We start from the raw sequence: 45,187 nt of genomic DNA, 5'->3' as shown, positions 1-45,187 counted from the left end.
GCCGCACGATCGGATTGGGCGTCCCCGCCTTGGGATAGGGCGTGACCTCCACCGTCTGGTAGTAGGGAATGTGATCAACGACGACGAACTCTTTCACCGGCGATTCATCCAGTTGCAGATAGGCAATGCGGGTGGAATCGGGACTCCACCAATACCCCTTGAAATTCCCTCGACCGTATAGCTCTTCCTGATAAACCCAATCGAGCCGCCCGTTGAGGAGCTTGGCGTGACCGTCGGTGGTCAATTGTCGCTCGCGCTGGGTGGCGATCTCGACCACATAGAGATTGAAGTTGCGCACGAAGCTGACGAGTCGCCCATCGGGGCTGAACTCCTCTTCGAGTTCCTCATCGGCAGTGTTGGTCAACCGCACGGCCACATCACTGCCAAATTCGTAGTAAAAGAGATCGTGCGCAAAGTTGATGAGGGCTGCCGTGCGAGTCCGATTCATGACAAACGAGGTGCGCTCGGCGATGCGCCGGGCATCCTCGGCGCTCACGCCGGGCAGTCGAGCGAACGCCGCTTCCATCCGGGCAGTATCGAAAAACGGCCGCTCCTCCCCGCTGAGCGCATTGACCTTCAAGAGCCGCGACCGACGCGTCTGCGGATCCGTTCGTCGCAGCAGATAATGATGCTCATCCAGCCAGGCTATCACTGTTGCCGGTGAACCGCTGAAATTCACCCGCTTGACCGGATCATAAATATCGTCCAGAGTGAGCAGCTTTTGCTGCGCCTGACTGCCCGTCGTGAAGCCAAGAAAACTCACCATCACGATGAGCCCTAGCAGAAAGCGTGGCCTCATAGCGATCCTCCTTAGTCAGCCTGTATGGGAAAACTCCGCACTCTGGCACCGCCGACCTCCGGCTCATGGACTTGAGGCCAGCGAGCCCACACGTGTGCTCCGGCCTCTCCCCCTTAAAGATCCACAGATTCGTTGGCCCATCCGTTGGTCAGGTAATCTGTGCGTGTTTCTCATCGTTTCAGGGTGGCCGTCATCGCTCCATGAACGATTCCTTCGTGGCAGAAGAACTCCCCCTCCTCACTTCTGCCGGGAGTAGACGATCTTGCCGCCAACAATCGTGTAGATGACTTCGGTGCCCGGAATCTGGTCTTCGGGGATGGTCATAATGTCACGCGAGAGAACGACAAGGTCAGCGAGCTTGCCCGGCGTGACCGATCCCTTGATTTTCTCCTCAAACGCGGCGTAGGCGTTGTTCAGGGTGTAGGATTTGAGCGCCTCTTCGCGGGTGAGACGTTGCTCAGGGAAAAAACTCGAACCGTCAGCCAGACGGCGCGTCACCGTGGCATAAAAACTGAGGATGGGGTTGATGTCTTCGACCGGCGTATCCGTTCCATTGGTGACGACCACGCCGGCATCCCAGAGCTTTCGCCAGACATACGCTCCTTCGCGCGCCCGCTTCTCACCAAGCCGCTTGATGACCCAGGGTCCATCGGAGGTGCAATGAATTCCCTGCATTGAGGCGATTACGCCCAATCGCGCGAAACGGGGAATGTCATCGGGATGAAGATGCTGAGCATGCTCGATCCGCCAGCGCAGGTCCTTTTTGCCCGGATGCCGACGAAAGACCGCCTCGTAGATATTGAGGACCTCGCGGTTGGCCCGGTCGCCGATGGCATGGGTGTTGAGCTGGAACCCATGCTCAAGTGCTAGTTCGGCCGTCCGGGTGATTTCCTCGATGGATTCGAGCGCCAGTCCACGACTCGTGGGCAGATCGGCGTACGGTTCCAGAAGCCAGGCTCCGTGCGGGCCGAGCGCTCCATCAATCTGTCGCTTGATCGCCCGCACGGTTAAAAAGCCGTTCCCGTAGCCAATCAACCGATACTGCGGCAGCTTCCGGGCCATCTCTTCGAGAGTCTCGCCCCGCACCATGACGTAGAGCCGCACCGAAAGCTTGCCTTCGTCGGCGAGCTTCTTGAACAGATCAATCGTCTGGAACGAGGATCCGGCATCGTGGAATGTCGTGACGCCGTTGGCCAGAGCCTTCTCGGCGGCGAGACGAATTTCTTCGCGTCGTATGGCCTCTCTCTCTTCCGCGGACCGCTCGGCCTCGGCACGAGCAACGGCCGCTTGAACTAGTCCCTGAGCGCGCTCCCGAAGCATTCCGGTCGGCTCACCGTTTCTGTCGCGGACGATCTCACCTCCGGGAGGATCGGGCGTTTGGGCATCAATACCTGCGAGTTTCAAAGCCAGGGCATTCACGAAAGCAGCATGACCGCTGGCGTGCGTCAAAAGAACGGGATTGTGAGGCGAGACGCGGCTCAGTTCATGATGCAAAGGAACGCCTTCCACGTTGGGCTGAGGAACTTTGGTCCATTTCTCCTGATGCCAGCCACGGCCGAAAATCCAGGCCCCCGGCTTCGCTTTCTTGGCCGCCTCCGCCACCATCGCGACGATCTCATCCCAGGAGCGCGCGCGGGTCAGATCGAGGATCATCTGCGACCGACCGAGCCCGGTGAAGTGTCCATGCCCTTCGATAAAACCGGGAATCACCAGCTTCCCCTGTAGATCAATGACCCGCGTGCGGGGACCGATGTAAGCTTCGATTTCCCGCGTCGTCCCCACGGCAGCGATCTTATCGCCCAGGATGGCAACGGCCTCGGCCTGTGGCCGGGACGAATCCACCGTGACCACCTTTCCATTGATGAGCACGAGATCTGCCGGCTCGGGCAGCCGACTGAAGCCAAATAACGCCGTCGTCACCAGCAGCAGGACCACTGCCATTCGACCAACCGCTCGCACGGTTTTTCTCAGGACCTGAAGGCAGTGGTGCCGAGGATCGAAACTGCCGACTTCTTTTTTCTCCCGTCGCCCCATGATCGCTCCTCCCGGAAAAAAATGTGTCGCTGGCGAGCGCGGTATTTTACATCAGGTCCCCGGGAAAACGTAGCGCACACCTTTCACTTGGTGGGCACACGCAGGCCGGACGCCTGGCGCTACATTTTTTGCAACGATCTTCAGACGGAGTACCGGTCATTTCGACGGCAGGAGCAGCACAGCATCGCGTCCGGCGAACGTCCCCAGTCGGGAAAGATCAGGAATTTGAGAGGGTATAAAAAGCGGGCTTCTGGGCAGAACCTCCTCGATCAACGCTCACGCCCTTCTGCGGCGGAGGTGATGATCTCGATCAAAAGGTGAGGAAGCTGCGGGATGAAGACGGATCGGGGCAGCACGCGATCACAACCCGCGCGACGGGCTCGATCTTTCACTTCCGTATGGACATGCGCGAAGAATCCAACGGTGGGAATTCCCTTGAGCTGGTCATCCGCTTTGATGGCATCAAGTGCCGCTTCCGCATCAATTCGCCGATCCATGAGGTCGAAAATAATCGCTGCCGGGCGCTCGCTCCGGGCACAGGTCAGAAGGTCAGCGACATTTCGCACCGGAACGACCGTGAGCCCGAGTTCCTCCGCCACGCGTTGAATCCGCGCGAGGAAAAAGAGGTCCGTCACCGCCACCAGCACCGACGCCTTCATAAATAGCGATTCTGTCGAGACAGAGCCCGCCGCGATGACCTCTTGCGGTGAAATTCCATCGCCTCAAAGACCGTCCCGATCCCCCGATCTTCGAGCAGATCGAGCATCCGGAGGAACATCTTCGCTGTCGCCCAGGCATCATCCCGGGCGCGATGATGATTTTCCATCTCGATTCCCAGGTAATAGGCAATGGTGGGAAGCTTATGGTTGGCCAGTTCGGGAAAAAGGGAGCGGCTGAGTTTGAGCGTGCAAAGACAGAGGTTCCCCAAGCGTTGACCGTAGATTCGACCGATCTCGGCGTTGAGGAAATTCGTGTCGAACGAGGCATTGTGTGCGACGATCACGCGCGAACCGATGAAAGCAATCAGTTCGTCGGCGATCTCGCAAAAGCGTGGCGCTCGAGCGACCATTTCGTTCGTGATCCCGGTCATCAACGTAATCGCGGGCGGGATCTCCCGTTCCGGGTGAACGAGCGTGGTGAACTCATCGGTAATGCTGAGAGGAGTTCGTGGTTCACGCCGGGCAATCCGAAAAGCTGAGATCTCCATCACCCGATCAATCCGGGGATTCATTCCGGTCGTTTCCACATCCAGGACGATGTATTCGCTCGCGCTCAGAGGGGCAAACTCCCGCTCGTCCGGCAACAGCTCAAGATAGTCGTCTTCCCGTACCACCAAGCGGGGATCATCGGCGAACAACCGAAGCAGGAGGTGCCGCAGGTGCGCTACGCGCGGATTGCGAAAACGGAAAATCTCACGACCGATCAGGCTGATCGGAATCCGGCGATCATTCTGTTCCAACAAAGCAACAATATCATCGCGTAATGCCAGATCGTTGAGCAAGCTCGTCGTTGTCATCGGCCCGTAGTGTAACACAACTCCCACGATAAAGAGAATCCAGACACAACATCGTTCTCCATCCAGATCACACGTTCTTGGCGAAAATCCTCACCAGAGAGTGCGCCGGTGACCTTCAGCCGCTATCTTTACCGGCAAATGTTCCTTCACGAAGCTCGCGAAGCGTCTCTTCGATCTCCTCCCATGTGCTCATTACGAAGGGACCATAACGCACGACGGGCTCATTCAAAGGCCGACCGGCCACGAGCAAGAACCGTACCGGCCCTTCCTCTGTTCGCACCATGATGGCCTCACCGTCGCCCCATACAATCAATCGCGGAGAGGAAAAGGAAGCCCCTTCCCCTCCCCATAGAGCCTGACCATCATAGATGTAGGAGAAGGCGTTATGGCCGGGCGTAATCGGGTGAATGAACACAGCTTGAGGGGGAAGAAAAATATCGAGATAAAGTGGATCCACAGCAATTCCCGAGATAGGTCCCCTCGCCTCTTCCACCGTTCCGGCAATAACCCGAATGCACGTGCCATCATCTCGCCGAAGTTCCGGAATGTCACGCGCCGGAATATTTTGATACCGGGGCGCCGTCATCTTGAGCCGCGCCGGGAGATTCACCCAGAGCTGAAATCCATCAATTCCCTCCGGGCGCACCTCGGGCATCTCCTCGTGCAAAATGCCCCGTCCCGCCGTCATCCACTGAACTTCTCCCGCTCCAATAGAACCGGAGTTTCCCAGCGTGTCCCTGTGGCGAATAACACCGGAAAGGACGTAAGTGACTGTTTCCATCCCCCGATGGGGATGCCAGGGAAACCCCGCCCGGTAATCCTGTGGGTCAGTCGAAACAAAGTGATCCAAAAGCAGAAAAGGATCAAGCTGATCCAGCGACCTTGTACCAATACTCCGACGGAGACGAACACCAGCTCCTTCGATGACAACCTCCGGGTCAACGACTCGTTCAATTCGCCGCCACAACATTTAGCTTTGTCTCCATCAGGCTCGGGGCGAGATTCCCCGAACCCAATCGTCCCCCTAAAAAAGTACCAAGCTGCCGTAGCGATCTATATAAGCCGCATCGGCATGACAACGTACTTGTAGACGCCCTCCCCTTGCTCGGGGCTGAGAAGAGCCGGACTTTGTCCATCCTTGAGCGCGATTCGTACATCTCCGGTCCCGGCGACTTGAAAGAAGTCCATGAGATACGTGCTATTGAAGGCGATCTCCAACGGCTCTCCCGTAAAATGGCAGAGAACGTCTTCACGGGCTTCTTCGTCTTCGTCCAGTCTCCGGGCCGTGAGTTCCACTCTCCCCTCAGAGAAGGCCAGACGGACACCGCGACTTCGCTCATCCGCGACAAGCGCAACGCGCCGGAGTGCTGCGGAGAAAGCTTCCCCGCTTACAACGGCTTGCCTCTCATGCTCCTTCGGAATGACCATCTCATAGTTTGGGAACTGACCGGTCAGAATTCGCGAGATCAACTCACGTGAACCAAGCTTGAAATAAACATGGTTCTCATCGCGCACGAGCACAAGCTCGGTCTCGTCAACAACACCACTGATCAAGCGCGTAAGCTCAACCATTGTCTTTCGTGGAATCAAAGTCGTGCTCGGAAGGACTGTTCCGTGAGCTATTGTCATTTCGCTGAGTGCCAGCCGATGCCCATCGGTTGCGACCATTCTCACGCGCCCTGCCCCACCTTCGGCAGGAGCAATCTCTACTTGAACTCCCGAAAGGGCATACCGTGACTCCTCTTGCGTGGTGGCAAAGACAGTCCGCTCGACCATTTCAACGGCAGCCTTTGCCGATAACTGCAGTCCGCCCGTAACCGCTAGCTGTGGTAATTGAGGAAAATTCTCGACCGGCAGCGTTGCCAATCGAAATCGTGAGCGCCCACAGCTTATCACCAGACGGTTATCCTCAACCCGAAACCGAACGTCTTCCTCTCCAAGCGTGCGCACAATATCGTAAAGTTTACGGGCCTCGACCGTTACACCCCCCCCCGAGAGCACCTCAGCAGGGACAACCGTCCTCAAACTGACGTCGAGATCGGTACCGGAAATTTTCACTCCCTGATCGTCCGATTCAATCAAGACGTTGGCCAGGATAGGAATCGTGTGCTTGCGCTCGACAACCGATTGAACCAATCCGAGTTCCTTTTGCAGGTCAGATCGTTTGGCAGTGAATTCCATCATCGTTGTGTTCTCCTCAGGAAGGATTCGCTTTTTACTATCTCTAAGATTTAAAACCCTATATATAAGGATAGTAGAATTAGTAGTGCTTGTGGAAAAGTGGAAAAAATGGCTAACTTATAGAAATAGCAATTGCTTATCCCTCCATCCGCCTGTGGAAAAAGCTGTGGACGAAATGTGAAAATCTCAAAAATCTGTGGAAATCTTTTTCTTCCAGGAACTATTTTAAAATTTCCACAGGCCATCCACAGGCCCCCTCTGTGGAAAAGTGTCATAAGTCTATCTAAGTCTATCAATTAGGCTGTTGATAATTCTGTGGAAATCTTCTTTTTGTTCGTATAACTCGCTGATCTTATTGATGCTATGCAAAACAGTCGTATGATGCTTGCCACCAAATTCCCTTCCGATTTCGGGTAAACTGGCTTTTGTCATTCGTTTACATAGATACATGGCGATCTGACGAGGCACAGCGATGGAACGCGAGTTGTTTTTTGATTTCAGATCTGAAACTCGGAGTCCGTAGTAATCGGCAACGGTTTTCTGGATAAGCTCAATGGTGATGGCCTTGTCATCTTCATCAATTATTCCTCGAAGCGTCTCCTGAGCCAGAGAAATGCTCATCGGCAATCCAGTCAACGAGGAATAGGCAATGAGCCGAACCAGTGCTCCTTCTAGCTCACGAATATTTGATTTGATCTTGCTTGCAATGAAAAGGGCCACACTATCGGGAAGGTTGATTTTTTCCTGTTCGGCTTTTCGCTTGAGAATGGCAACTTTTGTTTCAAGGTCAGGCGGCTGAATATCAGCGATCAATCCCCACTCGAAGCGAGAGTGGAGGCGTTCTTCAAGCGTCGGAATTTCCCGAGGAGGACAGTCGCTTGTGATAACAATCTGCTTTTGCGCATCGTAGAGCGCATTAAAGGTGTGGAAGAACTCTTCTTGTGTCCGTTCCTTACCGGCCAGAAACTGAATATCGTCAATGAGCAAAACATCTATGTTGCGATACTTCTCCCGGAAAGCCAAGGTCTTGTCGTAACGGATTGAGTTGATAAGCTCATTCATGAAGCGTTCAGAAGAGATGTAGGTGAGGCGCAGATGCTTATTTCGAGCTCTGATCGCATGGCCGATGGCATGCATAAGATGGGTCTTCCCCAGCCCCACTCCCCCATAGATATAGAGAGGATTGTAGGCCTTCGATGGGGATTCGGCTACGGCCATGGCCGCCGCGTGGGCAAACTGGTTGGATGATCCCACAACGAACGTGTCAAACGTATACTTGGGATTGAGGGGAAGCTCAACAGGTTCAATGTCTACAAACCGAGCTATCGGCCTGACAAATTCCTCCGTTTCCAGACTAAATTTCGTCTCACCGTTCCCACCCGGTGACTCTGGAGGTGGTTCAGTTTGGAGAAGCACCCCGTTGACCTCGCTCTCCCCACGAGTTGTCAGTTTGACCTTGTAATGGCTCAGATTAAGTTCCTGAAGGGATTCTTCAATGGTTTCGAGGTAGTTATCCATGATCCAATCACGAAACATGCTGTTGGGTGCTTCAATGATGATGGTGTTATCCTTAACATCTTGAAAAACAAGAGGTAAGAACCAAGTCGTGAAGCTTTGATGGTTGACTCTCTTTTCAATTGCCGACAGAAGTGACTCCCGGATGTTTGTCGCCATAAGCCCTACTCCCTGGCCTTAGCTCTCGTCTCTAAGATTGAAAACGCCATTTCATTCTAGGCCAATGACAGCCTTGAGTCTTAAAGACTAAGAAGTGTTTTCCACAGAATTTCCACAACCTCAAAAATTTCGACTTTAAATCACGCTTAAAATGTATAAGTTCATTTTGTTCAACAGCTTATCCTGTTGAAAACCGCCCAAAGACTATCACAAAATTGGTCCTTTGGCAAGAAAAATCCACAGGAAAAATTTTGGGCCCTGGGAGGGTATTGAGCACCCTTCGTTGGAGCCCGAAAAGCTCGTTACGGTGAGGTGTTCTTTTTCGGAAGAGTTACGCGGCTAGTTCAGAAATAAAGCCTGTTGCCGTCGTCCTGGTTGGGTCGAGCTGTCCGCTCGCGCGGGCTTGAGGCGAAATTATGGGAACTTGCATTTCCTCACGCTCACCCCGAGCGAGATTTGGCTGCCCGCTTCGCGGACTTGGAGGCAAAGATGCGACGCTCCCTTCTCAAAGGGCTTGCCTGTCCTCGCTCCGGGTTAATTTCCGTCCGCCTGCTTGCTCGAGCTCCCGAATGGGGAACTAAGCTTAAAGACCAGCCCGTTAAGGCTGATCCACAATCGAGCCACCTCTGAGCAGGCGGCAAGCTCCAGCCAGTGGCAAGTTCATTAACCCTCTACCGTGTTGAGCCTGTGAAGAATCTTAGGACAGCGGCACTCGCCCATTCCCCCTAAGGCCCCGAAGAGGGGCGACCTATCGGCTGACGCTCACGCGAACTTCACTTCCTGTCCCCCCTTGGGCCGCCTGCTCGTCCCCGCTCCACATTCGGATGGATCCTGGAAACCCAAAATGCTGAAATTTTTCCCGGCCCCAAGGGACTAGACAGTCCCCTCAGGCAGTGTCCTCAGCTTTATCGGCGCAATGCCTCTTGACTTTTGCAAAAAATGGTATGTGATCAGAACTCGAAAATCCGCCCGTCCACGAGCCGAAAAATACCCTACCATCTCCACCTCAGAGTACCGAAGTCAGTCCCATCGTCTATGTTTTCAGGAACTTGTGACACGTTCCCTTTTAGGCTTAAGAAGCGGGCAGTAATTCCTCCTCCTGCCCCTTGCAGGATGGAGGGAAGTCGTAACGCAGTACGCCTGTTAATGATTTGGCACTGGGCAGGCAGGCCTATTTTTCTGTCGGTTTATATGTTTCTAGAATTCGGCGCCCTTCGGCGCTTTTGGGATCAATAGTTCGAATGTGCTTTCTGCCTCTCATTTCCCAGATGGCCGTAATTTCGCCGTCTTTCTCAACGGCGTGGTAGCTAATGTCCTGATCGGGTTGTTCTACTGGTGTTTTGGTTTCTTCCATAGTGCCTATCCCCTTTTAACGAACAGTCTCAAGGTCAGCGGCGGCCGCGCGAATGTGCGGCTTGCTTTCCTGGCGGTCGTCTTTTCTACTAGTTGTGATGGACCCCTCCCAGCTCGCCCCTTCGTCAACGCGCAGTATTGGAGTGCAGACATCGCCGCGAACCTTGGCCGTGCTGAGGAAGTAGGCTTTTTGCTTGGCAATGATGTTGCCAATGAGTGTCCCACCCAGAGTAAGGACGCCCACTTCAACATCGCCTTCGATAATTCCCTTCTCTCCAACGACAATTTCACCGTCGGATAATACTTTACCTTTGATACGGCCATGCAGATGAAGTACTTCTGAAAACTTCAAGTCGCCGATCACCTCAGTTCCCTCGTCTAAGAAACCGCGTACTTCCACTGGCTTGGTTTTGCGGAATTTCATTTGTCTGCTACTCCTTTGTGAAGGATAAGATTGAAGATTCGATCAAGATCCGAATCCGAGTAATATTCAATTTCAATGCGCCCACCTCTTCCATTGGGGATAATCCTCACTTTGGTTCCCAGCCATCGGCAGAGTTTCTCCTCGGCGGCTCGGATGTTGGGATCGCTAATCTGGCTAGAAGTCGTCTTCCTTTTGCTCCCGGGTGTCAGAAGGCGCTGGATCATTCGTTCTGTTTCACGGACCGAGAGGCTTCGTGAGAGGATCTCCGAGGCGACATGTTTTTGCATCTGGGGCGATGGCAAAGCGAGCAAGGCACGAGCGTGCCCCATGGAGAGTTTTTCATCCTCGACGAGCTTTTGGATTTCCTGCGGGAGCTTGAGAAGCCTCAAATAGTTTGTCACAGAGGATCGGTCACGGCCGACGCGTTGGGCGACTTCCTCCTGGGTGAGCTTCAGTCCCTCGATGAGACGCTGATAGGCATGGGCTTCCTCTATCGGGTTAAGGTCTTCGCGCTGGATGTTCTCAATAAGTGAGAGTTCAAGGAGTTGATTATCGGCGACGTCACGAATGACGGCTGGGATTTTTTTCAGGCCGGCAAGCTGAGCTGCTCGCCATCGGCGCTCACCCGCGATAAGCTGATAGCGCAGGCCTTGACGGCGAACGATAACGGGTTGAACGATTCCATTGGTTTTAATCGAGGCGGCAAGCTCCTGTAATTTCTCCTCACTGAAGCGGGTCCGTGGTTGGTGGGTATTGGGATCAATAAGGTCAATGTCGAGTTCTACGAGTCGTTCTTCAGGTGGCTTAGCGTCACCCAGTAAGGCACTAAGCCCCTTCCCCAGTGCCTTTCTTGTCATGGTTGAGGACCTCCTTGGCGAGATTGAGATAGCTCTCAGCTCCGCGCGATTTGCTATCGTATAAAATAGCGGGTTTGCCATGACTTGGTGCTTCAGCGAGTCGCACATTCCGTGGGATAACGGTCTTGAAGACCTGTGAGCCTAAGAAGTCCCGCAAATCAGCCATGACCTGGTTGGAGAGGTTGGTTCGTTCATCGTGCATCGTCAGGAGGAATCCTTCGATTGAGAGTGTTGGGTTGAGATTTCGACGGATGCGGATGAGGGTATCCCACAACTCGGAGACTCCTTCAAGGGCATAGTACTCGCACTGGATGGGGATGAGGACGGAGTGGGCTGCGGTGAGAGCATTCAGCGTGAGCAGACCGAGTGAGGGGGGGCAGTCAACGAGGATGAACTCATAATCATCGCAAATGGGCTGAAGGACTTCGCGCAAGCGAAACTCACGCCGGTCCACTTCGATTAATTCGATTTCCGCTCCCGTGAGGTTTCTCTCTGCCGGTGCTACAGAGAGTTTTTCAATGGCTGTGTTGACGATAACGTGACGAATTGGCTCATTGAGGATGAGGACGTGATACATTGATTTGGTGAGCGTCCCGCGCTTGAGGCCCAGACCGGAGGTCGCATTGGCTTGTGGATCAATGTCCACGAGCAATACAGGTAGGCCCTGGAGGGCGAGCGAGGCGGCTAGATTGACGGCCGTTGTTGTCTTGCCAACTCCCCCTTTTTGGTTCGCGACAGCAATGATCTTCCCCATAAAGGGTGCTCCCACGGCCAGAATTTTTCCACAAGATAGCACAAATTGCTGGGAAAGGAAAGCAGAATTTTTCTCATGTTCCACGTGGAACAGGGTCAATTCCGATGGAGGATCGTCAGGATTCGTTCACGAGACAGAGGAATCTTGTACCGGCTCACCGTCCAATTCCCTTGCGCGGCCTTTTCGACCCAGGAGGCCAGCACCGGCGTGCCGAATATGAGAATCTGACGGGTGGATGAGCCAAAGCGAAGAAGGGACGGAAGTTCCTGGCGCATTCGATCAAGAGCACGACAGGTTACGGCATCAAAGTCTCTGCTCGGATATTCTTGATAGCACCCGAAAAAAACATTCGCCCGTGCGAGTCCAAGCTTAAAGAGCGCTTCCTGAAGAAAAACGGCCCGCTTCCGATTCCTCTCAATGAGCGTGACCTTGAGTTCTGGCCAAAAGACGGCCATCACTAATCCGGGAAATCCTGCCCCCGAACCAATGTCTACGACATGTTCGGCCTTTAGCAGCGTCGCCCCATAAAGCGACTCCAGATAGTGAAACTGAGCGATCTCTGCCGGCTCAAGGGTTGAAGTCAAGTTCACCCTTTCATTCCATCGGAGAATCAAGCTGTAGTGAGACGCCAGTTTCTCGAGAACCTCAGCCGAAAGTTCAAGCCCAAAATGTGGAGCAAGCCGAACAAGGTGTTCGACAAACTCCCGTTCTCTCTCACTTCTTCTCACGTCGGGATCTCAGGTCGAGATGGAGGTTTAAGATGGCGATCGCGGCTGGCGTTACGCCCGGAATGCGCTGAGCTTGCCCCAGGGTGCAGGGACGGACGCGGGTGAGTTTCTCTCGCATCTCCCGTGATAGTCCCGGTATCTCGGCAAAGTTCAGGTCCTCAGGAATCCGTCGCGCCTCCAGTCGCTCAAGCTTTTCCGCCAGAAGCCGCTGACTTTCAATGTACCCCTCGTATTTCAAATCGTTCACCGCGACATCAAGCTCACCGTCTCGGAGTTCCATCCGGAGTGAGTCGGGCAAGAGGGGAAGAATATGCCAACTCTGAACCTCGGGACGACGAATCAACTGTGCCAGTGAAACCGGTTCGTTCAGGCAGATGCCCGTGAGGGAAGAGAAGCGGTCATAACCTGGCGTCGTCGGCCCCAATCGAATCGAGCTGAAGAGGTGCTTGAGCCGTTCGAGCTTCTGGCGTTTTGCCACAAAAAGGCGATATCGCTCTGGCGAGATCAGTCCCAACCGATATCCGATCTCCGTCAGCCGCATGTCAGCGTTGTCGTGACGGAGGAGCAGCCGAAGCTCTGCGCGTGAGGTGAACATGCGGTAGGGTTCATCAACGCCCTTGGTCACGAGGTCGTCAATCAGAATCCCAATATAGGCTTGAGATCGGCCGAGCACAAGCGGATCCTCCCCCCGAACTTTCAAAGCCGCATTAATGCCTGCCATAATCCCCTGAGCCGCCGCTTCTTCATAGCCGGTCGTCCCGTTGATTTGCCCCGCGTGAAAGAGTCCGGCCACGCGCTTGGTCTCCAGCCAGGGATAGAGTTCGGTTGGGTCAACAAAGTCATATTCAATAGCGTACGCCGGTCTGATAAATTTTGCCCGTTCGAGTCCGGGGATTGAGCGCACAAATTCGAGCTGAACCTCAACGGGCATGCTCGATGAAATCCCATTGGGGTAGATCTCATCGGTGAAATAGCCTTCGGGTTCAAGGAAAATTTGATGGCGCTCTTTATCGGGAAACTTGACGATCTTATCTTCGATGGAGGGGCAGTAGCGAGGTCCGATACCCGTGATCTGCCCGCTATAAAGTGCTGATTTCTCTAGGTTTCGTCGTATAACCTCATGCGACTCCGGCGTCGTGTGGACGATGAAGCAGTCAACCAGAGGCTGTGTGATTCGTTCCGTTGTGAAAGAAAAGGGCTGAGGGGGATCATCGCTCGGTTGGCGTTCGGCCTGAGAAAAGTCAATTGTGCGACCATCGAGTCGTGGGGGGGTTCCTGTCTTGAGTCGGCCCACCCGAAAACCAATCTGTCGAAGCGAGGCTGCGAGCTTAAGCGACGGCTTTTCGCTCATCCGGCCTGCCGTGAACCTCAAGCGTCCGATATGAATGAGGCCGTTGAGAAACGTACCTGTTGTCAGAATCACTGCTTGAGCGGCGAGTCGCCGGCCATCGGTTAGCTGGAGTCCTCGAATCGTGTTATTCTCGATAAGCAGGTCGGCTGCTTCTCCTTCGATAATGTCAAGGTTGGGGGTTTGGTGGAGCCAGCGTTGCATCTCTTCGCGGTAGGCTGCGCGGTCGCATTGTGCCCGGGGAGCCTGAACGGCCGGGCCTCGACTTCGATTGAGGACGCGGAAGTGAATTCCGATCCGATCGGTAACAATGCCCATGAGTCCACCCAAGGCATCAATTTCGCGGACGAGATGTCCCTTGGCGATCCCGCCGATCGAGGGATTACAGGACATCTGGGCGATGAGTGTGGCATCAAGAGTTACCAGTGCCGTCCGGCATCCCATGCGAGCTGCCGCGTGGGCCGCTTCGCAGCCGGCGTGACCCCCTCCCACGACGATAACGTCGAAGTCCTGATCAAACCAACGATTCATTTTCCGATGCAGAATGTTGAGAAGATCTGATCAAGGATGTCCTCAACCGTGACCTCGCCAGTGATTTCACCCAGCGCGCGCAGGGCATCGTGAAGTCCAACCAGAGCAACTTCTTCCGAGTAACCTTCGCTCAACGCCCGAACTGCCCTTCGCACAGCCTCCATCGCCTCAACGATCAAGCGGTGGTGCCGAACGTTGGTAAGTATAACATCTTCGGGATGGACGCGGCCACCCAGGACGACTTTCAGAATTTCCTGCTTGAGCGCATCGAGCCCATCTCCTGTCAGAGCCGAGACGGAGATGGGGGGTTCGCGTACACCCCAAGCCTCCAAATCCGCCGTTTTCCACCGGAGCGGCAGATCGTTTTTGTTGGCCACGATGAGTCGTGGCTGTTTGGCTGTATCATGAAGAACAGTCCGGTCGTCTTCGTCCAGGGGCTGGGAGGCATCCAAAACGACGAGCACGAGATCGGCATCGGCGATAGCCTGTCGGCTTCGGGTGATGCCGATGCTCTCGACGCGGTCGGTGGTATGGCGGATTCCTGCGGTATCAATGAGGTTGACGGGGATACCATCAATGGAAGCCGCCTCGCTCAGGGCATCGCGAGTTGTTCCGGGAATTTCGGTCACGATGGCGCGATCTTTCGCCAGCAGGCGGTTGAAAAGGCTCGATTTTCCCACATTGGGTTTCCCCACGATGGCCAACTGGATGCCTTCGCGCACGATGCGGCCCGTGCGGAACGTCTTCTCGATCTCGCTCAGGTGGGTGAGGAGATCGTCAAGCCGTCCGATGAGTGAGGGGCGACTCTCAGGGGTAACATCTTCATCGGCGAACTCGACCGCTGTTTCCAGGTGAACGATAGCATGGATGAGGGATTGTTTGAGGGGCTGAAGCATCTGCGAGAGGCTGCCGTGAAGTTGTCGCAGGGCAACCTTGGTTTGATAAATTGTTTGAGCCTCGATCAGATCGCGGACGGCTTCTGCCTGGGTCAGGTCCAGGCGGCCATTGAGAAAGGCGCGAAGGGTGAACTCGCCCGGACGCGCCAGCCGCGCTCCAAGTTCAAGGGCCAGTTCAACGACGCGTCGGAGGATGACGGGACTTCCGTGGCAACTGATCTCGACGACATCCTCACCGGTATACGAATGAGGGCCGGGGAAAAAGGTGGTGACGGCTTCGTCAACGAGCTCATCGGTCTGAGGCTCATGAAGCGTGCCAAAGGTAGCTCGATGAGGAGTCAGCGAAGGGGCCGCTTTGGGACGAAACAACTGACATGTAATGGCCAGGGCGCGTGGGCCGCTCAGCCGGACGACGCCCAGACCGCTGCGCCCCATCGGGGTGGAGAGAGCAACGATTGTATCCTGAGTTGCGGGAGCTGGCGAACGATGCTCAGTCTGACGCGAGAGAGCGTCATCGGTCATGATGAAACGGCAGGCTTGGCGACTTTCTCTTTATCGGGGGCAGCAGCCGGGCTGCCGAGCATCCGGTTGATGAAGTACTGCTGGGCAATGGTGACGATGTTGCTGAACATCCAGTAAAGGACCAGGCCGCTCGGCGCGCGCCAGAAGAAAAAGTAGGTCAGCAGAATCGGCATCAGATAGGCCATCATGAACCGCTGCACCTTTTGCTGCTGATCACCGGTCGGCTGCGGCATGATGAGACTCGATGCGATCATCGAGAGGCACATAGCGATGGGCAACACATGCCACCGGTCGGGCGATGAAAGATCATCAATCCAGCCGAAGAAGGGGGCCTGGCGCAACTCCAGGGAAACGGTCAAAAGGATGAAAAATGCCCAGAAGATCGGCAACTGCAGAAGCAGCGGCAGGCATCCGCTAAACGGATTGGCCTCGCGCATGAGCCTGAGCTGTTCCATCTGAAGGTCCTGAAACTTCGGATCGGTCTTTTTCAGCCCTTTCATTTTCTCCTGCAGTTCGCGCAGGCGCGGCTGCATGGCAACAGCCTTGCGCATCTTGATGGTGCTCGTGCGACGGAGAGGGAAGAAAAACATGTTGATGACGAAGGTGATGAGGATGATGTCAACACCGTAGTTCTGGCTGAACCGATGCGTCGCATGAAGCGCGGGAACCAAGATCCATTGCAGGAGCGGCTTCACCATAAAGGCAAAAGCCCCGTAGTTAATGACGCTTTCGAGCCCCACTCCACCCAGTTGCTGATCCAGGGTGCGCAACGCCCGCAAATCCTTCGGCCCAGCGAAAAAGCGATAGCGTTGAGCCGGAGGGAAGGGAAGAGTCGCCGCGATGAAGTGACGTTCTATCTCTTCGTCATCAATCCTCTCTTTGATGGTGGTGCCGGTGACTTTCACGTGCGCAAGCGGTTGAGGGGGAATGGCGACGAGAGCGAAGTAGTTGTCCTCAACTCCCGCCCATCGAATCGAACCGGTCAGAGGCTGTGAGGGCACACTTTCCGGTCGGATGCGCTCGGCGTCCTCGTTCTGATAGGCGACGACCAGAGGAGGGGTCTTGGTGTAGGAATCAATCTTCTTGATGCTCTGATCGCCAAAGCTCGGACCGATCACCAGCTCAAGCGGCAGTGGCTGGCCGCGATATTTGGCGTCGAGCGCCAGCTCAAAATCATAGCGATTGCCGTAAAAGGTGAGCGTTTTGATCACTTCCAGTTGAGCGGCGTCGTTCCGGTAGGTGAATGTCACCCGCCGGGTCTCATTCTCCCCGATTTGAATCAGGGGTGTGTCCGGTGAGATCTCGTAGGTGCTCTTCTGGAGCAGGCGGGTGATCGCCTCGTCCGATGCGATGAGAGCAAAGGGACGACCTAGTTTTTCCACCACATCGGGAGTCTGGGGAACCAGTTCGAGCGGCTGACGATCATCACCGAGGACGCGTTTTCCGTTGAGAAGGTGGGTGATGGACCAGCTTTTGGCGACGGCCCCTCGGTTGGTGAAGGTCGCACGCCAGAGCGGAGTTTCAATCCGAATGTCACGTTCGGGAATTTCAACTGATGGCGAGATGCTCCCCACCGATGGCGCACCACTCGCCGCAGGTGTTTCCGGCGAGCGAGGCGGAGATGGTTTGTCCTGCTGCCCCGTTGTGGGTGTGGTGGGTTTTGGAGCAGGCGGCGTGAAAAAGTAATACCATACCGCCAGAATCGCGGTTGAGAGCAAGAAGGCAATGAGGACTCGTTTCTCCATAGACTTATTCAGTGCCCGCCAGGGGCGTTACCAAATTCTTCCGAAGATTCCGCCGCCAAAGCGGTGGTACCCGCTCCGGGACCGGATCATAACCACCAGGACACAGCGGATGACAGCGCAACAGCCGGCGAAGACCCAGCCAGCTTCCTCTCGCTATACCAAAGCGTCGGATCGCCTGATAGGTATACTCCGAGCAGCTCGGAAAAAAGCGACATGACGGCGGCAGAAGCGGCGATACCGCGTATTGATAGAGTCTCAACAGGATGAGAGCAAGGCGCGTCATGAGACTTCGCTGCGATAGTCTTTCCGCAAGCGAGCGATGAAGGTGAGAAAATCGGCTTCCACCTCCCGATAGGTCGCTTCGATCAGTTTGTCCTTGACGTTGACGACCAGATCGAATGATCCTCCGATGCGGTTTTTGTTTCTTCTGAAGACTTCCCGAATCAGCCGCTTGGCGCGATTGCGTTTGACCGCTCGGCCAATTTTCTTCGTCACGGTCACGCCTAACCGTGTCTTTCCCCGCGGCGTGGGAAGAGCAAAGACAGTGAACAGGGGGAGATTGTAGCGCCGTCCTGCCGCGTAGACCTGGCGAAATTCCGGTCGTTTACGGAGCCGTTCGGCTTTTGTGAACCGCTCATCGGGCATGTCTCCGCATTGGCCCAGTTACCTGCGTCAGGCGAGGAGAGCACTACCGGCGCACGGCCTATTCAGCAGAAAGCGTATCTTCGTGGCTCCGGCAAAAATCATTCGCAGTTTCGCTCGCCCGTGTCGCATTTCCTAGTAATGCTCGGGCGTGAGCCGATAGCGTCCCTTGCGACGCCGACGGCGCAAAACGTCGCGCCCGCCTTTGGTCCTCATGCGAATGCGGAAGCCGTGCGTTTTTGCGCGCCGCCGATTGTTTGGTTGATATGTGCGTTTCATTTCTCCTTCCTGCGAAACGGAGTCGTTTTCCGAAAGCCAACAGAATACTAGACCCCTCCGAGGGTGTCAACCAGCACACTTCCGAGACACCCCGGACAAATGACCTCCCCTCGGAGCGATTCTAAGCGGAAGGTGCGCTTAAGCCTCACGCTGGGTGACCTCCAGGATCCCCCTTGTCTTGTTCCGGGCCGACCGGTGCCTCGTCGAGGCGGACACGGAAGGACGTCAGCACCTCGATCATGTCTTGCACGGGGTCGTCTCCGACTTCGCCCGGCTGGACTACGATGGCCCAAGGGCTCCTGAGCCTGTCCCATCTTCCCGGGTGGTCTCCTGGACCCGAACGGGTTGGAACTGCTCGCCTCTACATGAAGCAAGGTTGGTCGCTTTTGGGAGCGACATGGTCTTCGGAGGATTCACCGGCTCGCCGAGAAGCACCGGGAGCCAAAGCTCGGCGATTGGGGTCTATTGGATTGTCGCCCTCCTTTTGTTGGCCGTAGCAGTGGCACGGGAAGTGCTCTGAGAAGGAGCGGCATCTCATCTGGTTTCACCGGAGCGGGTGAAAAAGGCTCAGCAGCAGGACACCGCCCCGCAGGCCCATCGAGCATGCCTCAACGGGGGAATCGAATTCGTCGGGTTCAGCTCCCGCGCGAGCGAGGCCGAACTCTGCCGCTCTGGATAGGTCACAAATCGTGTGAAACGCTTATTGAAAGTGGGCCGATCCTCCTGTGTCATCGAGCCATCAACCACAGCAGCCTCGGGTAGGCTCGTTAACCTCCTGAGCGTGTGTCGGTGAATTCCAGAACAGGTCGCGGTACGTCTTGAAGGGTTTCACCCGTTGCTCGGCCAATCGGTCGGCGATGACGTTGGTCGGAAGGTTCTCCTCATCAGCCCGGCGAAGGACCTCTCGCATGCGGTCGTAAATCTCCATGACTTCGGCGCGATTGTCCTTCTTCCCCTTAAGGTAGAGATTGGCTCCGTGAATGAGGGCCCCGGCGTTGATCAGATAATCCGGGGCGTAAAGGATGCCGCGTTCGCGCACATGCCACCCCAGAGATGGGTCGGCCAGAACATTATTAGCCGATCCGGCGATGATGCGGACTCGCAGACGAGGCAGCGTCGCTTGGGTGATGACACCTCCCACCGCGCAGGGCGAAAAGACATCCGCCTCCACCGAATAAATCTCCTCTGGCGAGACGACCGTCGCCCCAAGTTCGCTTTCGGCGCGGTGCGTCTTCTCCCGGTCAATATCGGTCACAATGAGATGACAGCCGGCATCGCGCAGCACTTGAGCCAATCGCCACCCAATTCCTCCGAGTCCTTGAATGGCGACCCGGAGACCAGAGAGCGTATGCTGCCCTCCGGTAAGATGATCCAGACAGGCACGGATCCCACACATCACGCCGAGGGCCGTGTAGTCATCCGATTCGGCACCTTCACAGCCGATGTAGCGGGTCTCCTGACGCAGCACGGCGATGTCCTGATCGGTAAGTCCCAGGTCGCGTCCCGTTTGAAATCGCCCATGGAGGCTTTCCACCACGCGACCGAGAAACCGCATTGCCTCCTCCCGTCGCATCTCCGGGTGCTCGATGACAACCGCCTTCCCTCCTCCACAGTCGAGTCCGGCCAGTGCCGCTTTATACGTCATTGCGCGGGCTAATCGGAGTCCATCGGCCAGCGCCTCCGCCTCATCCTCGTAGCGCCAGACGCGAATTCCTCCCAGAGCGGGTCCCCGGGTTGTATCGTGAATCACGATGAATCCCCGCAGGCCCGAACGGTTGTTGTTCAGCGCAATCACCTCTTCATAATCGTGCTGTCTCATCGCTTCAAGAAGAGTCATCGCTTTTTTCTCCTGGAAAGTCTCCCGGGGGGAGCGCAGGCTTCTCGCCCGTCGGTTTAAGATTGCACGATGCGTGCGCTCCCGGAATTTCAACGTTTCAGGACGGGCAATCCACGCTTGATAAACATCCCCGTCAGCGGATGGGTTTCTCGGCCACGATTCGGGCGCTCCAGACGTTTCCCTCCACCGCCTCCAGAGCGGCGTCCAGTTCCTTCGCGGCGTTCCCGGAGAGTGCCAGATTCTCCGAGCAATCGGCGAGGAAAGCGCCAAGCTCATCACGACTCAAGACCCATCGGGAGATAACCCGGACACCGGTTAAACCGGCATCGCGCATAGCGCGAAGATACTCGGCTTCGGTGATGGCTCCGGCGACGCAGCCCACCCAGGCCGTCACATTGCGAGCAACCGATTCGGGCAGGGGCTCGCCGAGTACAATATCGCTGATGGAGACGCGACCGCCGGGTTTCAAGACCCGATAAATTTCGGCGAAGACCTTCCTCTTGTTCGGAGTGAGATTGATGACGCAGTTGGAGATGACCCAATCCACGCTCTCGCTTTCCACGGGCATCTGTTCGGCGTCGCCGAGGCGGAATTCGACATTGGTCACGCCGGCGGCGCGAGCGTTTTCCCGGGCTCGCTCGATCATCGCCGGAGTCATATCGAGGCCGATGACTTTCCCCGTCGGTCCCACTTTCTCCGCGGCCAACAGGCAATCCATCCCCGCGCCCGATCCGAGATCGAGCACGACAGCTCCTTCCCATATATCGGCAAGGGCCAGCGGATTTCCGCAGCCGAAGGAAAACTCGACGGCGGACGAGGGCAGCCGTTCGACATCCCGTTGGGCGTATCCGAGCCTGCTGACCCATTTCTTTTTCGTCCCGGCCAGAGGAACCACCGACGAGGGAGAGCAACAGCCGGTGACACGTTCGCCGTAGGCGCGTTTGACGGCAGCTTTGATCTGTTCACCGTTTAACTTTTCCGATTTTTCGTTTTCTGGCATGGCGTCCTCCCTTCAGAGGCTGAGAGGTGGCGAGAGACCGCCACTCATCCACCGCTTGAGAAAGCTCGCGGAGCGCCCGAACCACAGCAGCCTGCTCGCCGGGCGTCATCCGGGCGAGAACCGCTCTTTCCATCTCCAGGAGTTCGCGCTCGATGCGCTGGAGCAGAGCGCGGCCCCGTGGGGTTAGCTCGGCGCGGCAGACGCGACGATCCTGAGGATCCGGTATCCGTCGGGCCAGCCCTTTCTCCACCAGTTGATCCACAATCCGCGTGATGGTACTCACGGTGAGACTCACGGCATCGGCCAACCGGTTCATGGTGATCCGGGGATTCTCGGCGATGGCCCGCAGGGCGTAACACTGGGCCACCGAGATCCCGTAGCAACAGATTTGGTTCCGATCGAGACACTGGTACTTGGCGATCAGCTCGCGGATCACGCGATGCATCTGCTCCACCCACCGATTCCCCCGCGATGTCATTTCGCCTCTCTAATATTTGTAGGAACCAAATATTGCCGATCCCACAGTCCCTGTCAAGGGCCTCAGCCTCCTCCCTTTCAAAGCACTTCGAGAGAATGCGGCACCCCGAAGACGAACTGTGTTGATCGGTACTTTGTAGCGGGTGACTGCAGGTGACTGGAGAGGGACGCGGAGTGGCGAGACGATCCCCGGGCGTCTGTGGTGATTTGAGGGGGATCAGTCCTCGCTTTCCCCTCGGCCGCGGACGCGAAGCAGGACGACGCCAGCCAGGGCGAAGGCGATGGCGGGAATGGCGAAGGTGGCGGAGTCGCCCGCGCTTCCCAGCAAGCGCCGGGAAATCTCATGGAAGAACAAGACGCCGGAACTGGCCAGGAAGGCTGTTCCCACGATCACCTCGTAGAAGCTGTAGCTCTTGCGAAAGAGCCAGCCGATGAAGGCATACGCGACCATGCTGGCGCGGTTGACGAGCAACCCGTGAGCGAGGTAGAGACCGTAGAGCGTGCTCGCCTCTTTGAAGACGGCCACGCGCGACGTGGGATCGGGCTCGCCGATGAATCTGACGGCCAGTTGTGCCAGTTGACCGGCGGAAAACTGGCGCACGATCAGCATCCCGCTGAGCACGAGACCGAAGATAAGGGCCAGAAGCGACAGCGGCCGCGAGCGCCGGTGCAGATAGAGGTAAAAGGCCAGCATGAGCGAGATCATCATCATCGCCGGAAGATAATGGACGAGCGAAAGCAGATACGGGGCTCCGCCCGCCAGATCACGGAGGTAAGATTGCAGGAATTGATCGAGGTTCCCGGCGGCCTGCGGATCAATTCTCGCCGAGGATCGCAACAGGAGACCGGCATTCCAGAGGAAGTCAATCGCGACGGCGAAGCAAAAGAGGCCATTGATACGGAAGAAGAGACGTTCCGCATCCATCGAAACTCCTCCCTACTCGATACCGGGAGCCGGTGCGTGCGTGGCCCACTGGAGGAATCGCTGGAGACGCGCCCGAACCGACAGCACAGGTCGAGGTAGAGTCAACCGCGAACCCTCTTCGTAGATCGGGACCAGCTTATCCAGTTCCGGGCCGGACGGACGAGCCGTGAGCGCCAGACGAATGGGATGGAAGAGCGCCCGTCCCTTTCGGCCAGTACGCTGGGAGACGCGGGCACACGCAGCACGGAAGGTTTCCCTGGTGATGGTGGTCTCCCGCGCCAGTTCCGCATCAAGCACCCGCAGGGCATCGAGGGCCTCCCTATCCTGGAGCAGATGTGCCACCTCGGGATAGGCACGAGCGGCTTCCAGATCGTAGTCGAAAATAATGCTCGTCTGCTCGACGATGTCCGAGAGCGTCTCCAGATGAGTGAAGACGGCATCAACGACGCGCTCCAGCCAGGCGCGCAGGCGCTCGTCGTGTTCCGAACCGAGGCGACCGGCCTTCTGCAGATAGACCAGAGCGGACTGGACGACTCTCTCTCGCGGCATAGCCTTGAGATAGGTCCGGTTCATCCAATTGAGCTTGGTGACGTCGAAGATCGCCGGAGCCCTGGAGACGCGCTCCAGGCGAAAGAGCGCCAGCAGGTCTTCCCGCGAGAGAACTTCGCCCTGGCCCTCGGGAGGAGCCCATCCGAGCAAGGCGAGAAAGTTAAAGAGGGCGTCGGGCAGATACCCGCGCTCGCGGAATTCGCCGAGCGAGGTCGCCCCATGCCGTTTCGAGAGCTTGGTTCCGTCCGGTCCGAGAATTGTCGAGAGGTGAGCAAACAGCGGAGGTGTCGCCCCCAGAGCTTCGTAGAGGAGAAGCTGGCGCGGTGTGTTCGGCAGATGACCGTCGCCGCGAATGACGTGGGTGATGCGCATGAGCAGATCATCCACCACCACGGCGAAGTTATAGACCGGCCATCCGTCGGATTTGAGGATGACGAAATCACCGATGAGGGCTGCCTCCCATTGCACCCGTTCCCGCACGAGATCATCCCAGATGATGAGCCCCGGGCGCACGCGGAAGCGGATCGTATGGGGTACGCGTGCGTGGAGGCGACGCGCCACATCCTCCGCCGGCAGATGGCGACAACGCCCGGAGTAAACATACGGTCGGTGTTCGGCCACGGCGCGCTCGCGTTCCCGCTCGAGTTCCTCTTCCGTGCAGAAGCAGGGGTAGGCCCAGCCGCCCTCCAGAAGCTGACGCGCGTAGTGGCGATAGATATCCAGGCGCTCGCTCTGGCGATAGGGGCCATAGTCGCCGCCCACGTCCGGTCCCTCATCCCAGTCCAGCCCCAGCCACCTCAGGTCTTGGAGCATCTGCTCCTCGTACTCCCGACGCGACCGTTCAAGATCGGTGTCCTCGATCCGCAGGATGAAACGTCCCCCCTGCTGGCGGGCAAAGAGCCAGTTGAACAAAGCCGTCCGCACGTTGCCGACGTGCAAATGACCGGTGGGGCTTGGGGCAAATCGGACTCGAACTGTCATGATAAGCTATGCGGCTTCCGTCTCGCGGTTAAAATCCAAGCAATGATTCCACTTGCTCGTTCCCGGTTGTTGCACTTCCGGTCCCTCTTTCGCTCATCGTCGCTTGCCTATTATACTCGGAGCCCGCTTGAACGGAAAAAGATTTTGATGTACCGTATCGCCATCACACGGACGCACGATGGAAAAGCAAAGGTGGTACAGTGAGGAGCCGCCGGTGACGGATGAGCTTTCGGGAGCTGAAGTTGAACTCTACGTCCGACGGTCGGATGAGCATCTCGTTCGGTTTGATCCCCAGCATATCATTGATGCGCTGGTGCGAGAGGCGCGACTCGACGTCGAGATGGCGACCCGCATCAGCCAGGAGATCAAACAGTTGATCATCCGGTCGGGAATTCGCGCCTTGAGTTCCTCGCTCATCCGCGAGCTGGTAGACGCCAAACTCATCGAGTACGGCCTGGAAAAAGCTCATCGGGCGCACTCCCGGCTGGGCGTTCCCCTCTATGATGCCGACCGCATTATTCGTCAAGCGGCGCGAGAGGCCGGGGCGCATCCGCACGGGCCGGAGGGGACGAGTTTGACGCTGGCCGAGGCGATCAAGCGCGAGTACGCCATCCTGTCGGTCTTTTCCGATCGCGTGGCCGATGCTCATCTGACGGGTGACATTCACATCCAGGGCATCGGAGCCATTGACCGTCCCCATGCCCTGGTCAGCTCGATTGACTACATCAAGCGGCACGGCATGGCGCTGCCCTTCAACTTCTCCAGCTCGCGTCCGGCCCGCCATCCCGAAGTGCTCATCGCCCATATCGTGAAGATGTCAGCGGCCTTGCAGGGTTATTTGTCCGGCCCGATCGTCTGGGACAGCTTGAACTTTTCGCTGGCTCCTTTCCTCACCGACTGTGATGATCGGGATCTGCGCCAACTGGCACAAGCCCTCGTCTTCGAGCTGTCGGCTCCGGCAGTGGCGCGCGGCGGCCAGGTCATCACCTGTGATCTCCATCTCGATTGGGACGCGCCGCCCTATCTCGCCTCTCGCCCCGCCATCGGTCCACTCGGTCAGGAGACGGGAAAAACACACGCCGAGTATGCCGACCCCGCCCGCCGATTTCTCCACCAGTTGCTGGAAGTGTATCTTGAGGGGGACGGATCGGGCCGTCCGTTCCTCACGCCCCGATTGATCCTTCATATCACCGATTCGTTGATGACATCGCCGGCAGCTCCTCCTCTGCTGGAGTTGGTGGGTCAGATCGCCGTCAGCAAAGGAGGTCTTCGCCTTGTCTTCGACCGGGAGGAACGATTGAGTTACTGGTCCCGATTCGGCGTTATGTTCGAACCGAGCCATGAGCGGGTGGAGACCTGGCGCTGGCGCACGGCGTCATTGCAATCGGTGGCCCTGAATCTCCCGCGCCTGGGCTATCGCGCCAAGGGCGACCTGTTGACGGTATTGCAATCGCTGACGGAGCTGTTGGAAGTCGCCGCCCAGGCGCATCTGGAACGGCGCGTCTTCCTGGAAAAGCTGATGGCGCTGGGAGAAAACGGCCCGCTCGCCTTGCTGGCGCTGCGCCGCTCGGAGGCTACTTTCCTCAAACTGGCCTGGACGACTCACCTCATCTGCCCGATTGGACTGGACGAACTGGTGACCGCCCTGGGCGAGAAACATCTCCACGAATCCGATCGAGCGGTGGACCTCGCCCTGCGCATCCTCGGTCATCTCGTTCACGAGACGGAGCGGTTGAGCCTCAAGCACAACGTCCGATTCGTTCTCGCCGATTCCGATGATGAGCTGACGGCGCATCGGTTTGCCCGTCTCGATCTTCGCTCGCGCGAGGCGGATCAGGCCAGCCGCGTTGTCTCCGGGGACGCGGCGACGGGGGACGTCTACTACACCAATCCCCTGAAGGTTCTTCCCGCAGCACCGACCAGCGCACTGGAGCGGGTGCGCATCGAGGGACTTCTTCACCACCTGGGGTGTTATCGGGTGACGACGCCGATCTGGCTGGGAGATCGGGCGACCGATCCGGCTCCGATGACGTTGCTGCTCACGCGCGCCTTTTACCAGACACACTGCGCGTCGCTTCTTCCCGCGCCGGAGTTCACCCTTTGCCTGGAGTGCGGTCAGACGATACGAGGGCTTCACAGTCCCTGTCCCCACTGCCGGTCCTCTCGCGTGGATGGTCTGGCCATCAGCGCTCATCACTTCAGTAGGGTGTCGGGATGGAATCGAGGCCTGATCGCTCAGTTGCGCGATCGGTATCGGGTGGATGAAAACTTCGACTGAAGCGGGAAGCCGAGCCATAGAGGTCTTCATGGTGGCATCGGGGCTGGCTGACGAGGTCACGATGCCTGAACGTATTGGGCAGTAAGTGGATCCGATTGATGACCCGTTGTTCAGGACCAAAGGCGGGGTGGAGTCAGCTTTCCAATACCGATCTTGATCGCCACTTCCTAAACACTCCCGGACTCAGCAGAAATTACATCCCTGGTTCAACTGCTCACATGGGCGAATGAGACGGTACCGCTGCCCTCCCAGGGGTGTGCCCGCGTCCCGCGGGCCTGGAGAAAATTTTGAGGCGTCGCCTGTCCTGGGTTCGCGTGCGTTCACCCCAGGCTAGATTCGAACTGCCCGCTTGCGCGGGCTCGGATGCTGCGGATAGATGCGCAGTGATGTTTCCATGAGGAAGCTCGGGACAGACTAGCGGAGCACAACGTCTGAGAACAAACAACGGTACTCTCGCCAGGCCACAACCAGTTTCAGCGCGCCCCTCTTTGCCGGAGCGTTGAACCAGTCACAGCCTGCGCTCGGGAGGAGTTTTTTCTGAAGGGGATGGTGCCTCCGCGAGATGACCCTTTCCAACCGTGCCGGAGGACCTGGAGCTTGACCCGGCGAACGCCGAAACGCCGAGCTTCCTCCTTGCTCGGCATCCAAATATCCACCATGTGTCCGCGCACTTTGGCTCCCGTATCGAGAACCGTATAGGTGCCGGAATAGCGCCCCGCAACCAGACGCACAATCGAGCCGAGAGGCAGCACTTCGGGATCGGCGGCGATCACACCGGGGCCAACCGGCGAACCCGACGCTGTCCGTCCCGGCAAACAATAGGCCGTCGCCAGAAAAATGCGAGTGCTCGACGGTTCATGAGGGGAGGCCGTGTCATTCCCTCTCGGACGTGCCGTCAAAGCAACATGGGATGGATCTCGCTCAAGTTCCTCTGCTGGATTGCTGACATTCGATTGGGGCCTCTCACGCCGGAGCACCGTCTCTGCTGGTGAGGAGCGGGATAATCCAGCCCGCGGAGGCAGAGAAAAATGAACAACAAGGAAGCTGAGCAACGACCACAGTGCCAGGAGCGAGGAAAGACTCGCCACGCCTTGTGAATTTTTCCGATTCTGACAACACATCCTCATTTTTCTCCTCCCTCTCATTCACGCGCGGAACAGACAGGAGCCGCCCCCTCCCTCACCGAGGCAAAAACACTCCTTCTCCCTCTGACGCGAAGTACGAAAAACGAGAGCGTGCCCTGAAAGGACGTGCGGACCGCGTGTGTTCTCTATCTCATGCGCACTCCTGCCTCAGAAGACTCCTGCGCCGAGCACGGGCGCGATGACCAGACTCACGATGGACATCAGCTTGATGAGGATATTCATTGACGGCCCGGCGGTATCCTTGAAGGGATCCCCAACAGTATCGCCGATGACGGCGGCTTTGTGAGCGTCGCTGCCTTTGCCGCCGAAGTTTCCCTTTTCAATGTGCTTCTTGGCGTTATCCCAGGCGCCGCCAGCGTTGGCCATGAGCAGGGCCAGCATCACACCGGCGAGGGTGGCTCCGGCCAGAACGCCGCCAAGGGCTTCTTTCCCGAGAAGGAATCCGACGACAACCGGGACAAAAACAGCCGTCAGACCGGGGGCGATCATCTCCTTGAGCGCTGCTGCCGTCGAGATGTCAACGCAGCGTGCCGTATCCGGCTTGGCTTTACCCTCCATGAGTCCCCGGATTTCACGAAACTGGCGGCGGACTTCCTCCACCATTTTGAACGCGGCGCGGCCCACCGACGACATCGTTGAGGCGGCGATGAAGAAGGGGATCGTGCCTCCGATAAAAAGACCGATGACGACGCGGGCATCGGTGAGATCAATGCTGGGTAGCTGGGTCGCACTTTTGTAGGCGGAAAACAGCGCCAACGCCGTGAGCGCCGCCGAGCCGATGGCGAATCCCTTCCCGACAGCCGCCGTCGTATTGCCCAGTGCATCTAGACTGTCAGTAATCTTGCGCGTCTCATGTCCCAACCGACTCATCTCCGAAATTCCCCCGGCATTATCGGCAATCGGTCCATAGGCATCCACCGACATGATCAAGCCCGTCGTGGCCAACATGCCGACGGCCGAAATACCAATGCCATAGAGCCCGGCGACCTGGTGCGCCACCAGCACGGCCAAGCAAATGCCCAGAACCGGCAGGATGGTGGATTTCATCCCCACGGCGATGCCGGTGATCACATTCGTCGCCGGTCCGGTCGTAGCCGCCCGGGCAATCTCCAGAATCGGTCTCTTCGAGGTATAGTACTCGCTGATATATCCGATCAGCAGTCCGGAGATCGCCCCGCTGAGGATCGCCCAAAACGGACCGTAATAGACGGGGCTTTGCGGCAGATCGAGATCGAGGAGAATGACGGCCAGCAGCGATCCCCCAAGCATGAGGACAGTCGCCATCACGGTGGCCGCTTTGAGAACCGTCGCCGGTTCGGCCTTTCTCAGGAGTTTGACCGCCATCAGGCTGACGAGCGAACTCAATGTGCCGATGGCTGCTACCAGAAGCGGCAACACCATCCAGGAGAAGCGATCTCCCGGAAGCCACGCCGTCGCCGCAATCGCAATCGTGGCCACGATGGATCCGACATAGGATTCAAACAGGTCGGCTCCCATTCCTGCCACATCACCCACATTGTCGCCGACATTATCGGCAATGGTGGCCGGATTGCGCGGATCATCTTCAGGAATTCCCGCTTCCACTTTGCCAACGAGATCAGCCCCCACGTCGGCCGTCTTTGTATAAATGCCTCCGCCCACGCGGGCAAACAGGGCGATGGAGCTGGCCCCCATCGCATAGCCGCTGATGATGGCAGCGACTTTCTCCGGGGGGAACGCCAGCACGCGCAAATAGATGTAGAGCAAAATGCCGACGCCGAGCAATCCCAGACTGGCCACCGACATTCCCATCACCGATCCACCGTTGAAGGCCACCATTAAGGCAGCGCGTTGACCGTGACGCCGGGCGGCTTCGGCTGTGCGCACATTGGCCCGCGTCGCCGCCTTCATGCCGAAGAAACCTGCCAGCAGTGAACAGAGCGCTCCCCCAATAAAGGACAGTGCCGTTTTATTCCCCTCGGGAAGGCCAATGGACAGGGCCACGGCCACAGCCACGATGAAAAGCGCGAGAATCTTATACTCGCGCTTGAGAAAGACCATCGCCCCTTCGTGAATGGCGTTGGAGATTTCGATCATCAGTCCTTCGCCGGCCGGATAGCGCAGGACCTGCCAATAGGTTAACCCGGCGAAACTGAGCCCGATAACTCCCAGAAAGGCTGATGCCAAAATCAGGGCGGAATCCATCACACTCCTCTCACATGCCTTGTTGCTGTGATAATTTCCCTCGTGGTCCTCACGCCAGTGAGGCCACACTCTAGCATAGCCCTCCTGCGTTTTCAAGCTCGCCACATCTCGTCATCGTTTCACAGATGGCGCCGTTAATTTCAGGCCACGAGATATTGAGATGCCGAAGTGCTCCGAAACCCCAATATTGAGTGAGAACTTTGGGTTCAGGTCTAGAACTGGTGCGGCAACGTCAGAACGGTGATGAGATCCTTGGAACTGCAGACCTGTTTAGACATGAACCGAAATTTTCTGAAGTTGAAACGGTCCCACACTTCACGGGCGGTTCTCCCGAACGCCATTTTTGCCCTCACTCCGCGACTCTTCTCATCCACCTGATCGGCTGCTCCTCTTGTGCCTGTCCACTTCTGCCGGGGCATTATCGCGCGAGAGACCAACAGCTATCCGTCAGGGCTCACGGGGCCAAGGCCAACATTAACTTGACCGAAGGTCGCCATCGGTGTAAACTCTCGCCGCCTTTAGGAAGCGTAGGTTGATTGAGGTTGCAGTGAGGGGAATACATCTCCATGGAGAGCCTGATGCTGAAAAGGTTCAACTCCCGTGAGTCGGCATCGCCAAGGAACGGTTGGCAGCCTGCGGTCAGCCCTGCTTTTTTGGTCAGAATCTGCCGGCGCACGTAAGCCCAAACTCCCGGATGAGGTGCGTCAGGCAATCCGGGTGAGGCCTTATAGCCTCAGAGCAAAAGAAGCTTACGTGGCCTGGATCAAACGATTCATCTTCACGGCAAGCGCCAACCGCTCGGTTGGAGCGGACTCCGCTTCGCGGCTTCGCCCCACTCCTCGCGTCGAAAGCCACGAGCTTCGATGCTCGTCGGGGGAGCCGCTCAACTCGCGCCCGTTGGGCTGCTCTGTCACAATGGATGCGCGCGTCAGCGTAGGATATCGTTGACAGCATAGCCCCGGATAGACCTTGAGCACTATGATTACCTGTACCGTACTCGGCCACCCTGGAGAGCCTCATCGTCTAAGGAGGTGGTAAACGCTCATCCGCTGTAAGTGAAAGTGATTCACCCAACGCCCCACTAACACGTGCAAGGGCGGTCTCGGTATTGATGCGGAAACCAATCACAGTTCAACCCTGAAAGGAGAAGAAAATGTCAGCACAAGACAACATCAAAGTAGTCCAGGCCTACTTGGCCAATCACGATCCCAAGTTCATGGCAGAGGACGCAACATTTCAGGATTTCAGTCAGGTCGAACCTCTACGCGGGCGCGAGGCCATCAGTGCAATGCTTGACATGTTCTACCACACGGCATTCTCCGAAGCCCGCGCGGAAGTCCGCAATCTTGTCGCAGATGACAAGTCCATCGTCCTGGAGTTCACCTTCCATGGCGTTAATACAGGTTCCCTGATGGGCATGCCTCCTACAAACAAGCGCGTCGAGATCCCAATGTGTGCAATCTACGATGTCGAAGGGGGCGTGATTCGGCGGGCACGGTTGTATTATGACTCTGCGACGATGGCGAAACAGTTAGGGCTAATTCCTCGTTCGTGAAGGTAACCGGAAGCGCAGCAAATAGATCAAGAGGCGGCCCAACACGGGAATGAAGCCGACCGCGCTGCGCGCACGTCAACGCACGGCAGTTGGTCATTTGTGTTGTTCTGGTTCACGTGGCGTGCCTGGCTGTGACCGCGCGGATTATCCCCCTGCCGTTGGGCGCTTATCTCAGAGCCTATCCGAAGACCTCTGATCGGGTACAATATTCCTCTACTAGGCATGTGCAATGGAGGAGATGACAGGATACTGATCAGCCTGCGGTGGATGGCGCATCTCTGACGCGCTTTGGAGCCAGATCGAGCCACTGGTGCCACATCAGGAGTCTGGTCCCAAGGGGGACGGCCATGCGTGCCGGATGGTCAAGCGATGGATGCCATTTACTATGTGCTGCGCACCGGACGTCAGTGGAAAGCGCTGCCGCGCAGTCTGGGAGCTACCAGCACGGTACACGACCGTTTTCAAGAGTGGTGCCAGGCCGGGGTCTTCAAGCCGTTGTGGCGGGCTAGGCTCTTGGTCTACGATCAGCAGGTGGGCCTGGAGTGGGAATGGCAAGTCGTGGACGGCGCCATGAGCAAGGCTCCTTTGGAGCAGGAAGAGACGGAGTCAAATCCCACCGATCGGGGCAAGAAGGGCACCAAGCGTAGCTTGTTGACCGAGGGGCAGGGAGTTCGCTGGCGGCGGTCGTGGCAGTTGCAAGCCGCTACGACCACAGTTGGCAAGGCGCTCACCTGATGCCGCTCCACTGCGCTTCACAGCGCCAGGTGAGCCGGGTCGTTAGCGCACCAATCTTGGTGGCACGTATACAGCACGACCTTGGAGGGGATTATGCAGACTGTAAAATTGAACAATGGCGTTGAAATGCCCATCCTGGGCTTCGGCGTTTTTCAGATAACTGATCTGACCGAATGCGAGAGGTGCGTGATTGAGGCTATTCAAACGGGATACAGGCTGATTGACACTGCCGCTTCTTACCAGAATGAAGAGGCGGTTGGCAGGGGTATCAAACAAAGTGGCGTTCCAAGGGAAGAGCTGTTTATCACTACAAAACTTTGGATTCAGAGAAATGGCTATGACGGCACAATAAAAGCTTTTGAAAGATCCCTGAAGCGATTGCAACTAGATTACGTTGACCTGTATCTGATCCATCAACCGTTTGGCGATGTTTATGGCGAATGGCGTGCCATGGAACAGCTTTATCAACAAGGCAAGGTCAGAGCCATTGGGGTTTCAAACTTTCCTCCTGACCGAATAATGGACTCGATGATTCATAACGACATACCGCCCGCGGTAAATCAGATCGAAGTGAACCCCTTCCATCAGCAGATTGATGCCCACAAATTTCTCCGAGATAACGGCATTCAAGTTGAGGCATGGGCTCCATTTGCAGAAGGAAGGAATAATATTTTTCAGAACGAGTTACTCCGTTCAATTGCCGCAAAGCATGAAAAAAGCGTCGCTCAAGTCATTCTCCGCTGGCTTTTGCAAAGAGGAATCGTTGCTATCCCAAAAACAACCCGCAAAGAAAGGATGATAGAAAATATCAGCGTGTTCGACTTTGAGTTAAGTGCCGAAGAAATGGCGGCCATTGCGACCCTGGACACAAAAAGAAGTTGTTTCTTTGATCATCGAGATCCTGAAATAGTGAAGTGGTTGGGTAACAGGGAACTCGACGTTTAATCGCGATGCCACCCGCCTGTTATCTGTATGGGGTTTCGCCTCTAAGCCGAGCTAACACGGGCTTGCATCTGACGCCGGCCGCTGCGCTCCGGCGGCGCAGATGAAGCGCAGGCCGTTAGGAAGCCATGTGTCAGTGCATAGATGTCGGGTAGATGCAAACCGATGAAAGATGAACTCGGAGAGCTTGAGACGTTTTCGCAAAGATGCTCCTCGAAGTGTGTATCGGTCCCGGATTGGCGAACTGTGTCTACCGAGACTTTGAGGCTTGGCAGGTAGTTACCGATTACCGAAACTCGCGCCTTTGGATCAAGTACGCGGCGATGAGCACAGATGCAACTCGTGGTGAAGCCGGAGAGAAGAGCAGACAGGCTTGTGGAAGAGTTGTTACTATTCCTCGAAAAGGCGGGCGTTCGGCAACATCCCCAGGGTGACGCTGGCGCCCAACAAGCGCTTCCATCCGACATGCTCCGCTTGCGGCTGAAGCGCGAGCGTTAAGCGGGTTGGTTCACTTGCGGAGGTAAAAAAAAGGAGCTATTCTTCGTTCGGAGTAAAGGTAGGGGCTGTCATCAAGATGCTTGGAAAGGCAGCCCCGCCAATTTCAGACAGCCGATTAAGCCCGGAACTGTTACTGTGGAGGGTAAGCTGAGACTGAACCTACCACCGGGCAAACACTCAAGAGCATTTTTTGAGACAAGCTGGACTCGGACAGAAATAGGGGTGTAAGATGCAATGCGTCGCGGTTGTGGAGGAGGGAGAAAAAATTTATTGGCCCCCGTGTCCCAGACTTCGGGTTGTGTCGCGGTCGCCGAGGTCAAAAGAGAGGTCCTGAGGTTGATTCGTGAAGCTATCGAATTACATCGGGAAGATGAAGATACGAGGGAAGAAGATCTTCCCCTTCGTCAGCCGACGACCAGTGAATATTTCGATACCGAAGAACAATCCACGCCAACTGCCTAACACAGGTCATCGGGATAGACTCTGGAGGCGATGATGCTTGAACTCTCAGAATTGATCCAGCGAGTAACCACACGAATTCGAGCACACCGGTCGTTCTACGAGCAAAACGAGACGGCCACGAGGAATCAAGTCATTGACCCGATTCTGAGAGGCCTCGGATGGGATACGGAAGACCCAGACAAAGTGCGACCAAACGTCTCTGCGGAGGAGGGAGTACCCGACTACAGCTTGTTGTTGGACGGTAAGAAGGTTCTGTTCGTCGAGGCGAAGAAGATGTCTATTGATGTTGAGGAAAGACAAGTACTCGGCCAGTTAGCGAAGTACTGCTTCAATCAGGGGGTGTCATATGGGATTCTCACGAACGGTGCAGTTTGGATCCTTTTCCGTGCATTCCAGGAAGGAACGCCGATGGCCGAACGAATCGTTTGGAAAATAGATATTGAACACGACGACATGAACGCTATTGTCAGAAAACTGAACACTGTGTCAATCACGAACATCAATAGCATTGATAGGCTGCTAACGAAACTCGGAATGCTCGACGAGGTGTGGGAGTCGTTACTAGAAGATCCCCTGAGTTTGACGAAGGGCATAGTTCCTGTGTTTCTGACCATCGCCAAAGAGGCCCATCCGGACTGCGATATTACACCTGAAGAAGCTGAGGACTTCATTCTGGAAAGGCTGAACGAGGTCATCTCGCCTCAGCCAGAGCATCCACTCGCCCCTATAGAAATTCCACCCAGCCAGTGCCCAAGGACGATGAGGATCGAGCGTGACACTTTTACTGTGAGGAATTCTTACGACATCTTGGTGAACACAGCAGAGTGGTTGATCAAGAAAGGCAAATTGCGCAGGGAAAACTGTCCCATGATTTCAGGCCGCAAACGCTACCTCGTGAATATCGAACCAAAGCACCGTTACGGTGATGACTTTCGTGCACCCAAGAAGCTCAGTAACGGATTGTTCATTGAGACCCACTACAGTACTCCTGGTTGTATCGCCAACGCAAGGAAGCTCTTGGAGTATTGCGGTCTGAGCGGCACCCTACTTGAAGTCCAATGAGGAGGGGGGATTGAACGAGACCGTTAACAACGGTATGCAGGCTGACACCTGGTGGCGGCGCGGCTGATACCGAGCGTTAGGCAGCAGTGCTACATCGTCTCCAACGGTCACGGGAGGCAACGAATGAAGGGGATCGCAACTATCAACTTCAAAGGTGGTGTTGGCAAAACAACGGTAACTTGGCTTCTTGCTAAATATGCAGCAGAAAAAGGCAGGAAGGTCTTGGTTGTAGACACAGATGCTCAGATGAGCCTCACGCTCGCCGTACAACTGCAAGAGAGCGGTGCTATGTACGGGGAGTTCGAAAGCTGGTATGAAAACAAGCATAGAAAGAAGAAAAAAACCATCCTGGATGCCCTTGAGAAGTATGACAAGATGGAAGGTGGGTATTTCGATTTTCCGATTGATGCGTCCTTCATCTACCCAATGAGCCCCAACCTTCATTTTGTACCGTCGGTGGTTGATCTATATTGGCTCGAACTTGAGGTTTTTGACAGAGAGAAAGTCAAACACTTTATCAGGGCTTTGCTTGGAAAGATTGAACATTCGAAGAAATTTGATTACGACTATGTCTTCTTCGATTGCCCTCCAAACTTTACCGCCCTTTCTTATTCAGTGCTGAGTTGTTCAAGCCTTATTCTTATCCCTGTCAATCCCGATGTTTTTGCCTCACGTGGCATTGGTTTGATGATAGATGGTCTTCGCTACCGAATACAGCCATGGCCCGATCCCAAAATTGCTGTTTTTATGAATAAGGCCAAGTTGTACGGAGGAAGGCTTACACGAGAAACGGAAGGATACTGGAGGGAATCAAAAGTGGTTTGTGATGATAAGCGTAGAGATGGGGTGTATATAGAGACTTGGGACTCGTTCATTCCCGAAAGGGTTGATATCAAGCGCGCGATACCGGGACGGGCCTTCCCCCGTGATTTTGAAGAGCACTTTGCAGATTTATGGCGAAACGTTGAAAGGGTTTTGAATCAATGAATAGACTTGAAACCATCAAAAAGAAAATAGAACAAGTAGAAGAACTTCTTACCGAGATAAAAGGCGAGTTGGAAGCCCTGAGCAAAGAGAATAAGCCGAGACAGACAAAATTACGGCAATCAAAAGAAGCCTTGCCGCCTGACGCAGAACTTCGGTCAGAGTATGATAGACTGTATCAAGATTTCATTTCCTCGAATTCGGGGGTTGTGGAAAGGTTCATCCAAAGTAAAAGCAAAACCTATCTAAAGGCTTTTTGCAGAGCCAACAACTTGCCTGTGGACATAACGAAGGTATCTAAGGCTAGGGTTGTGGATGTAGTCTTGCAGTGGATGGCTCAGCGTAAAGCCATAACTCAGAAAGCAACATAATGCCCCCTAACCCGCGGATGGAGCTGTCCCGGTGCTTAACGCCCGGACAGCTTATCCGCTGTGTTGTTAGCCAGCCAAACATGACGCGAATCGGTTCATAAGGAGAAAGTTCTATGGGTCCCAAAGAAATTGACGTGAAGGAAGCTCAAGCACGCTTACAAGAATTGCTCTCCCAGATTGCTTCAGGGGTCGAGTGGATTCTCACCGATGGCACGACGCCTGTCGCTCGTCTGGTGCCTGTCTCGGGTCGTGTAGCAGGTTTGCGCGCGGGGGCGAGTCTGGACCAGGCCGGAGTTTGACGAAAGATTACCCGATGAATTCTGACGGGCAACGCATGAAACTGTTGCTGCATACGCGCACATTTATCTGGTGGGATAGTGAACCGGCCAAACTCTCGCTGCAGGCCATGGCACTCTGTCAAGAAGAATGTTTTGTTGCTAAGCCGAGTCAGCATTTGGGAAGTTCAAATCAAACTTCACCTACTAAAACTCAGGCTAGCCTTGCCCTTGAAAGAGGTTGTCGAAACTCAACGACAAACCAACAGCATCCAGATATTGCCTGTTGATTAGTGCCTGCGCTGGTACAGGAGAACTTGCCTGCCTATCACAAAGACCCTTTCGACCGTTTGCTAGTTGGACAAGCTAGGTTGAAGAAGATATGCTGGTAAGCAGGGATCCAAGTATTGCCAAGTATGCTGTTCGGGTGGTTTGGTGATTGTGTTGGTGAAATGGAGCAGTGGCTAACCAGCGCATGCACCCGACAGGCTTTCCGTCGCTGCGCTTGGGCTGCTTGCGGCTGAAGCGCGAGCGTTAGCCATCAACTTCCACAGTCGAGGAGTCGTAATCAGTCTGGAAAGATAAATGAGTTCGCAGGAATCACTCGTGAACTGGACGTTGGTCATGTGCGAGGAAAATCGGGGAGCGCCCGTATGGAGCCAGCTTAACGAGCACGCCGGAGGCGGGCGCTCCCAGGGTATCTTCAAGGGAAGTGCCTATGAACGCCACTGGATAAAGACAGCAATTGTGGCAGGGCTCTGTGCATGTATTCTCTATCTAACTCGCACATTTGCACCATCGCCTCCCCGAGCGAAGGCGGCTGTTGCTGCGTTCCTGGGTCCAGCGATCTGTATCAGTAGCATCGGTCTGCACTTTCTCCTCCACTTGAATGGGCGCTCTGTAGCTGCTGTCCTAGGTTCGATCCACAATGTCTTGCCAGGATGCCTCTTCTCTGCGATGGCCCTGGTCCAACGCGCTGCAAAGCAATATGCGCCTGAATCCATGCGAAAACCTGTCAGCATTTGGCTCGGGCTCGATGTGGCGTGGGACATTTATAATGGACTGGGAACGCTCTTCTTTGCCTATGCTGTGACGAGACATCCGCGGTTCCGTTGGCCGTTCGCTGCTTCTGGCTTCGTCCTTGGGGCACTGGTCATTGTGTTGAACCTTATTCCATTCCCAGTACTGCCCGCCGGGGCCGGTTACCTCGATGTCGGTCCGTTTGTTGGAGTCTGGTGCTTGGCAGTAGTGATCCAAGCGTGGCGCAGCTTGCAATGGGCAGGTCAGAGGCTCGGTGCGGTCGCCTAACAAACCGATGAGCCTGATGGTCGCCTGCGGCGCCCGCAGGTTATCGGCACATCGTTAGGCAGCAATGCGCATGACTCGCACGCTCATGAAAGCCAGCTTGCTTATTTTCGGCAAAACGCAAAAGGAGAGAATCATGAAAACACTCATGAAAACTAGCTTGCTTATTTTCGCCATCCCAGGCTGTGTAATTTTGTTTATGGTGCCCTTTGATCACGCTGTAACGCCGACAGGCGGATGGACCGTTCAACCGACTGCCGGTCTTTCGAGACCTCGCGCGGCCCATAAGGTTACGGTCATTAGTTCAAATTCTGTTCTGGTGACCGGCGGATGCAGTGGTGTCGGGTGCAGTCCGGTTGAGCGGTCTGCTGAGCTGCTCTACCTCAACAAGGCGACTTCGGTAGTAACACAACCCATGCATGTCCCGCGGGTGTCTCACGTTGCGGCGCTATTGAAGGACGGTAGAGTCTTGGTCGCCGGAGGATGGACTGGAGATGCTACGACCTCTTCCGCCGAGATCTTTGACCCGCCAACTCGCTCGTTCCTGCCTACGAAGCCGATGGCGACACCGCGAATGGATGCAACGGCAACATCTCTGCCGGATGGGTCAGTACTGATCGTTGGCGGAGCGACGGCCACCAATCACCCCGTCCGCCAAGCAGAGGTTTTTGATCAAGAGAAGGGCCAGTTCATACCGGCAGGCCTCATGCATGAGGCCAGAGCCCACCATGCCGCAGTTCGCTTGAACGACGGGCGTGTACTGGTTGTTGGCGGGCAACGTGGGCGCAACCAAGCGACCAGTTCCGCCGAGATTTTCGACCCGGGCACAAGGACATTTACGGTGACAGGGTCAATGCGGCAGGCTAGATGCAAGCATGGCGCTGTACTACTCAAGGATGGGCGGGTAATGGTGATCGGCGGATCAAATGATTGTGATGAGCGGTCTCGTATCGCACAAACAGAGATCTTTGATCCCCGAACGGGACAATTTTCATCAGGACCCGCGCTGTTGACACCGCGGTACAAGATAGTTGATGCGGCGACCGTCCTGCCGTCGGGGGAGGTAGTTGTTGCGGGAGACGCTAACGATGTCGAGGTGTGGACACCCGGCATGTCAACATTTACCAGGGCAAGTGGACGTATTGGCAGTCGCCTCGCCTTCAGTTCGGCTGTTCTCCTGCCAAACTCGACAGTGCTTGTTAGTGGCGGCTATGACAACGACATCCGGCCGACCGCACAGGCGTGGCTGGTCCGTCGCATAAATACTGGCAGTCGGAACTGATGCCTAACCAATTCGTTCAAGCCGAATCTGCTCCGCCACGCAAGTCGGCTTAACTCAGGGGGTAAACATCGGGAGCTATGGTATGCTGATTCCAGCTAACCAAGGACCACAAGTCGTCGGTCTTCACGTTCCAGGCGATCTCTATTGGGTCCTGAAGGCACCGGCTCCTCTTGCGGGAATGAGACTTCCCCGTCCGAATTGGCCATGGGCAGCTATTTACGAGAGCGGTTTCTCCTGTCTTGTTTCTCTACATCCCTGCAGCCAGAACCCATCACCGCTGGCAACGATCTTTGCGGAACATCTTGAAGACCTAGTAGGCGGCGGGCCGCCTCGCAATCCACAGCGTAAGGTTGGTCTTATCTCCGTGGGGCGGTACGTACCACAATCCAATCTCTCCGATCTGGCCGGGGCGTTGTCGTCCCCTGCTATGGTGGCCGGGGTTGCACCGGTACCGTCCTCGGCTGCGTTCTACGTGAACTCGGCTATGAGGGGGGAGTCGTTATCGCGTATCTGAACGAAGTTCATGTGGCACGCGGCAGGGAGGGATGGCCTGAATCCCCGTGGCAGGGCGACGTGGTTCGTCGGTGGCCCGATGTCTAACATCACATTGGACCGGACCGCTGGCTCGCAATCGCTTGCCGCGGCCGGTCAAAGTAGCCGTTAGGGGCTGGTTGACTTGTAGAGGCAAAAAAAGAGGAGCGATTCTTTGGTCTCAGTAAAAGGACAAAACGCTTGAAAAGGATGAATTGTATCTTGTGAGGACAAGGGCCCGCCACCGCCAATTTCAGACGGCCGATTAAGCCGGGAACTGTCGCTGGGCCGGTAAGCCGGGACTGAGCCTATCACCGGCCACACTCAAGAGTATTTTGAAACGAGCTGGACTCAGACAAAAAGAGGAGTGCGATACATCGCAGTTGCGAAAAAAATTATTGGCGCCTCTGCCCCCGACTCCCGCCGAGAACAAAAGGGAGGCCCTGAGTTGATCCGCAGGGCTATCGAATCACATCTGAAAGGTACGGGGAAGGAAGGTCTTTCTCCTTGTCAGCCCACGACCAGCGAATATGTAGATATTGAAGAGCAACCCGCGCCAGCCTAACAATGGCTTGGAGCGGAAGGCGCTGCGCGCTGCCGCTGGACTTGAGCCTCATGCACATGATTAGAAAGAACAACTATCAGGAACGCCGATCCGGGTTTTTCCTTCGGGATCGTGCCTTGAGGTGCTCCTCTTCTCGGTCGGTGAGATCACTTGGGTGTCGTTGTTTTAAGTGTGTCTCACCACCGAGTAGTTTCAGAAACCCCCAAGTGGCTGCTCAGAGAGCCAGAGCTTCCCCGTGCATGAGGTGGCGGAAGATATACGGATCAGGTAGAGCTGGCGCCGTGTGAGAGCGAAGCTCGCCGCTGTTGAGCCTGTGGGTCATACCCATTGCGGATTGCGGAAGAGGTGTACAGGTCCCGATCCCGTAACCAGTTGTGGGCAATTTATGAGGGTTTTTCAAAAGGCAATTGGTATTAGGCCGCTCCTGCAGATTCTCAGCAAGGCGCGGGCCAGCGGTTCAGCCCCTCTGGGAAGGAGGGTTCACATAGGTGCCGTAGCGGGTCGCTCGAGCCAACCGCCAGAAATAGTCGTACACGGTTCGAGAGATGTCGCGAAAAGCCGTGGATGCCTCCTCTTGCATCCCATAGTTCTCCATCACGACGATCACGTAAGGGCGGTTAGGGAGATAGACGATGGCCCACTCGGTGGAAACTCCCGCAATCCCGCCGGGCTTTGAGGCGATCGGCACCTCCGGGGGAAGTCCTGAACTCAGCGCCGTTCGCTTGGGCTTTTTCAAAATGGCCAGGATCTCCTCACAGATATCGCGACGAATGAACTCACCGCGATAGAGGATCTCCATGAGGCGAGCCGCTTCGGCAGGCGTCGAGAGATTCTCCTCGCCCCGGGCGGAAGCTGCCGTGTCAATCATCTTCCGTTGCAGCCGCGTCCGCACCAGCCCCAGCGAAGCCATCGTCCGGTTGACGTTCTCCATCCCGACCAGATCAATGAGCATATTGGTCGCCGTGTTATCGCTCAGCACGATCATCAGCACGCACAGATCGTAAATGCTCAACTCGGACAGTCCTTCGCCGAATTCCTTGAGGATGCCGCTCCCTCCCACGATGCTTGCCTTCTCAATGCGCCGCCGATCCGTCAGCCGGAATCTCCCCTCATGGGCTTGCTTATAAACTTCCATCAGGATGGGGATCTTAATCGCGCTCCCCTGGGGGAAAAGGAGATTCTCATTGATGCCGAATCGCTCGCCACTGGTCAGGTCCACGACGGTCAGTCCCACCGCTCCACGCGTGCTGGCTGCGATCTCCCGCAATCGCGCTTCGGTCTTCTCGCGGATGATTTTCACATTTTCCGGCTGAAGGGGGAGTCCCACAAGCAGCAGGGCAACAACGCAAGCGCGCCTTTGAACCGTGGAGGAGATCAGGAGAATCTCTCTGCGCATCATTGCCTCCGATGGTTTTTCGGGTCCCGCGGATCGGGTCGTCCAGTGTGGCGCACGAGATCTCCCGGCTCAGGAGATGGCTCTATTCGTAGCGCAGGGCTTCGACGGGATCGAGCCGGGCGGCTTTCATGGCCGGCCACAGGCCGAAGAAGAGTCCCACACTGATGGAAACGGTCAGTCCGGCCACCGGTGCCCACAGCGGCATGTAGGTGGGCAGAAGCAGCTTCACCAGCTCGCTCAATCCCCATCCGCCGAGCACACCGATCACGCCTCCGATGGCCGTGAGCATCATCGCCTCGATGAGAAATTGCCAGGTGATGTCGCGGCGGCGTGCTCCAATGGCCTTGCGAATGCCGATCTCCCGCGTCCGTTCCGTGACCGATACGAGCATGATATTCATCACGCCGATGCCTCCCACCACAAGTGCCACGCTCGAAATGGCGAACATGAGAGCGAAGATGGCCACGGTCATCTGGTTGAACTGTCGTCGCAGGGCATCGGGCGTCGAGATGCCAAAGTTATTGGGCTTGTCGTAAGGGACGCCTCGCCGTCGGCGGAGCAAATTCGTGATCTCGTCAATGGCCTGATCCATGCGACCGGGAGCCGCCTGCGCCATGATGAAGTGATCCCGGAGTTGAGGATAGAGTTTCTTGAGCGTTTCGTAGGGAACATAGATGAGACTGTTCTCGCCCCCTTCATCGCTGCCGGCGAAGATATTTTCCCGCTTCTCCATCACCCCGACGATGGTGAACTGGCGCGCTCCGATCTGCAGCGTCTTCCCCAGAGGATTCAACGTGGGGAAGAGTTTATCGGCGATAGCTGAGCCGATGACGCACACTTCCTGACGATGGGTGTTTTCCAGTTCGGTGAAGAAGCGCCCCTGAGCAATATGAATGGTCGTGATCCGCTCGATTTGAGGGAGGGTCCCCCGAATTTCGGCGGTGTAGAGTTCTTGATCGCGATAGCGAACCACCGGACGGCTGTCCGGAGGCGGCCCGATGATGGGAACGGCTACCTCGACCGAGGGACAGGACTGGGCGATGGCGATCGCATCTTCGTAACTCAGGGGCGGACGTTGACGCTCCTCGGCGGAAATGCGCCCCAGACGAATACCCGGCTCGAATCGGAAGATGAAGAGCGTGCGCGTTCCAAAAGCGTCAATGAGCTGACTGAACTGTGTCTGAATACCGGCGACGACCGAGGCGATGGCCATAACCGTCATCACGCCGATGACAACGCCGAGAATCGTCAGGGCCGCTCGCAGCTTGTGCGCCAGGAGCGTGGCCAGCGCCATCTTGATGCTTTCCTGAAGTTCCTGTCCCTTCATTCTGCTCTCAGCGCTTCGACCGGATCGAGCGTCGCGGCCTTATATGCCGGATAGACGCCCGAGAACAACCCCACGCCGGCTGAAATCAGCACGGCCGCCAGCGTCCATCCCAGCGGCAGCTCCAGCGGCAGGTGAAGAAGGCTGGAGACCAGTTTCCCCACCCCGTAGGCCAGTAGAATTCCCAAACTCCCTCCAATCAGGGCGAGCGTGATGGATTCGTAGAGGAATTGCAGCAGGATGTCCTGACGTCGCGCGCCGATGGATTTTCGAATGCCGACTTCGCGGGTGCGCTCGGTGACCGAGACGAGCATGATATTCATGATGACGATTCCGCCCACCAAAAGGGCGATCGAGGCCACACCAATGGTCGCCATCTGAATGGTCCCCACCATTTTATCGCGGAAGCTCATGAGCCCTTCCGAAGTCAAAATCCCGAAGTTGTCCTCCTCCGAGTAGCTGAGGTGGCGGCGACTCCGCAGAACGACTCGTACTTCATCTACCGCATTGTTGATGTCGAGCGGTCCCGTGGCCGAGACGCGGATGCCGATCGAACGCCGCGTGCTGAAGACCTTCTGAAATGTGGTGATGGGGATGATGACGTAATTATCGCGCGGCAGACCGAAGACTGTGCCCTGTTCCTGGCCGACTCCCACGACGCGAAACGGCAGTCCGGCGATCTTGATCTCTTTATCGAGCGGGTCAACGGATTCAAAAAATTCCTTCGCCACGTCCCACCCGATGAAGCAGACAAATCGGCTGCGTTCTTCTTCCTCCCGGGAGATATAGCGCCCCTCGGCCACCTCCTTTTTGTCAATTTCGATCATGTTATGGGTGACGCCGTAAATCCGCACATCCTGAAGCGTCTGCGCCCCGAACTTCACCTGACCGATGGTGCTCACCTCGGCAGCGGCATCACGCACGTAGCGTCGGCGCGGGTTATTGAGAATCGCCTCGACATCGTCGAAGGTCACATCTTTATTCCGTCGGCTTTGCTTGAGGAAGTCATCCCAGCTGGTGATCATTCCGAATTTGCTCACGTAAAAGGCATTCGAGCCGAGATCGGCGACGCGCTCGTTAAAATAGGCATTGAACCCTTCGACGCCCATGACGACAAGGATCACCGCGGCCACGCCGATGATGATGCCCAGCAGAGTGAGGAAACTCCTCAGCTTGTGTGCCCAGATGGCATCGAGGGCGATTTTCATCGCCTCTATCGGATTCATACGCGAGTACTATATCATCGAGCGACGGTTTCGTCCAAAGGAACCGACGCGCTCTCCCGCTGCATCCCGGTTGCGCGCGAGTCGGGGCGGGCGTACTGGCGGCGCTGCTCTGTGAGTGAATCTCTCACCTGCCAGTGCTTGAACAGTCTGCCGCCCGACCATAGACAGAAAAAACGGAGAAGGGCCCGCAAGCGTTCCCTCTCTTTTGGGGTTCGGCTGGTCCTCAGATTTCTTCATGCGACGACTTGCGCCCGGAAAGAATTTTGTTATTATTTAGGTTTTGTCTAACAGGCAGTTTTGTCATCACGGTGTCCGTTTGCCCTCGGAGGGATCAGCAAGCCCGCCAAGGGGGACGACGGCTCCTGTGAAACGGGTGGTGTGATGATGACGGTGGGCCGAAAAGGTGAGCCGGTGTAGCTCAGCTGGTAGAGCAATCGCCTTGTAAGCGATAGGTCGGGGGTTCGAATCCCTTCACCGGCTCCAGTAAAAGCACTGATCTTTGACAGGACGACGATGGGTGATCGGGAGCGCGGGAGAAACCATAGGTTTCCTCTCCTCCGATTATCCCGGGTTACTCATCTCATGGTGCGGGCAGGGGTGGTCGAGCGGCTAAAGGCACTGGGCTGTAAACCCAGCGGGCTTTCACGCCCTACGTAGGTTCGAATCCTACCCCCTGCACCAGCGGGCGGGCGTAGCGCAATGGTAGCGCACGAGCCTTCCAAGCTCGGTGTTGCGGGTTCGAATCCCGTCGCCCGCTCCAATATATCTTGAGCCGACGTAGCTCAGGAGGTAGAGCACCACCTTGGTAAGGTGGGGGTCACCGGTTCAATCCCGGTCGTCGGCTCCAGCCATTCCTTCAAAAGGAGATATTGATTATGGCCAAGGAGAGATTTGAGCGGACCAAGCCGCATGTGAATGTGGGGACGATAGGGCATATAGATCATGGGAAGACGACGTTGACCAGTGCGATCACGAAGGTGTTGCACAGTCGGAATCCGAGGGTGGTGGTGAGGGA

At 56.3% G+C, this 45,187-nt stretch carries 38 protein-coding genes, 4 tRNA genes and 1 pseudogene; 15 read left to right on the top strand and 28 right to left on the bottom strand.

What is annotated here, in order from left to right:
* The 23 genes from VNM72_14960 to gltX form a co-directional block, all read right to left on the bottom strand.
* On the bottom strand, window positions 1–799 hold a 799-nt coding region (locus tag VNM72_14960; protein ID HXF06694.1), incomplete at its 3' end, for a DPP IV N-terminal domain-containing protein.
* Window positions 800–1,036: 237 nt separating this feature from the next.
* A complete protein-coding gene (locus tag VNM72_14955) occupies window positions 1,037–2,833 on the bottom strand; it encodes an amidohydrolase (protein ID HXF06693.1) in 1,797 nt (598 codons plus the stop codon).
* Window positions 2,834–3,102: 269 nt separating this feature from the next.
* Window positions 3,103–3,492 carry a hypothetical protein gene (locus VNM72_14950; protein ID HXF06692.1) on the bottom strand — a complete coding sequence of 130 codons (390 nt, stop codon included), beginning with the start codon at window positions 3,490–3,492 and terminating at the stop codon, window positions 3,103–3,105.
* Window positions 3,489–4,376 (bottom strand): 3'-5' exonuclease, encoded by an 888-nt coding sequence (locus VNM72_14945; GenBank protein ID HXF06691.1) that lies wholly within the window; start codon window positions 4,374–4,376, stop codon window positions 3,489–3,491. The genes VNM72_14950 and VNM72_14945 overlap by 4 nt, the downstream gene beginning before the upstream one ends.
* Before the next feature lie 88 nt (window positions 4,377–4,464).
* The gene (locus VNM72_14940) at window positions 4,465–5,319 is read right to left on the bottom strand and encodes a pirin family protein (protein ID HXF06690.1); all 855 of its coding nucleotides are present in this window, start codon (window positions 5,317–5,319) and stop codon (window positions 4,465–4,467) included.
* Window positions 5,320–5,402: 83 nt separating this feature from the next.
* Window positions 5,403–6,533, bottom strand: a complete 1,131-nt coding sequence (gene dnaN, locus VNM72_14935) for a DNA polymerase III subunit beta (GenBank protein HXF06689.1) — start codon at window positions 6,531–6,533, stop codon at window positions 5,403–5,405.
* A 276-nt stretch (window positions 6,534–6,809) separates the two neighbouring features.
* A complete protein-coding gene (gene dnaA, locus VNM72_14930) occupies window positions 6,810–8,204 on the bottom strand; it encodes a chromosomal replication initiator protein DnaA (protein HXF06688.1) in 1,395 nt (464 codons plus the stop codon).
* A 1,171-nt stretch (window positions 8,205–9,375) separates the two neighbouring features.
* On the bottom strand, window positions 9,376–9,558 hold the full coding sequence (locus tag VNM72_14925; GenBank protein HXF06687.1) for a hypothetical protein: 183 nt from the start codon (window positions 9,556–9,558) through the stop codon (window positions 9,376–9,378).
* Window positions 9,559–9,573: 15 nt separating this feature from the next.
* Window positions 9,574–9,981 (bottom strand): polymer-forming cytoskeletal protein, encoded by a 408-nt coding sequence (locus VNM72_14920; GenBank protein ID HXF06686.1) that lies wholly within the window; start codon window positions 9,979–9,981, stop codon window positions 9,574–9,576.
* Window positions 9,978–10,838, bottom strand: coding sequence for a ParB/RepB/Spo0J family partition protein (locus VNM72_14915; protein HXF06685.1), 861 nt, complete (start codon window positions 10,836–10,838; stop codon window positions 9,978–9,980). Before VNM72_14915 ends, VNM72_14920 begins: the two co-directional genes overlap by 4 nt.
* Window positions 10,807–11,592 carry an AAA family ATPase gene (locus VNM72_14910; protein ID HXF06684.1) on the bottom strand — a complete coding sequence of 262 codons (786 nt, stop codon included), beginning with the start codon at window positions 11,590–11,592 and terminating at the stop codon, window positions 10,807–10,809. Before VNM72_14910 ends, VNM72_14915 begins: the two co-directional genes overlap by 32 nt.
* A gap of 95 nt (window positions 11,593–11,687) precedes the next feature.
* On the bottom strand, window positions 11,688–12,320 hold the full coding sequence (gene rsmG / locus VNM72_14905; GenBank protein ID HXF06683.1) for a 16S rRNA (guanine(527)-N(7))-methyltransferase RsmG: 633 nt from the start codon (window positions 12,318–12,320) through the stop codon (window positions 11,688–11,690).
* The gene (mnmG, locus tag VNM72_14900) at window positions 12,307–14,199 is read right to left on the bottom strand and encodes a tRNA uridine-5-carboxymethylaminomethyl(34) synthesis enzyme MnmG (GenBank protein ID HXF06682.1); all 1,893 of its coding nucleotides are present in this window, start codon (window positions 14,197–14,199) and stop codon (window positions 12,307–12,309) included. Before mnmG ends, rsmG begins: the two co-directional genes overlap by 14 nt.
* Entirely contained in the window at window positions 14,196–15,617 is a 1,422-nt protein-coding gene (gene mnmE, locus VNM72_14895; protein HXF06681.1) for a tRNA uridine-5-carboxymethylaminomethyl(34) synthesis GTPase MnmE, read from the bottom strand. Before mnmE ends, mnmG begins: the two co-directional genes overlap by 4 nt.
* Window positions 15,614–17,362 (bottom strand): membrane protein insertase YidC, encoded by a 1,749-nt coding sequence (gene yidC, locus VNM72_14890; protein ID HXF06680.1) that lies wholly within the window; start codon window positions 17,360–17,362, stop codon window positions 15,614–15,616. The genes mnmE and yidC overlap by 4 nt, the downstream gene beginning before the upstream one ends.
* Before the next feature lie 4 nt (window positions 17,363–17,366).
* Window positions 17,367–17,645, bottom strand: a complete 279-nt coding sequence (gene yidD / locus VNM72_14885; GenBank protein HXF06679.1) for a membrane protein insertion efficiency factor YidD — start codon at window positions 17,643–17,645, stop codon at window positions 17,367–17,369.
* Window positions 17,642–18,007 carry a ribonuclease P protein component gene (rnpA, locus tag VNM72_14880; protein HXF06678.1) on the bottom strand — a complete coding sequence of 122 codons (366 nt, stop codon included), beginning with the start codon at window positions 18,005–18,007 and terminating at the stop codon, window positions 17,642–17,644. The genes yidD and rnpA overlap by 4 nt, the downstream gene beginning before the upstream one ends.
* 132 nt (window positions 18,008–18,139) lie before the next feature.
* On the bottom strand, window positions 18,140–18,283 hold the full coding sequence (gene rpmH / locus VNM72_14875) for a 50S ribosomal protein L34 (protein ID HXF06677.1): 144 nt from the start codon (window positions 18,281–18,283) through the stop codon (window positions 18,140–18,142).
* Between the two features lie 739 nt (window positions 18,284–19,022).
* Window positions 19,023–20,120, bottom strand: coding sequence for an amino acid dehydrogenase (locus tag VNM72_14870; protein HXF06676.1), 1,098 nt, complete (start codon window positions 20,118–20,120; stop codon window positions 19,023–19,025).
* 133 nt (window positions 20,121–20,253) lie between these two features.
* Window positions 20,254–21,120, bottom strand: a complete 867-nt coding sequence (gene arsM / locus VNM72_14865; GenBank protein HXF06675.1) for an arsenite methyltransferase — start codon at window positions 21,118–21,120, stop codon at window positions 20,254–20,256.
* On the bottom strand, window positions 21,083–21,598 hold the full coding sequence (locus tag VNM72_14860; GenBank protein ID HXF06674.1) for a MarR family transcriptional regulator: 516 nt from the start codon (window positions 21,596–21,598) through the stop codon (window positions 21,083–21,085). Before VNM72_14860 ends, arsM begins: the two co-directional genes overlap by 38 nt.
* Before the next feature lie 216 nt (window positions 21,599–21,814).
* The gene (locus VNM72_14855; protein ID HXF06673.1) at window positions 21,815–22,522 is read right to left on the bottom strand and encodes a hypothetical protein; all 708 of its coding nucleotides are present in this window, start codon (window positions 22,520–22,522) and stop codon (window positions 21,815–21,817) included.
* 12 nt (window positions 22,523–22,534) lie between these two features.
* Window positions 22,535–24,052: a glutamate--tRNA ligase gene (gene gltX, locus VNM72_14850; GenBank protein HXF06672.1), complete on the bottom strand. Its 1,518-nt coding sequence runs from the start codon at window positions 24,050–24,052 to the stop codon at window positions 22,535–22,537.
* 178 nt (window positions 24,053–24,230) lie between these two features.
* On the opposite strand from gltX, the gene nrdD reads away from it, so the two are divergent.
* On the top strand, window positions 24,231–26,330 hold the full coding sequence (gene nrdD, locus VNM72_14845) for an anaerobic ribonucleoside-triphosphate reductase (protein HXF06671.1): 2,100 nt from the start codon (window positions 24,231–24,233) through the stop codon (window positions 26,328–26,330).
* Window positions 26,331–26,803: 473 nt separating this feature from the next.
* Here the strand turns inward: nrdD and VNM72_14840 are convergent, their stop codons facing one another.
* The gene (locus VNM72_14840; GenBank protein HXF06670.1) at window positions 26,804–27,229 is read right to left on the bottom strand and encodes a 3D domain-containing protein; all 426 of its coding nucleotides are present in this window, start codon (window positions 27,227–27,229) and stop codon (window positions 26,804–26,806) included.
* A 393-nt stretch (window positions 27,230–27,622) separates the two neighbouring features.
* Window positions 27,623–29,659, bottom strand: a complete 2,037-nt coding sequence (locus tag VNM72_14835; protein HXF06669.1) for a sodium-translocating pyrophosphatase — start codon at window positions 29,657–29,659, stop codon at window positions 27,623–27,625.
* Window positions 29,660–30,812: 1,153 nt separating this feature from the next.
* On the opposite strand from VNM72_14835, the gene VNM72_14830 reads away from it, so the two are divergent.
* The 9 genes and pseudogenes from VNM72_14830 (at window position 30,813) to VNM72_14790 (ending at window position 39,130) form a co-directional block, all read left to right on the top strand.
* Complete coding sequence (locus VNM72_14830; GenBank protein ID HXF06668.1) at window positions 30,813–31,214, top strand: ester cyclase; 402 nt, start codon at window positions 30,813–30,815, stop codon at window positions 31,212–31,214.
* 274 nt (window positions 31,215–31,488) lie between these two features.
* A pseudogene (locus VNM72_14825) lies at window positions 31,489–31,924 on the top strand (IS5 family transposase).
* A 118-nt stretch (window positions 31,925–32,042) separates the two neighbouring features.
* The gene (locus VNM72_14820; GenBank protein ID HXF06667.1) at window positions 32,043–32,894 is read left to right on the top strand and encodes an aldo/keto reductase; all 852 of its coding nucleotides are present in this window, start codon (window positions 32,043–32,045) and stop codon (window positions 32,892–32,894) included.
* 987 nt (window positions 32,895–33,881) lie between these two features.
* Window positions 33,882–34,913, top strand: coding sequence for a hypothetical protein (locus tag VNM72_14815; GenBank protein ID HXF06666.1), 1,032 nt, complete (start codon window positions 33,882–33,884; stop codon window positions 34,911–34,913).
* A 123-nt stretch (window positions 34,914–35,036) separates the two neighbouring features.
* Window positions 35,037–35,900 (top strand): ParA family protein, encoded by an 864-nt coding sequence (locus VNM72_14810; protein HXF06665.1) that lies wholly within the window; start codon window positions 35,037–35,039, stop codon window positions 35,898–35,900.
* Entirely contained in the window at window positions 35,897–36,268 is a 372-nt protein-coding gene (locus tag VNM72_14805) for a hypothetical protein (protein ID HXF06664.1), read from the top strand. The genes VNM72_14810 and VNM72_14805 overlap by 4 nt, the downstream gene beginning before the upstream one ends.
* A gap of 113 nt (window positions 36,269–36,381) precedes the next feature.
* Window positions 36,382–36,567 (top strand): toxin-antitoxin (TA) system antitoxin, encoded by a 186-nt coding sequence (locus VNM72_14800; GenBank protein ID HXF06663.1) that lies wholly within the window; start codon window positions 36,382–36,384, stop codon window positions 36,565–36,567.
* A gap of 35 nt (window positions 36,568–36,602) precedes the next feature.
* Complete coding sequence (locus VNM72_14795) at window positions 36,603–36,833, top strand: hypothetical protein (GenBank protein ID HXF06662.1); 231 nt, start codon at window positions 36,603–36,605, stop codon at window positions 36,831–36,833.
* A gap of 1,088 nt (window positions 36,834–37,921) precedes the next feature.
* Window positions 37,922–39,130 carry a kelch repeat-containing protein gene (locus tag VNM72_14790; GenBank protein HXF06661.1) on the top strand — a complete coding sequence of 403 codons (1,209 nt, stop codon included), beginning with the start codon at window positions 37,922–37,924 and terminating at the stop codon, window positions 39,128–39,130.
* Between the two features lie 1,553 nt (window positions 39,131–40,683).
* On the opposite strand, the gene VNM72_14785 is transcribed toward VNM72_14790, so the two are convergent.
* The 3 genes from VNM72_14785 to VNM72_14775 all read right to left on the bottom strand — a co-directional run bounded on the left by VNM72_14785 (window position 40,684) and on the right by VNM72_14775 (window position 44,172).
* A complete protein-coding gene (locus tag VNM72_14785) occupies window positions 40,684–41,625 on the bottom strand; it encodes a serine hydrolase (protein HXF06660.1) in 942 nt (313 codons plus the stop codon).
* A 79-nt stretch (window positions 41,626–41,704) separates the two neighbouring features.
* Window positions 41,705–42,949: an ABC transporter permease gene (locus tag VNM72_14780; protein ID HXF06659.1), complete on the bottom strand. Its 1,245-nt coding sequence runs from the start codon at window positions 42,947–42,949 to the stop codon at window positions 41,705–41,707.
* On the bottom strand, window positions 42,946–44,172 hold the full coding sequence (locus tag VNM72_14775) for an ABC transporter permease (protein ID HXF06658.1): 1,227 nt from the start codon (window positions 44,170–44,172) through the stop codon (window positions 42,946–42,948). Before VNM72_14775 ends, VNM72_14780 begins: the two co-directional genes overlap by 4 nt.
* A 407-nt stretch (window positions 44,173–44,579) precedes the next feature.
* Between VNM72_14775 and VNM72_14770 the strand changes: the two genes are divergently transcribed.
* The 5 genes from VNM72_14770 to VNM72_14750 form a co-directional block, all read left to right on the top strand.
* Window positions 44,580–44,655 (top strand) — tRNA-Thr (locus tag VNM72_14770).
* A gap of 108 nt (window positions 44,656–44,763) precedes the next feature.
* Window positions 44,764–44,853: transfer RNA gene (locus tag VNM72_14765), tRNA-Tyr, on the top strand.
* A gap of 4 nt (window positions 44,854–44,857) precedes the next feature.
* Window positions 44,858–44,932, top strand: a tRNA-Gly gene (locus VNM72_14760).
* Between the two features lie 11 nt (window positions 44,933–44,943).
* Window positions 44,944–45,019, top strand: a tRNA-Thr gene (locus VNM72_14755).
* A gap of 28 nt (window positions 45,020–45,047) precedes the next feature.
* Window positions 45,048–45,187, top strand: a 140-nt coding sequence (locus VNM72_14750; protein HXF06657.1) for a GTP-binding protein, incomplete at its 3' end; no start/stop codon positions are given.

Source organism: Blastocatellia bacterium, assembly GCA_035573895.1.
Classification (GTDB): Bacteria; Acidobacteriota; Blastocatellia; order HR10; family HR10; genus DATLZR01.
Note: the sequence above shows the minus strand (reverse complement) of the source record. Positions and strands in the feature narration are given on the sequence as shown.

Bases quoted from the DNA above. Each gene is read 5' to 3' on its own strand.
- VNM72_14955 (HXF06693.1), bottom strand. From the start codon at position 2,833: ATGGGGCGACGGGAGAAAAAAGAAGTCGGCAGTTTCGATCCTCGGCAC.
- VNM72_14950 (HXF06692.1), bottom strand. From the start codon at position 3,492: ATGAAGGCGTCGGTGCTGGTGGCGGTGACGGACCTCTTTTTCCTCGCG.
- VNM72_14940 (HXF06690.1), bottom strand. From the start codon at position 5,319: ATGTTGTGGCGGCGAATTGAACGAGTCGTTGACCCGGAGGTTGTCATC.
- dnaN (HXF06689.1), bottom strand. From the start codon at position 6,533: ATGATGGAATTCACTGCCAAACGATCTGACCTGCAAAAGGAACTCGGA.
- dnaA (HXF06688.1), bottom strand. From the start codon at position 8,204: ATGGCGACAAACATCCGGGAGTCACTTCTGTCGGCAATTGAAAAGAGA.
- VNM72_14925 (HXF06687.1), bottom strand. From the start codon at position 9,558: ATGGAAGAAACCAAAACACCAGTAGAACAACCCGATCAGGACATTAGC.
- VNM72_14920 (HXF06686.1), bottom strand. From the start codon at position 9,981: ATGAAATTCCGCAAAACCAAGCCAGTGGAAGTACGCGGTTTCTTAGAC.
- VNM72_14915 (HXF06685.1), bottom strand. From the start codon at position 10,838: ATGACAAGAAAGGCACTGGGGAAGGGGCTTAGTGCCTTACTGGGTGAC.
- VNM72_14910 (HXF06684.1), bottom strand. From the start codon at position 11,592: ATGGGGAAGATCATTGCTGTCGCGAACCAAAAAGGGGGAGTTGGCAAG.
- mnmG (HXF06682.1), bottom strand. From the start codon at position 14,199: ATGAATCGTTGGTTTGATCAGGACTTCGACGTTATCGTCGTGGGAGGG.
- mnmE (HXF06681.1), bottom strand. From the start codon at position 15,617: ATGACCGATGACGCTCTCTCGCGTCAGACTGAGCATCGTTCGCCAGCT.
- yidC (HXF06680.1), bottom strand. From the start codon at position 17,362: ATGGAGAAACGAGTCCTCATTGCCTTCTTGCTCTCAACCGCGATTCTG.
- yidD (HXF06679.1), bottom strand. From the start codon at position 17,645: ATGACGCGCCTTGCTCTCATCCTGTTGAGACTCTATCAATACGCGGTA.
- rnpA (HXF06678.1), bottom strand. From the start codon at position 18,007: ATGCCCGATGAGCGGTTCACAAAAGCCGAACGGCTCCGTAAACGACCG.
- rpmH (HXF06677.1), bottom strand. From the start codon at position 18,283: ATGAAACGCACATATCAACCAAACAATCGGCGGCGCGCAAAAACGCAC.
- VNM72_14870 (HXF06676.1), bottom strand. From the start codon at position 20,120: ATGACTCTTCTTGAAGCGATGAGACAGCACGATTATGAAGAGGTGATT.
- arsM (HXF06675.1), bottom strand. From the start codon at position 21,120: ATGCCAGAAAACGAAAAATCGGAAAAGTTAAACGGTGAACAGATCAAA.
- VNM72_14860 (HXF06674.1), bottom strand. From the start codon at position 21,598: ATGACATCGCGGGGGAATCGGTGGGTGGAGCAGATGCATCGCGTGATC.
- VNM72_14855 (HXF06673.1), bottom strand. From the start codon at position 22,522: ATGGATGCGGAACGTCTCTTCTTCCGTATCAATGGCCTCTTTTGCTTC.
- gltX (HXF06672.1), bottom strand. From the start codon at position 24,052: ATGACAGTTCGAGTCCGATTTGCCCCAAGCCCCACCGGTCATTTGCAC.
- nrdD (HXF06671.1), top strand. From the start codon at position 24,231: ATGGAAAAGCAAAGGTGGTACAGTGAGGAGCCGCCGGTGACGGATGAG.
- VNM72_14835 (HXF06669.1), bottom strand. From the start codon at position 29,659: ATGGATTCCGCCCTGATTTTGGCATCAGCCTTTCTGGGAGTTATCGGG.
- VNM72_14830 (HXF06668.1), top strand. From the start codon at position 30,813: ATGTCAGCACAAGACAACATCAAAGTAGTCCAGGCCTACTTGGCCAAT.
- VNM72_14820 (HXF06667.1), top strand. From the start codon at position 32,043: ATGCAGACTGTAAAATTGAACAATGGCGTTGAAATGCCCATCCTGGGC.
- VNM72_14815 (HXF06666.1), top strand. From the start codon at position 33,882: ATGATGCTTGAACTCTCAGAATTGATCCAGCGAGTAACCACACGAATT.
- VNM72_14810 (HXF06665.1), top strand. From the start codon at position 35,037: ATGAAGGGGATCGCAACTATCAACTTCAAAGGTGGTGTTGGCAAAACA.
- VNM72_14805 (HXF06664.1), top strand. From the start codon at position 35,897: ATGAATAGACTTGAAACCATCAAAAAGAAAATAGAACAAGTAGAAGAA.
- VNM72_14800 (HXF06663.1), top strand. From the start codon at position 36,382: ATGGGTCCCAAAGAAATTGACGTGAAGGAAGCTCAAGCACGCTTACAA.
- VNM72_14795 (HXF06662.1), top strand. From the start codon at position 36,603: ATGAAACTGTTGCTGCATACGCGCACATTTATCTGGTGGGATAGTGAA.
- VNM72_14790 (HXF06661.1), top strand. From the start codon at position 37,922: ATGACTCGCACGCTCATGAAAGCCAGCTTGCTTATTTTCGGCAAAACG.
- VNM72_14785 (HXF06660.1), bottom strand. From the start codon at position 41,625: ATGATGCGCAGAGAGATTCTCCTGATCTCCTCCACGGTTCAAAGGCGC.
- VNM72_14780 (HXF06659.1), bottom strand. From the start codon at position 42,949: ATGAAGGGACAGGAACTTCAGGAAAGCATCAAGATGGCGCTGGCCACG.
- VNM72_14775 (HXF06658.1), bottom strand. From the start codon at position 44,172: ATGAATCCGATAGAGGCGATGAAAATCGCCCTCGATGCCATCTGGGCA.